Genomic DNA, 57671 nt, shown 5'->3' with positions numbered 1-57671 from the left:
AAGCTGTGGCAATAGGCCACTCGCTCCGGACGGCGCAACCGCGTCGCCAACAGATGCTGCTATAGCTCAGGGGTAGAGCACTCCCTTGGTAAGGGAGAGGCCGAGAGTTCAAATCTCTCTAGCAGCACCATTTTTCCGAAATTTCGAATTTCTGCCCGAGACAGATCAGCATCCGGGCGCTCATCCTCCTGCATTCAAGCGGGAGCCGTGCTGCATTTTGGCGCGGCCCAGCGATACGCAAGCGGTCGGGCGCGCTGGCCTGTTGGAGGCCGGCGCGTGTTTGTCGGGGTAGTCTGCTGGTGCTACCGCGCGGCCTGCAGGATGCCGAGCAGCGACTTGCGGTCTAGCGGGATCGGGTTGCCGCCGGCGCAGGGGTCGACCTCGGCCATGGCGACGACCTTTTCCTCGTCGATGTCGGTCAGGCCCATCGCGGCAAGTGTGGGCGGAATGTTCAGCTCCCCCCTGAGGTCGAGCATCCAGTCCAGAACGCCGGCCGCGCAATAGTGCGGAAGGTCGAGCGTGCGGGACAGAAGCTCCAGCTTCTCGTCGATCGCGGGGGCGTTGAACTCGAGGACATAGGGCATCAGCACCGCATTGAGCAGTCCATGGTGGGCATCATAAAGGGCGCCGAGCGGGTGAGCCAGCGCATGGATGGCACCGAGGCCCTTCTGCAGCGCGACGCAGCCCATGCCCGAGGCGATCAGCATCTGTCCCCGCGCCTCCAGATTGTTGCCATCGGCAACGGCGAGCGGCAGCCAGGTCTTGATGAGCCGCAGGGCGTTCAGCGCAATACCCTCTGCCATCGGGTGGAAGCTCGGCGCGGAGAGCGCCTCGAGCGCATGGGAAAGCGCGTCCATGCCGGTTGCCGCGGTGATATGCGGCGGCAGACCGGTCGTCAGCTCGGGGTCCATGATCACGAGGTTTGGCATCATGCGCGGATGGAAGACGATGACCTTGCGATGTTCCTCGTCATGGGTGATCACGGAGGAGCGGCCGAGCTCCGAGCCGGTGCCGGCCGTTGTCGGGATGGCGATGACCGGCGTCAGCCGCGAGGTGTCGGCCCGGGTCCAGTTGTCGCCGATGTCCTCCAGATCCCACATGGGGATCGTCTGCGACGCCATCAGCGCGATTGCCTTGGCGGCGTCGAGCGCGCTGCCGCCACCGATCGCGACGACCAGATCGTGTCCGCCGGCGCGGAGGGCCTCGACGCCCCCGGCCACGTTGCGGCCGGTCGGATTGGGTTTCACGTCATGGAAGAGGCCAGGCCGCAGTCCTCCCTCGCGCAGGACCTCCAGCGTGCGCTGCACCGGAAAGAGATCCTTGAGACCGGCATCGGTGACGACCAGCGGAGCGGCGGCACCCAGCGAGCGGACGGCATCGGCCAGTTCGCCGATGCGGCCATTGCCGAAACGGACGGCGGTCGGAAAGCTCCAGTTGCTGCTGACGGAGAGGGGTGCGGTGATCATGGTCTAAGCCTCCGTGGATTGCATGGCCTGTCGCCTCAAAGCCCGGCGGCGAAACACCTCGGCGAAAGCGACCAGGAACAGGGCGGGAATGAAGTTGAGTGTCGCCAGCGCCGGGTAGATCGGCGAGGAGCCGACGGCGATGCCGCTGTAGACGAACACCGGCAGCGTTCGGGCCGTGCCTGCCAGCGAGTAGGACACATAGAAATTTCCCCAGGACAGCAGGAAGGCAAAAATGGCGGCGGAGAAGATGCCCGGCCAGAGGAGCGGGAAGGTCACCTCGCGGAACACCTCCCAGCCATTGGCCCCTGCATCGCGGGCGGCGTCTTCCAGGGTATCGTCAAAGCCATAAACCTGGACGGCGACGATCACGAGGGCGAAGGGCGTGATGTAGACGACATGGCCGATGATGACAGTCATGAGACCCGTCGAGAAACCAAGCCAGTTTCCGAGCAGGGAGAACCAGAGCAGCATCACGACACCGAGCAGCAATTGCGGAAAGAGCAGCGGCGCGAAGGTAACGATCTGGAACAGGCGTTGCAGGCGGAACCGGTAGCGGATCCAGGCGACGGCGCCGGCAGTGCCGAGGATCGTTGCGAAGACGGTCGAGACGGCGGCCACGATCGCCGAATTGGCGACAGCCGGAAGGAAATCCGGCTTGCGCAGCAGTTCGCCATACCATTCGAAGGAGAAACCCTCGATCGGCAGGGTCAGCACCCGGCTCGAGGTGAAGGAGAAAGCGACGAGCGTGGCGATCGGCACGTAGAAGAACACCAGCAGAAGCGCCAGCGTCCCCACCAGGGCGATGTCGATGAGCCGGTCCTTGAGACGATGCGATATCATGCGGCCTGCTCCCCTCTGACAGACGTTCTCTTGCTGGCAAGAAGGCCGACAAGGGCCAGCGTCAGCGCCCCGACGGTGATCAGAACGATGGTGAGCGCCGCACCGAGCGGCCAGTTGACCCGGGTCTCGAAGCTCTGGCGAATGAGTTCCGATGCCAGCGGTGACGTGCCCCCACCGAGAACCCTTGGTTCGAGGAAGGCGCCGAGGCTGAGGACGAAGACGAGCACCGCTCCGGAATAAAGGCCCGGGCGCGAGAGCGGCAGGGTTATCTCGAAGAAGGTGCGCAGACGCGAGGCGCCGGCGTCATAGGCGGCGAGCAGCAGGTCGCGATCGATGCGGACGAGCGACAGGTAGATGGTGAACATCGGATAGACGACTAGGTTGTAAACCATGCCGATCATGGTGCCCGCCGGCGTAAACAGCAGATTGAGCGCGTCAGGCGGAAATCCGACATGCGCAAGCATCCAGTTCGCCACGCCGTTGCGGTCGAGCACCAGGATCCAGCCGAAGGTCTTCAGCACGGCATCGGTCAGGAAGGCGAAGACGATCAGGATCTGGATCTGGGTGTTGTAGGTCTTGAGCCGCGTGGCGAGCGCGTAGGCGGCGGGAAAGGCGATCAGCAGGCACAGCGCGACGCAGATGACAGCCATCACGACGGTGCGGCCAATGATCGTCCAGTAGTGCGGCTTGGAGAAGATTTCCGTCCAGATCTTCAGATCCCAGGTCCAGACCAGCCTGTAATACTGGGTGGTCTGGAAGGTCAGCACCACCGTCATGAGAAGCGGAATGAGGAAGAAGACCAGCATCACGATCGCGAGCGGCGCGACGGCCGCCACGAGCACCGGGTCCTTCCAGCTCTTTTGCTCGATCTTCATGCTCACTCCGACAACAGAAAGGCGGAGGCGGGGTCGAAGCCGATGCGAACCTTCTCGCCGACATCGGCCGGCTGGATGATCGAGCCGGGCAGTTCCATCACCACTGGACTGTCGAGACCCGGAATACGGACCCGATATTGTGTCGAGGAGCCCTTGATGAAGTATTCGTCGACCGTGCCACTCATTGTCCAAACGCCGGCCGGTGTGTCACCCGAGACGAAGCTGATGGTCTCGGGCCTGACGAGAAGGGCGGTACCATCTCCCCTCAGGCCGGCGGACACGTGTTCGGCAGGGAGCACAGAGGGCTGCCCGTCAACCAATTGCGAACTGACCGTCGCGCCACCGGCGGCCCGACTGTCGACCGCCACCGGGATGAAATTGGTCTCGCCGATGAAGCCGGCGACGAACCTGTTGACCGGCCGGTAGTAGATGTCGGAGGGCGTACCGACCTGAACGACGTGTCCGGCCTGCATGACGCAGATCCGGTCCGCAAGCATCATCGCCTCTTCCAGATCGTGGGTCACGAGCACGAAGCTGGTGCCGATTTCGCGGTGCAGTTTCTTGAGTTCCGCCTGGAGAGATTTCTTGAGCTTGGCATCAAGGGCGCTCATGGGCTCGTCAAGCAGAAGCACGCCGGGCTGGGAGATAAGCGCACGAGCAAGTGCTACGCGCTGCTGCTCGCCGCCCGAAAGCTGCGCCGGATAGCGGTCGAGATACTCCCGCTTGAGATGCATCAGATCGATCATGACGCCGACGCGCTCGCGGATTTCGCTCGGCGCGACCTTTTTCAGTTTCAGCGGGAAGCCGATGTTGTCCGCCACGGTCTTGTGCGGAAAGAGCGCCAGCTTCTGGAACACCATGCGGGTCGGGCGGCTTGCGGCAGGCACGCCGCTCATGTCCTGGCAGGCGATCTGCAGCCTTCCCTCGGTGAGGTCCTCGAAACCGGCGAGGATCTTCAAAAGTGTGGTCTTGCCGCAGCCGGACGGACCGACGAGCGCGACGAACTCCCCCTCCCCGACGTCCAGCGAAACGCCATGCAGGGCGCGCGCGGAACCGTAGTCCTTTATGATGTTCGAGGCGGAGATGATCGGCGATAACAAGACAGGCGTCCCCCATGCTTGCGGAAAGAAAAGGGGCCGCCGTGGCGTGCGGCGGCCCGCTCAATCGGTTTACCGTGCGGCGAGCTCTTCCTGCCAGATCGCCAGCATATCGTCGATGTTCGGCGCAACGGTGTGGAACTGGCTGTTGTCCCAGGCCGTCCACATGTAATCCATCTGCAGCGCCTTCTTCTCCTCTTCGGAGAAAAGGGCTTCCGCCTTCTGGTTGGGAACCAGGTTGCAGGTCGCCTCGGTGATCGCCAGTTGCTTGGCCACCTCGGGCGAGACGATGTATTTCAGGAAGTCGGCGGCAATCTGCGAGTTCTTGCCGTTGTCGATCAGGCCCGTGGCCTCCATCCAGATGATGCCCTGCTTCAGGCCGTCCTTCGGCTCGGGAACGATCGACTGGATGTAGTCGTGACCCTGCAGCCTGAGCGCCGAGGTGCAGTAGGTGCCGCCGCCGATGAGGGCGCGGAACGAACCGTCGATCAGACCCTTCTGGGCCACGGCGAGGTCGGCGACGATGGCGCGGGTATTCTTGAAGGCGGCGCGCAGGACCTTGCGGACTTCGCCAAGGGCTGCCTCGTCGAGTTCCTCGTACGGGTTCACGCCGGCATAGAGGGCCAGCGGCATGATCGGCCAGTCACCCCAGTCGAGCAGGCAAATCTTGTCCTTGTAGGCGCTGTCGAAGACCGGCGCGTAGCTCGACCAGGTCTCGAGCTTGTCGAACTTGGTGTTGACGGTCGGTCCGACCCAACCCCAGCGCGTCGGCAGGCCGGTCGCCTTGCCCTCGTGCTGCAGCGGCGCGAAGGGGGCACGAAACTGCGGGTAGAAATCGGCGTACTGGTCGGCGAAGTCGGCATCCTCCAGGAAGCGGCAGAAGCCGGCGGGGCCCATGCGCTGGATCCAGGGGCTGTCGGAGGACACGAGGTCGAACTCGCGGAAGGCGCCAGCGGCGAGCTTGGCGAAACCACCGGCGGAGTCCGTGATCAGGTCGATGGCGATCGTCGCATCATTGCTCTTCTGGAAGGGCTCGAGAATGCTGGGCGCGTTATAGCCCTCCCAGCACATGTAATTGAGGCTTTCGGCCGCGTTCGCCATGCGCGGGAGACCCAGGAAGCTCCCGCCGGCGGCGGCGAGACCCAGGCCACCCATGCCCTGAAGCACCGAGCGGCGGCTGATATTGGCTGTTCCCTTTGTCATTCTTGTTTTCCTTTCTCTCATCCAACTTACGAGGGGCGATCAGACGACGCCGAGATAGCGCCTGATCTCCCACTCACTGACCTGCTTCTGATAGTGCGAGAATTCGACCTCCCGGCTTTCGACGAAGCTGTCGACGAAATCATCGCCGAAGATTTCGCGCGCCTTTTCGCTCCGCTTGAGACGCTGCGCGGCGTCCCAGAGATCGCGAGGAAAGACGGCGTCCGGCGCGGGCGCGGAGGCATAGAAGTTCTCGGCGCTGTGCGGCGGCGGCTCGATGGCGTTGTCGATGCCGTAGAGCCCGGCACCGATGAACATCGCAAGCGCCAGATAGGGGTTCGTATCGGCCGACGGCACGCGGAATTCGAGGCGGGTCGCGTCCCGGCTGTCGTTGATCACGCGCACGGCGGCGGTGCGGTTCTGCACGCCCCAGTTGGCGGAAGTCGGCGCCCAGGCGCCCGGCACCAGCCGCTTGTAGGCGTTGACCGTGGACGAGCACATCGCCAGAAGCTCCGGCATCAGCGTCAGGAGACCGCCAATGAAATGACGCGCCGTGGCCGACAGCCCGCCGGGGGCGTCCGCATCGGCAAAGACGGGATTGCCCGCCTTGTCGCGCAACGACAGATGCAGGTGACCCGACTGGCCGGAAAGCGCCGGCGACAGTTTGGACATGAAGCTGACCGTCAGCTCGTTGCGGGCGAAATAGGATCTTGCGAAGTTCTTGAACAGGAAGGCGTCGTCGGCTGCCTTGATGCCCTTTGCATAGGTCAGTGGCGCTTCGAAGCAGCCCGGCCCAAGCTCGGTATGGATTGCGTCGAGCTTCACGCCCATGACCGACATGGTCTCCTCAAGACCTTCGAGCAAATCGCCGTAGAGCGCGGACGTCTGGAGGGAATAGGTGCGGTTGCCCTGGGCGAAGTGGGTGAGGTCCCGGTAGTTCTTGGCCTTCAGCGTTTCCGGCGTCTCGTCGAAGACGAAGAATTCGAATTCGAAGGCCGAGAGAACGTCGAAGCCACGGTCGGATGCCCTTGCGAGCTGCTCGAGGCAGACGTTGCGCGGGGAACGGCGGCCGAACTCACCGGAGAAGTCCGCAAGGCAGAGCGCGGTGTCCTCGGCAAAGGGATAGGCGCGGACCGTGTCGGCGAAGAGTGTTGCGGGACGGTCGACGAATGCGCCGTCACGATAGGTGCTCTCGGCGATATCCCAGAAGTAGAGCACTTCGCAGAATGGATAGCCGTCGCGTGCCAACTTGATCGCCTTGTCGGCCGAGACCAGCTTGTCGCGGAACTCTCCTTCTGGATCGACCATGCCAATGTGCACGGACTTCGCACCCAGATCACGGATTGCGGTTTCAAACTCGGTCGCGGAACGGCTATTGATCGTCATGGGGGCCTTCTCAGAATTGACTTGAGGTTAGGCAGCCCGACTGGGTAAGGAAATATCCCCAAAGGGATAGTCGGCGACCGATTGTTGCGACATTTCCCGGGCATGAGGAGGCACGGGTTGGAAAAAGGGTTTGCCGCCTGGAACAGGACAGTGGCGGAGCTCCTTGCTTCCGAGGGGCAGCCGCAGTTCGAGGCTCGCGTGGAATCGGCGCTGAAGACGGTGCTCGAATTCGACGTGTTCATGGTGTTCGGCTACCAGGGCTCATCCCGACCGAACGCGCATTACTACAATATCGATCCCGATCGCGCGGCGACCGTGATCGACGCCTACGCGGCCGGACCGTATCTGCTCGATCCTTTCTATGCGGCGGCGACCAATGCAGCGATGAGAGGGGTCAGGCGGCTGAGGGACATGGCGCCAGACCAGTTCTACAGCTCCGAATATTTCCGTCGTCATTATGCCCTGACGGGGATAAGGGACGAAGTCGGCATCGTCTGTCGTCCTGCACCCGGTTATGGCGTCGTCGTCAGCTTTACACGGCCGGTGGGTTCACCGGCTTTCGGTCGGCGCGACCTCGACGCGGTTCATGCGGTGGAGCCCGTGATCAGACTGCTGGTCGAACGGCACTATGCGGAAAGCGGGGCGACCGATCAGCACCATGAGCAGAGCCGGACACCGCCCGATACGATCAACGCCTGCCTTGACCGGATGACCGACGGCCTCCTTACACCACGGGAGATCGAGATCACCTCGCTCATCCTGCGCGGCCACTCGAACATGTCGATAGCTGAAAGCCTTCATATCGCCGAGGGAACGGTGAAGATCCACCGCAAGAACATCTATCACAAGCTTGAAATCTCCTCCCAGGCCGAGCTCTTCGCCCGCTTCATTTCGGAACTCGCGGTCTGACGCCGTTTCCTCTCGTGACGGCTTGCCCTCTGTTCGCGGTTGACCTCGACACGTGTTGCGGCCAAGGAGGCTTTCGACGAAACGGGGGGAGCGACTGCGATCATGAAAAAAGATGGCCGCACGCGCCTTGAGAAACTACAGCGCTCCTGGACCAAGGCATCCGGCGAGGAGCGACGGCAGTTCCTCGAGTGGATCGGGCATCGTTCGTCAGGCGAAGCGCCGGCGACGGCAGCCGATCCGATTGCCTCTGGCCGCTATCTCACGCCCCGCACCATCAGCCGCGTCCGCATTGCGCTTGCCCAGCGGTCGATGACGCTTGCGGACCTGTCGACCGAACTCGGCCTGCGACCCGGCGACCTGTCGCTGGCACGCGCTTTCGCGCGAAATGCCAGTCTGCGGCTACGTCTCATCGAGGCGTTGCAGCAATGGCTTGAGGATCACGCGACGGACGGCATCTGACCAAAGAACCGGCGACCATGTGTCTATCCGGAACCTTCACGTGCCGTCATCGTTGCATCCCAACCTGTCACACAAGAGGAGGGCAGCATGTCGAGCGGCCGGAATGCGAAGGGCAACAAGAACGCAATACCGGGATCAAAGAATGAGACCGAAGCGGCGGAAAAGGCAAAATTGCCGCTTGGGGAAACGCCGATGTCCCAGGTGGCGGTGCCAGCCACAATCAACGGCACCGCTACCCTCGACACGAACAAAGGCCCGTTGCCGCCAAAAAGCCGCCTGAAGGATTAGCCTTTGAACTCTGGGAAAACCAGCGGCTCAGCCGCAGCCGTTGCGGGAATACACCTTGCCGGCGTCCTGCTTCAACGTCCAGCCGTGGAACGTTGGCAAGTCGACCTCACACCATACAACGTTGCCGCCCTTTTCGACACAGCCTAGGACAGTCACGCACTGGTCCTTTTCCAGCCTACCGATCACGGCACCGTCCATCCCCGGCAATCCTCGAATGTTCAGCCGCGTCAACGCCTGAATCGAGTTAATGCCGCGAGCGACATCGGGCGAGCCGACATCGTTCGGCTGTGCACAACCGCCGTCGGGATAACGAAGACAAGCCGATGATCCGGACGGCTTCTTCGGCTTCTGTGGTTTCTGCGGCTTTGTCGGCAGGTCCGGCGTCTCGCCGAAGGAGATCGTAAGCTCCGTCCCGTCGCCGATCATGCCAACATAAAGACCATCCTTTTCCTTGTCCGCCCTCCCGACCATTTCGAGGCCGGTAAACGTGGTGTAGAGGATGATCGTGCCGTCACCATTGTTCATCGAGTAGCCGGAGACGTTGCGCAGCATCTCCGGGCAGGCGTAATCGTGCTGCAGGATCGACTGGATTCCGTCAGCGACCGGATCGTCCTGGAACGAGATGCGGCATGTACCCTCCGGTGTCGTCATGGACCAGATGTCCTCGGCAGCGCCTGCCTCCACGCTCAACAACAGCGCGACCCCCGCGACGACGTATGACAGCGATTTCAAGCCCGCTCCAATCATCCAATCACCCTCTTCTGCATCATCTCTTCATGGTCTTGTCCTAGGGAGTTCGGGAAAAGCGGGTCAACAGCGGATCGGCAGTCGGCCCAAAAGTGGCCGAGCCGCCCCCCGGTATTTCACGAGGCGCACCGGAATTCGGAATGAGTTAGGTTGCGTTCATTGGTTGCTGCCATAAGTCTGACGAAAGCATTGTTCAAAAGGGGGCCAATGCCCAGCGACAGTCCACAGCCCGGCCAGAAATGGCAGGACCAGCCGCCGCGTCCGCCCCGGTTCGGTGGCGGCGGCGTTTTCGTGGTCGTCTTCCTGTCGATCGCAGCCTGTATCGGCCTGGTGGTGTTGCTGGCCAACGAACGGCAGAACCTGAAGGCGATGACCCGCTGGCTCGGCGTCGACCATTACCTCGCTGCTCTGCACGAGGCGCCCCGTCCACCGCAGCCATTGAAGAGCCAAAGAAACCTCTCCCCAACGGTGATCCTTCCCGATCACTTCATCCGGGAGCCCGATATCGGCGTGGTCGGCGTGTTCGTTCGTGAAATGCGCGACCTCGGTCCAGCCTTCTGCGCTGCCTTCGATTCCTCCGGTATCAGCAATGAAGGCTGGAAGGCCAGCCAGGTTGACCGGTCTACCTTCGAATGCCTGTCCGAAGATCTCGTGAGACCAATCGGAGGGGATGAGCCGACCGCTTCGTTCTTCTTCATCGCCAAAGGACAGCCCGACGGCGAAATCAACTCCATCCGCATGAAGCTCATCGCACCCGACACCGACGCCGGGCGGGCCTCCCATGACAAGCTGGTGAACGCCGTCTCGACTCTTATCCACGAGACCGGGTGGAGCGATCTCGCCCAGCTTCTCGACAGCACGCGAAAACTCTCCGACTACACCACCATCCGCTTTGGAATGTCCTACAAGTTCACCAAGGAATTCACGGGCGAAGACCGCTACAATCTCATCATCCTGCCAATCAACAAGGACCCATTGGTGAAGAGAGCGCGGGAGTATTTCGACCGGAGCAACTGGCTGCCCGTACCCTCGCTGTCGGGGCAGATGATGCGTCTGCCCAGAGCCACCGCCAGCTGACCTCCTTGCACAAACATATATAATTTAATATATGTATTGGCAGCCGTGCGGACTCGCTCGCATGGCCTTACGCGCAGTTTCAGGGAGCCTTATCGTTGCATATCAGGGAAATCACACCGACCTATCACGTGACCGGACAGATCAAGCCGGCCGACCTGCCGGCGATTGCCGCGGCCGGGTACACCACAATCATTTGCATGCGGCCGGATGGCGAGGGATGGGGCCAGCCCAAATTCGCGCTGGTCTCCGAGGCGGCTGCCGCAAGCGGCTTAAGTGCGCACTACCTTCCCGTCGGAGGAAGCTCCGTTCCAATGGAACAGGCGGCCAAGCTGAAGGCGCTTCTGACACAGACCCAGGGGCCGATCCTCGCATTCTGCGCGTCGGGCGCGCGCAGCGCCGGGCTTTACCAGATGGCACAGCAAATCGGCTGATACCGGTCAGGAGGCGAGTGCTGCCAGCTTGCGCTTGAGTGCCTCGATATCCTGGAATTCCTCGCGCCGCATGCGCCGTTCCCAATCCAGCGATGTCCGGATGATCCCGTCGAGGTCGTCGTGGCGTGGGCGCCATCCGAGGCGCTGGCGTGCCAGCGTCGGATCCGCGACGACGGAGGCCGCATCCCCTGGCCGGCGCTGTTCGTGCACCACCTTCAGGCTCGCGCCGGATACCCTTTCGACCGCGCGCAGCACGTCGAGGACCGAATAGCCGCGGCCATAGCCGCAATTGGCGATCAGGGATTCGCCACCCCTGTCCAGATGGCTCAGCGCATCGATATGCGCCGACACCAGATCCGCCACATGGATATAGTCGCGGACACCGGTGCCGTCCGGCGTTGGGTAATCGCCGCCAAAGACATGGACGGCCCGACGCTCGCCGAGCGCGGTTTCGCAGGCGACCTTGATCAGGTGAGTGGCATTGCGCGTGGCCTGGCCCACCCTGCCCTTCAGGTCAGCGCCCGCGACGTTGAAATAGCGGAGCGCGACGAAACGGAAATCATGAGCGCGCGCGGTATCCTGCAGCATCAGTTCGCTCATGAGCTTGGAGGCCCCATACGGATTTTCCGGGCGTGGCAGGTCAGTCTCCCGGACGGGCGCATTGCTGACCGGCGTTCCGTAGACTGCCGCGGTGGAGGAGAAGATGAACTTTCCGACGCCCGCCTCGACTGCCGCCGACAGGAGGACGCGCGTGTTGCCGGTATTGTTTTCATAATAGCTCAACGGGTCGCGAACGGAGTCCGGCACAACGATGGATCCCGCGAAGTGAATGATCGAATCGATCCGGTTTTCTGTGAAAACCTGCTTCAGGACTTCGGCATTGCCGACGTCACCAAGGTAAAATCGCGCCTCGGGAGCGACGGCCCAGCGAAATCCCGTGGACAAACGGTCAAGCACAACGACCTCGTGACCTTGGTCGAGGAGCGCCCACACCATGTGACTGCCAATGTAACCGGCGCCGCCTGTTACCAAAATCGCCATGCCGCTTCTCCCAAACGCTGAACCATTGGGAGCACTCAACCACAACGACGCTGACTATTACTTACGCGACAGCAAAATCAGGCGTAATTATGCCGTAAATCATGATTTATACTTTCCCGTCTGTTCCGGAAAAGCGTAGAATTTTATCGATGGGCTAAAGCGACAAAACATATTTTCTCAGACGCTCCGCCGCATCCAGCATCTGCCTGGGGTCCCTGAGAAAACAGGCGCGCAGGAACGTTCCGCCACCGGGCCCGAAGGCGCTACCCGGCGCCATTCCCACACCCGTTCGATCGACGATATCGAGTGCGGCCTGACGGCTGTCGGTGATGCCGTCGATCTTCAGGAAGGCGTAGAGAGCACCGTCCGGTTTCAGTGTCTCGACCCGGTTGGTGGCGATCAGGGCCTCGCAGAGGATGTTGCGACCCTGCCGTGCCCTCTCGATGTTTTCCGAGACAAAGCGATCCCCCTCGTCGAGCGCGACCACGGCGCCGCGCTGCATGAACTGGGCGACGCCGGAGGTCGAATACTGGATCAGGTTTTCCAGCACCTGGCCGATTTCCGGCGGCGCGACGATCCAGCCGACACGCCAGCCGGTCATCGACCAGTTCTTGGAAAAGGAGTTGGAGAAGATGACCTTGTCGCCCTCCTCCATGATATCGAGGAAGGATGGCGCACGCTGCGCGTCACCGAAATAGTAGAGTGCGTAGATTTCGTCGGCGAGAATCCAGAGGTCATGCCGGCGGGCGATGGCGAGGATTGCCTTCAGATCGTCGCGGCTTGCCGTCCATCCCGTCGGGTTCGACGGCGAGTTGATGAAGAGAGCACGTGTCTTCGGTGTGATCATGGACTCAAGCCGGTCGAGATCGAGGCGCCAGCCGCCGTCCCTGAAATCGAGCGGCAAAGCGCTCGCCTTGGCGCCCGCAAGCTCGATCGCCGAGACGATATTCGGCCAGGTGGGCGACAGATAGATCATCTCGTCGCCAGGCGACGTCAGCGCCTGGACGGCAAGCGCGATCGCCTGCATGCCGGACCCCGTGACATAAAAGTGCTCCGCCGGCAGGGTGACCGAGAAATGACGTTCGTAATAACGCGACAGTGCCGCGCGCAATTCCGGAATGCCACGCTGCCAGGTGTAGAAAGTCTCGCCGGCGAGCAGCGCATCGGAGGCTGCGCGGTTGATGAAATCCGGCGTCGGAAGATCGCCTTCTCCGGCCCATAGAGGCAGCAGGCCATCGCGACCGCGTGCGTAATTGATGATTTCGACGATACCGCTCTCCGGAGCGGCAAGGGCGCGGGGGCTCAGGCTTTCGAGAAGGGACACGGCGAGACATCTCCTGTTTCCGCCGTCATAGCCGACGAAGACTGAAAAATCTCATGAGAAAGCGTGGAGATAAAATCGATTCCGGTGATGGGACGGCACTCGAGGGCCGCCCCGACCGGTTCGCGTCAGCGCGCCTTCAACAGGTCGCGGATTTCACCCAGCAACTGGATGTCGGCCGGCGGAGGTGCTGCGGGTGATGGCGTCTTTTCCTCTTCCAGCGAGGCCCGGAGCGCATTGACGCCCTTGACCATCAGGAAAATGATCCAGGCAAGGATTAGGAAGTTAATCGCAACCGTGATGAAGCTGCCATATGCGAAGACCGCGCCCTGCTCACGGGCCGCATCCAAAGACTGCGCGGTGACATTGCTGCTGAGCGGCAGGAAATAGTTGGAGAAATCGAAGCCGCCGAAGATGACGCCAACGATCGGCATGACGATGTCGTTGACGAGAGAGTCGACGATCTTGCTGAAGGCGGCGCCGATGATGACACCGACGGCCAGATCCATGACGTTGCCGCGGGCGATGAATGTCTTGAACTCGTTGAGCATCTGGCTCTCTCCCCTTATCCTGGCCGGGACCGATTGGATACCGTCGGCACTTTCTAACATGCTTAAGCGAAGTTTAAACATGCGGGAACCGGAAAAATGCAGCCCGCCTTCGACTTAAGATGAAGACCAGTGCAATTTCAAAATGCAGGCGTTTGACCTAGTGTTCGGGAGGGAGTTTTGGAGGGCAGTGCCGAAGGAGGGAACGTGCTTCCGGGGTGGGTGATCTTCTCATCCGCGATCGCGTATCTGCTGCTGCTGTTCGCGGTGGCGAGCTACGGCGATCGCCGCAGCCGGCGGCTTGGCGTCCCGCCGAAGGGACGACCTATGGTCTATGCCCTTAGCCTCGCCGTCTATTGCACCTCCTGGACCTATTTCGGCGGCGTCGGGCTTGCCGCCAGCCGTGGTCTCGAATTCACGGCGATCTACATCGGCCCCATCCTCGTCTTCACCATCGGCATGCCGATTCTCCGACGCATCATCGAACTCGCCAAGGCTGAAAAGCTGACGTCGGGGGCCGATTTCGTCGCTGCCCGCTATGGCAAGAACCCACTGGTCGGGATGCTGGTCACGCTCATCTGCCTGGTGGGGACGATTCCCTATATCGCCCTTCAGTTGAAGGCCGTGTCCTCTTCTGTGGCCGCCATGATCGATCCGTCGGACTACGGCATCGGCATCGGCAATCTGTATTTCCTCGACCTGTCCTTGATCGTGGCACTTTCGCTTGCCTGCTTCGCGGTGATCTTTGGCACGCGCCATACCGATGCGACGGAGCATCAGGATGGCCTGATCCTCGCGATCGCGATGGAGTCGGTGGTGAAGCTCGTGGCGTTCTGGATGCTCGGCTTCGTCGTCATCTTCGTTCTCTACGACGGACCGACGGCACTTTGGGAGGCCGCGCAGTCCTCGTCGATGGTGATGGATGCGCTATCCTACGAGACGCCCGGGATTCGCTGGGTTCTGCTGATCGCGCTTTCCGCCTTCGCGATCGTGATGCTGCCAAGGCAGTTTCACGTCACCGTCGTCGAGAACCGCACCAGCCGCGAACTCAATTTCGCCCGCGTTCTCTTCCCGCTTTACCTTATCGCCATCAACATCTTCGTGCTTCCCGCCGCGATCGCCGGACTTCTGAGCTTTGGTGGCGGGGGGGACGCCGATCTCTACGTCTTATCGCTCCCGTTGTATCACGAGATGCCGTTCGTGACGCTGTTCACCTTCCTCGGTGGCTTTTCCGCAGCCACCGCGATGGTGATCGTCGCCTCCGTGGCGCTCGCCATCATGATCTCGAACGATATCGTGCTGCCGATCTTTCTTCGTCGCAAGCTCGTGGCGAGGTCGGGCGACCGTTCGGACTTCGCCGGCGCGCTGCTGCAGATCCGCCGGACGGCGATCTTCATCGTGCTGCTGCTCGGCTATGCCTATTACCGCACCGCCGACAGCACTTCGGGCCTGGCTTCCATCGGCCTCCTGTCCTTCACGGCGATCGCGCAGATCGCACCCTCGCTGTTCGGCGGGCTCTTGTGGCGCAGGGCCAATGCGCGGGGCGCCATTGCCGGGCTTTCCACGGGTTTGGTCGTATGGGCCTACCTGCTGTTTCTTCCAAGCTTCGGAGGGGACGACAATGCCGAGCTCACTTCGGTCGTGCTCTCATTCCTGCTGCCCGGCACCGGCCTGTTCGACGGCCCACATGCCGATCCGCTGGTCAATGCCACCCTCCTCAGCCTGCTCCTCAACGGCCTCGCCTTCGTGCTCGGCTCGCTTAGCCGGAACCCGCGTCCCGTCGAGCGCATCCAGGCCGGAATTTTCGTCAAGCGCCATGCCCGCTCGCAGTTCGCGACTCGCGGCTGGAAGACCAGCGTCAGCGTCGGCGACCTGAAATCCGCCATCGCCCGCTACCTCGGCGAGGAGCGGATGCGACGGTCGTTCCGGAGCTACGAGCAGGCGACGGGCCGGCGTCTTTCGGACGAGGATCCGGCCGACATGGCCTTCATCCACTTTTCCGAGCAATTGCTCGGCAGCGCCATCGGTTCGTCTTCCGCGCGGCTGGTACTGTCGCTCATCCTGCAAAAGGCCGAGGACACCTCCGCCGACACCGCCTGGCTGCTCGACCAGGCGAGCGAGGCGCTGCAATATAACCAGGACATGCTGCACACCGCGCTTTCCCAGATGGACCAGGGGATTGCCGTGTTCGACAGCAACAACTGCCTGACCATCTGGAACCGCCGGTTCCGCGAACTCCTCGATCTTCCCGAACATGTCGGGCAGGTCGGATTTCCGCTGACGGAGATCGTCGGCATCCTGTCGAGCCGCGGCGATATCGCGCCCGATGAGCAGGCGCAGGTCATCCGTGACTTCCAGCGGCTGGACAATCCTTTCCGCCTCGGCATGCGTCAGGGTAAGCGCATCATCGAAGTCCGCTGCAACGCCATGCCCGACAAGGGCGTCGTGGCGACCTTCACCGACATCACCAGCCAGATGGCCGCCGACCAGGCGCTGAAGCAGTCCAACGAAACGCTGGAGCAAAGGGTCAGCGAACGCACCGCGGAACTCACCCGCGTCAACCGCGAACTCGCGGAAGCACGCGCAGCCGCCGACGAAGCCAATATCGGCAAGACGCGGTTCTTTGCGGCGGCCGGTCATGACATCCTGCAGCCGCTCAACGCCGCCCGCCTCTATTCATCCTCACTGGTCGAGCGGATGGGCGAGTCCGAGAACAGTGCGCTGGTGCGCAACATCGATTCCGCGCTCGAGTCGGTGGAGAACATCCTCGGCGCTGTCCTCGACATCTCCCGACTCGATACCGGGGCGATGAAGGCACGCACGACGTCGGTCCCCCTGCAAAGCCTGCTTGAGAGGATCGAGACCGACTTCGCCCCGATGGCGCGGGAAAAGAACCTTAAGCTCGTGGTCATGCCGACCACGCTGACCGTGCGATCCGATCCGAACCTGCTGCGACGGCTGGTGCAGAACCTGGTCTCCAACGCCATCAAGTACACCCCGTCCGGACGGGTCATCATCGGGGCGCGACGCCAAGGCAAGGAAGCGGTCATCCAGGTATCGGATTCGGGGATCGGCATTCCGCCGTCGAAATTCCGCACAGTGTTCAAGGAATTCGCCCGCCTCGACGAAGGCATGAAAACCGCCTCGGGTCTCGGCCTCGGGCTTTCCATCGTCGACCGTATCGGACGCGTGCTGAACCACCCTGTGAAATTGTCGTCGACACCCGGACGAGGCACAACATTCAAGGTTCACATGCCACTTGACGTGGCGCTGCCCCGGGCAGCATCCGGCCCGGAAAAGGCGTCTGTCGATCGCAGTTCACCGTCGCTTTCCGGTTTCCGGATCCTTTGCATCGACAACGAACCGAAAATCCTTGAAGGCATGGCGCTGTTGATCTCCGGATGGGGCTGTACTGTGGATTGCGCCGGATCGGTTGCGGAACTCGACGACTATCTCGCACGAAACCCGTCACCGCCCGACCTGATCATCGCCGACTATCATCTGGGTGACGGAAGCGGGATCGGCGCGATCCTGACGCTGCGGTCGACATATGATTTCGCGGTTCCGGCTTTGCTGATCACCGCCGACCGCACCCAGGAAGTGAGGATGGAGGCGGAGCGCCACGGCATCGGACTGCAGCACAAACCGGTCCGCCCGGCAGCCTTGCGCGCCTACCTGACCCAGGCGTCCGGCATGAAACGCAGCGCCGCGGAATAGGCCAAAGGTTTCATTTCCCGGCCTGTTGACCTACATTGGGCTTGTGCCGCGAGCGGTGCAATGAACCATTGTCGGCGCGAACCATTTGTCGCCGGCCGTCGCACTCCAATCACAGGAACAAGACCATGACACAGGCCCAGGCGGGTGACACCGTCCGCATCCACTATATCGGTACCCTGACCGATGGCACCCAGTTCGACACGTCGGTCGGCGGCGAACCGCTCCAGTTCCAGTTGGGCTCCGGCCAGATCATCCCCGGCCTCGAGCGCGGCATCGACGGCATGGCGCTCGGCGAAAAGCAGCGCGTGGTGGTCCCGGCCGCCGAAGCGTATGGCACCCACGATCCGCAGAAGGTTCAGCAGGTGCCACGGTCGGCCATCCCCGCTGAAATCCCGCTCGAACGCGGCCTCCAGCTCCAGGCCCAGACGCCGCAGGGCGTTCCGGTGGTCGTCGTCGTAACGGACGTTTCGTCGGAAGCGGTGACGCTCGACGGTAATCATCCACTGGCCGGCCAGGATCTCGTCTTCGATGTCGAACTGGTCGATATCGTCAAGGCCGCCTGACTGCTTTGCCGTTTCCGGCGGCAAACGCCGGGAACGGTTCTCTACCAGGAGGTCAGCGCGCGCAGTTGCGGTGTCTTCTTGAGAATGTGATTCTCCATACGACCGAGCAAAGTGTCGAGAACGCTGACGGCTTCCGTCACCAGTGGCCCCTTGTTCAGCATCACGCATTCGGCCCGCGCGGCCATGGCGGCATCGGTCATCTCGGCCCGGCTCGGTATGCCTTCCTTCACCAGGTCCTCAAGTACCTGCGTCGCCCAGACGACAGGAACGGAGGCCGCCTCGCAGAGCCAGAGAATTTCCTCCTGCATCTCGGCCAGCCGCTCGAAACCGATCTCGGCAGCCAGATCGCCACGCGCGATCATCACGCCGAACGGTCCCCTCTGGCGAGCGCGGGCGATCAATGCCGGCAGGTTCTTCACTGCGTCCGGCTGCTCGATCTTGGCGATCAGGCCGAGCCTTTGATGGTCGGCGCCCAAGCGATCGAGAATGTCTTCCAGAAGATCGATATCGTCAGGTCGCGACACGAAGGAATAGCCGAGCATGTCAGCGCATTCGATGACGGTGGCGAGATCGGCTTCGTCCTTCGTGGTCAGCGGTGAGAGACCGAGCGCGGTGTCGGGGAGGTTCAGCCCTTTCTCCGGTTTCAGTTTTGCGCCGCCCGCCTTGGTCTTGACGACGCGGATCACCGCCTCGCCATCCGAGACATCCTCGACCACGCCTTCGAGCTTCCCGTCATCGTAGCGCACCCGGTCACCGACAGAGAGGCGGGTCACCAGTTCCGGCAGCGATACACCTGCCGAAAAGGTGACATCGGCGCACGGGCGCGGCAGGCCGGTCGCGACCAGCCGCAGCCGATCGCCAGCCTGCAGGCGCGCCTTCTTGTCCGGCGCCGCGACGGCCGACGTGCGGATCTTCGGTCCGGCAATGTCCATCAACACCTTGATGTCGCGGCCAACGGCCCGTCCGGCAGCGCGCACATGCAGCGCCATGGTTCGCCAGGCCTCCGGCTCGTCATGGGCGCAGTTGACGCGCGCCACGTCCATGCCACGACGGGCGAGGTCGGGCAGAAACTCGGGCCGTTCAGCCGCGTCGCCCGGCAATGTCACCATTATCCGCGTCCGGCGGTTGGTCCGTGCCTCACCCAACAGCCTGGACGCCATCTCGCTCAGCCGCATCTCGCCGCCGAAGAACTCGCTCGTCGCGGGCCAGCCGCCCGCGGCACCGCGTCCCACCATGGCGGCGAGCGTCGCGGCCACCGCGTCGAGCGTTGGCAGAACGCGGCTTTCGAGGCGGCCGAGGGAGGACAGTCCGAGCGGCATCAACCGTCGTTGCAGGTCGCGAATATCGTGGTGGCGCAGCGCCAGGTAATGACGCAGGTTCCGCACGGCTGCATCGTCCTCCCCGCCGTCGACGAGACCCGCTCCGGCCACTTCCTCCACGACCTTCGCCCGCAATGCCAGCACCTCGTCCAGCAGGACCGAGGCTTCCATGGCGGCATCGTGATTTGCTTGCTGATTCATGCCTTGCTTGCTCCACCGGCGCCCCGATCCTGCGCCGTCTCACCGACACTGGCGAGAGGGCGAATGAGCGCGGCGCGAAACATGTCGGTTTCAGCCTAGCGGGGAACAAACAAGCCTGTGTGACAGCCAGGTCAGGGCCTCAGGCCCCAGACGGCGGCATTGACGACGCTATCGGGCATGGCAGAAAGCCGGGCCGAGCGAACCGGGTTGAACCCCGCGATGCGCTTGGTACCGGCCCAGCGACCGTCGTCGGCAAAGACCTCCAGCGAGCCATAATCCAGGAAGATTCGGAACAAACGTGGCCGGGCACCGGCGGCAATGTAGCGGGGGCCAGCGGCGCCATGGTTTTCGTGGAGAATGATCAATCCGTCCGCATCGAGCTCCACCGCAAGGGCAATATCGGGATGGTCGAAATCGAGGCGGAAAGGCAGGCCGGCCTCGCGGAGCTCGAATTTGATTTCGACCGCGCCGCCGGCGAAGTTCACCGTCTCGCCGCGCATCAGCCTGGTCCGGTCTATCACGTGATGCCTCAGACTTTCGGTTGCCGGAATCGGCGGCGTGAGCAGTGCACCATCGGAGAGCACCAGGGCACGCGGCAAGGTCATGGCAGTCGGGAAATCGATGTTCGGTCCGGTATCGGCCCAGTTCGCGAGCCAGCCGATACCGATTGACTGGTCGCCATCCTTGAACGCCTGGAACGCATAGTTGTCGGTGCCGAAGTCGAGCTCCTGCTCGAATTCCTTCACGAACGTCCGGCCGTCGAACCAGCCCACCTCCGCCATGGTCAGGTTCTTTCGCCCCGTCTTCTTGTCGGTGCTGTTCATCAGCCCGTAGAGAAGCGCCCACTGGGTCGTCGGGTCCGTGGCGCTGCCGTCCAGCGGCAAGAGGCAGGGGCATTCGATCGCCGTCGTCTGGTGGCGGGTTTCGACTAGGAGCTTGCCGATATAGGTCCATCCCGTTGCTGCACTGCGATCCTCGGTCTCATAGAGCAGGATGACGCCACCGGCCTCGCTCTGGCTGCCGAGCAGCATTTTCCAGAGCCCATCGGGACCACGGAACACATACGGGTCGCGGAAATCGAGGGTCAGCCCCTCACCCTCCGGGCGACGATCGAGAAGCACCTCGGCCTGTCCGGCGCTGAAGAGATCCGGGGAGACGGCGGTCATCTGGATCTGCTCTTCGGGGTCGCGGTCCTTTTCCTGCTCGGTGAAGAAGACGCGGATACCGGGGGCATTGGGGAGCGGGATCGCCGAACCGGAAAACGCGCCTCCCCGCTTGTCCGGCCGGGCGCCGAGCGTCTCGGAGGGAAACAGGAAGATCGGCATGTGGCGCCATCTCAGATAATCCGACGACACGGCGTGCCCCCAGTGCATCGTGTTCCATTGCAGGCCATGCGAATAGTGCTGATAAAAGAGGTGTGGCCGGCCGCCGAAGCGGCCGAAGCCGTTCGGATCGTTCATCCAGCCGAACGGCGGGCGGAAATGATAGCTGTCAGGCAGAACCGGCGCCGCATTACCGGTGTTGGTGTGCAGAACGGTTATCCCCGTTTCCAGAACATCGGTCGGCGTGAACCAGTAGATGACGGAGACAGCCGTCTTCTCCATGTCGTAGTGCAGCTCGAAATGTCCGCCGCCAAAGACGTGGTAGATGCGGAACTCGTACTCCTCGGTATTGTTGGCCAGCACATCCCCGAATTTGCCGTTGACGCTGACGAGCGACACCGTTCCTGGCACGCCGGGTATCATGGCCTTCAACCAGATGTGTAAGGTGGTGTTGACCGGCAGTTCCGCCTGAAGCACCCGGGTCGTCGACCTGCCGCGGTCTTGATCGTTCGTCATTGGCATCTCCGTCTCGCCGTTGCAGTCCCCCTGACCAACCTAGGTAGCTTTTGGCGAGCGGCAAGTCTTTCCGGCATTGCACGCGATCCCGTTGGAACCCCGCGCGGTCGAGCTTGTTTACGACAGTAGGCCCACTGACGCGCAGCACGAAACGGGAGGACCCATGCGGGATCGAGCCACCTATGAGCCATACGAACAACCGACAGGCGGATGGGGCTCGGTCACATCGCTTTTGAAGAATGCGATAGGCCAGAAGGCGGTCCACAGCACGCCGGCTCTTCTGAAGGACCACAATAAGACCGGCGGCTACATGTGCACAAGCTGCGCCTGGGCGAAGCCCGGCAAACCCCATGCGGCGGAGTTCTGCGAGAACGGGGCGAAGGCGACCTTCTGGGACCTGACGACAAAACGCACGACCACGGAATTTTTCGCCCGCCATACGGTGACGGACCTTCTCGGCTGGACCGATCACGACCTCGAAAACGAAGGCCGGCTGACACAGCCCATGCGGCACGATCCCGCCACGGACAAATATGTTGCCGTGTCGTGGGATGAGGCCTTCGCGGATATCGGCGCCAAATTGAAAACCTACGATCCGAAAAGCGTGATCTTCTACGCCTCGGGCCGGGCCTCGCTCGAAACCTCCTACATGTACCAGCTTCTCGCTCGCCTCTATGGCAACAACAACCTGCCTGACAGTTCGAACATGTGCCACGAAACGACGTCCGTCGCCCTGCCGCAGAGCATCGGCACGCCTGTCGGCACCGTTCTGCTCGAGGATTTCAAAAAGACGGACTGCATTCTGTCCTTCGGCCAGAATGTCGGCACGAATGCACCTCGCCTGCTGCACAGCCTGCAGGAGGTCCGCGAGCGGGATGCGCCGATCGTGGTCTTCAATCCACTGCGGGAGCGTGGCTGGGAGGCTTTCGTCAATCCGCAGCGTCCCGGCCAGATGCTGTCAAACAAGCCGACCCAGATCGCCACGCAGTATTACCAGGTGCGATCCGGTGGCGACATCGCCGCGATGATGGGCATGGCCAAGGCGCTCTTCGCCTTCGATGACGAAGCGAAGCGTTCCGGCCGGCGTCGCATTCTCGACGCGGCCTTTATCTCCGAACACACACATGGGTTCGGGGCTTTCGAGGATCGCGTGCGGGAAACCGGCTGGGACGAGATCGTCATCGAAAGCGGGCTTCCCCGCGCGGCTTTGGAAGCGGCGGCGCGGACCTATGCGGATGCCACCTCGGTCATCGCCATCTATGGTATGGGGCTGACGCAGCACAAACTCGGCGTCGACACGGTTCAGATGCTGGTGAACCTGCTCCTGATGCGTGGTCAGATCGGCAAGCCGGGCGCCGGCATCTGTCCGGTGCGCGGCCACTCGAACGTTCAGGGTCAGCGCACCGTCGGGATCGCCGAAAAAACGAGCCTGGTGCCGCTCGACCGTCTGGCACAGCAGTTCGGCTTCGAACCGCCGCGCGAGGATGGCTTGAATACCGTCGAGGCTTGCGAAGCGATCATCGAGGGCAGCATCAACGCTTTCATCGGCCTAGGCGGCAATTTCGTTCGCGCGATCCCGGAACAGGCGCTCATGGAGCCTGCGTGGCGCGGGCTCGATCTGTCGGTCCAAATCGCCACCAAGCTCAATCGCAGCCATCTCGTCACCGGCCGCACGACCTACCTGCTGCCGACGCTGGTGCGCTCGGAGATCGACCATCAGGCGACCGGACCGCAGATCGTGACGATGGAGGATTCAACCACCTGCATCCATGCCTCCCGCGGCAAACACCGGCCGGCAAGCGACCACCTGTTGTCGGAGCCGGCGATCGTCGCCGGAATCGCCAAGGCCACGCTCGCACCCAATCCGAAGGTGCCGTGGGATTCGTGGGTCGGCGACTACGCGCTTGTCAGGGACGCGATCGAAGCTTCTTTTCCGAAGGATTTCCGCGACTTCAACCTGCGCCTCGACGAACCCGGCGGCTTTGCCCGCCCGATCGCGGCGCGCCAGCGCAAATGGGAGACCGACAGCGGCAAGGCGAACTTCAAGCTGCCGGGAGCACTTTCGGCAAGCTTCGACGACGGCACCGACCCGGATGTCCTGCGCCTCGTGACGCTGCGCTCGAACGACCAGTTCAACACCACGATCTACGGCCATGCCGACCGTCTGCGCGGCATCCACCATTCGCGAATGACCGTGATGATGAACCGTGACGACCGGATTCGCCTGGGGATTGCCGAAGGCGGGACCGCCCGCATCACGACCGCCGTCGACGACGGCATCGAGCGCAGCATGACCGGCTTCCAGGTGATCGACTACGACATCCCGCAGGGCACCGTGGCTGCGTATTATCCCGAATGCAACCCTCTGATCCCGCTCTGGCAGTTCGCCGAACAGAGCAAGACACCGGCTGCGAAGTCGGTGCCGGTCAGGATTGGGGTGGGGTGAAGAGAGAACTCGCGCAAGCTCTCTCTTCCTTTCGCCATCAAAGCAGGAAGTAGCCCTTCTGCATCGTCACAGCATCATCGAGGTGGATAGCAAAATCCGCGACGCGGTCGCCATTGACGTCGGCCTGGATGTAAGTGTCCGACGCCTGCTTGAAGTAGCGCAGTTCGCCAGCCTTGCCCGAAAAGCTTTTCGTGCCGATGAACTGAAAGGCCTGGTTGCCGCTCGACTTGGTACTGGCATCGATTGCCCTCAGATCAATGCGGTCGGAAGAGGTGAAGTCGAAAATCGTATCTCGTGCGCTGCTCGTGTTGCGGGAGTCGGAGATTGAGTTGTAGATGAAAACATCTTTTCCGCTCCCGCCGTAAAGGTCATCGGCTCCGCCGCGACCGGTGATGTGGTCGTTGCCGCCATTGCCCTTGATGATGTTGACATCCCCGCTGCCCTTCAGCACATCGCTGGCGCTGCCGGACGAGATGTTCTCGAAATTGCGGAACAGGAATCGGCCATAACCTGTGTCGACTAAGTCGTTCTGGCTGAGATCGATATCGATCTTCTTGTTGAAAGCCGTCATGACGAGCGTGTCGGAATCCTTGTTCGAGGAGTCCGAGACACCTTCCGATCCATCGACAAAAACAACCGAGCTCTTGTTGGAAAGGCGGCTGAGCGTCACCGTGTCCGCGTCGCCGCCTCCAATCACGGTATCCGCTCCACCGCTGCCGATGGTGATACTGTCGCGGCCGCGACTGCCGATAATCGTACCGACGTAACCGCTACCCGTAACAAGGGAGTCGTTGCCCCGGCCCAGATCCAGGTATTCGACCTCTCCCGCACCGGTGCGGACCACGTCATTGCCACCCTCGACACGGACGACGACCGCGCCGGCATTGCCAAGTGTCAGTTTCTCGACGTTGCCGCTGCCTTTGATCGAATCGACGAAGGTATTCCTCATGGTCACGACATTCGTGCCGGCACCATCCAGCCCGCCCAATGTCATCGTTCCTATCGATCGACCGGTTCCGGTAGCGCTGTCATTTATGGTCGCGCGAACATTTCCGGTAAAGCGTAGAAGGTCCACATCCCAGTTCGAACCTGACAGTGTGTAGCTCGCAGAAAAGGGGCCGAGATCGTCGCGTACCCATGTATCCACGTAGAGCAACCAGCCGTCCGACCAGTTGTAAGCATCGGACCCGACACTGAAGTTCGTGACGCCGTTAAGCGTCGCACTGACGTTGCCTGTGATGGTTGTCATAAAATCCCCCAACCCCAATAGTGAAAAGAAAAACTACCCTTGCCCACGAACAATGACTCAGAATGAGTCCGGAATCAACTTATTAGAACTTTAAACTCACTTTTGAACATTAGTGAAATTTTCGTCCAACACATCGCGATCGCCATCCGCGCGCCATTTTCTGGCTATTGACGGAGGCCTAACCATGTAAACGGGCAGGCATGGTTGGAAGATCACGGACGTGCGGCAAAGCGATAGCCTGTAGCGGCCAACCGGCAATAAGAGACTGGTCATGGATAGTGGGGAATGGTGCCGCTTACGTGACTCGAACACGTGACCCCATCATTACGAATGATGTGCTCTACCGACTGAGCTAAAGCGGCCCTTGCGGAGCGGGCTTGCCGCCGCGAATGGTGAGGGGCTGATACAGGGATTGCCCGGCGATTTCAAGCCGGTTTTCGGCGGGCCGGGGAAAAATTCCCGGCCCGCCGTGTCGGCCGCCGTTCTAGTTGAGCGGCCAGGCCTTGGCCCAATTGGCGGGATCGATCTCCTCGTTCTCGTCGACCTCCTCCGGGCAGTCACGGAAGGTTTCGGTCACGAGGAGCAATTGCGGCCCGACCCCGCCCTCTGAGAGCTTCCATTCACTATAGGTGCCGCAGTCGCCAATGCCGCGCCCTCTGAAAAAGGCTGAGAACAGGCCGGTCTCGTAGTCGTAGGCGAGATTGTAGGCGACAGTGGCGGCGCTTGGTGCGCCGTCGCGCATCATCGGGAAGGCGAGCGTGCTGACCGTGCCGTAGGAGTCGACGAAGACGGCATAGGGCATATTGTAGGCGCCGCCCATGCCGCAGGGCGTGACATAGAGGGTCAGTTCATCGAAGAGCTTGTGGGCGAGCGCGTTGCCGTCCAGCATGGTCTCCTCCGTCTCGCCGCACTCGCCGCCGGCCGCAAACCGGACCCGGACCCCCTCCGGAAAGTCGGAGAGGCGGCGGACATCGCTGATCGGAGGGGCGGGGTTCGGCGCCTTGTCGCCCTTGGCGCTCATCGCATCCACATGTCCAACGCGCTTCTGGTATTCGTCGATGAACAGAAGGCTCGCCGCCGCGCCGGCGAGCGGCACCTCGCCTTGAACGCTCGTCGCCCCACGGGTGATGGCGATTGTCGCGGTGGTGCCATCCTTCAGGGCGGAAATCAGTCCGTTCGCGATGAAGTCTCCCGCCAGTTCCAGCGTGCCCGCCTCGACACTGGCGGTAATGGCATCGCCCGACATTGCAACCGTCTGTCCGTCATCGATCGCGATGGTGACGCCGAGTTCGCCGTCCCCTTCCAGGATGTTGCTATCGTCGGGCGAAAGGATCAGAACCACGGGCGCTTCCGGCGCGCCTGAACGCCGGAGCTCGAAGCCGGACACGGCGCTGCCCGAGATATACTGGCGCATGCCGCAGGAGAGCGTCTGTCCACAGCTCACCTGCCAGGCCTTGAACTCCCGGTAGCCGCTGTCCGCGGCCAGCGCCGGAAGGGTGCTGGCCAGCAGGGCGGCGAGCGAGAGGGTGTATCGTGATAGCATTGCATGTCCCCGCGAAAATCCGTTTCGGCGGGGACGCTATCAGCCCCGCCGTCAGCCGCAAACGGCCTTTTTTGCGCCGATATATTCCCGCTCCAGCCGATCGACCAGCGCCGCGACCGGTTCTACAGCCTTTACGGCGCCGATCCCCTGCCCCGCGCCCCAGATATCCTTCCAGGCCTTGGCGCCGGTGGCGGCCTTGTCAAAATCCATCTTGGAGGGATCGGCGACAGGCAGATTGTCCGGGTCCATGCCTGCGGCGAGGATCGAGGACTTCAGGTAATTGCCGTGAATGCCGGTGAAATAGTTGGAGTAGACGATGTCGCCAGCCTTTGCCTCGACGATCGCCTGCTTGTAGGCATCGGAGGCACGCGCCTCCGTGGTAGCGATGAAGGGCGAGCCGATATAGGCCATGTCGGCACCCATTGCCTGGGCCGCGAGCACGCCGCCGCCGGTGGCGATGGCACCCGCAAGCAGCAGCGGGCCGTCGAACCATTCGCGGATCTCCTGCACCAGCGCGAAGGGCGAGAGCGTGCCGGCATGCCCGCCTGCGCCTGTCGCCACCGCGATAAGGCCGTCCGCACCCTTGCGGATCGCCGAGTTGGCGTGGCGGTTGTTTATGACGTCGTGCAACACCACGCCTCCATAGGAGTGGATCGCGGCGTTCACCTCCGGCACGGCGCCGAGCGAGGAAATGACGATCGGCACCTTGTACTTCACGCACATCATGAGATCGTGCTCGAGGCGCTTGTTGGAGGTGTGGACGATCTGGTTGACGGCAAAGGGTGCCGCCGGGCGCTCGGGATTCTTCGCATTATGGGTCGAGAGATCTTCCGTGATCATGGCGAGCCACTCGTCGAGCTGGCTTTCGGGGCGGGCGTTCAGCGCCGGGAACGCACCGACCACCCCGGCCTTGCACTGCGCCAGCGTCAGCTCCGGGTGGGAGATGATGAAGAGCGGCGACGCCACCACGGGCAGTCTCAGATTGTCCTTCAGCACGGACGGCAGAGCCATGAATTCCTCCCGAATTCTTACGTTTACGGCAACGTCAATTTTGATAGCAGAACGTGTAGAGTAACGAAAGACCGGAGACGGGCAAACCAGCCGCCCCGCCGCCAAAAGCTCTGGTTATCCCCTCTCCGTCGATGAGTTGGGCTTGCGAAGACACAATCCAGCCGCTACCGAATCTTAACCATGCGGGGTCCGGTACCAGTACGCGTATCGTGAAACAGGAGTAAAACGCCCTTGAGCGGATTGGAAACGGCTATCAGGAGCGCGCTCGAACGATCCGACCGCACCAGCGCGGAAATGCGGGCGCGCATCTATCAATCGGCCCGCCATGCGCTCGAAACCGGTCTGCGCAAGCAGAACATCACCGATCCCGACGTCGTCGAGGATCAGCGTCACCGGCTCGAGGCGATGATCCACGAGATCGAGCAGGAAGAGCGCGCCCGTATGTCGGTCGTCGAACCCTCGGTGGACGAAATTGCCGCCGCCGCTTTCTCCTTCGACGCGACTGATCCCGAGCCGCGTGCCGTCCCCGATGTCGATGTCTCGCCCGTAGTGGCCGCGCCGGACAGGCATAGCCAGCGGGAGGAAGTGCCGGACGACGCGTTCGGCGGATTGAGAGCGGAGCGAAACGACCGCGTCGACATTTCGGCTGCGCCTCAGCCGGTCACCGGCCCACGTGAAGAGCCGCGCATCGCTTCGCAGCCCGATGCCGCGAGCCATAGCGGAACAGCGGGGCTCGACGTTCGCCCGGACAAGGTGATCCGTCAACGCAAACGGCGTTCCGGCGTCTTTTCCCGACTGTTCATCCTTGTCGTCATTCTCGCGTCGCTCGGCATGGGCGCATGGTGGATCTATAGCTCCGGGCTTCAGCTGACGCCTCAGGAGCGGGCTCCCGCCGTTCAGGACAATCCGCCCCGGGCCGAGGAGGAGGATTTTCTCGGTCAGCCGCAACCGACGCTTGGCGCGCCGGACACCCAGCAGGGTTTCTCCGACGACTGGATCAAGGTGTTTGCACCCTCGCAAGTGGCGGGACTCCAGCCATCCTCCGGTGCCAGCGTCTCGGCGACCGGCACGGGGGAGGATCAGGCGGCGCGCCTCGTCGCCAACGAAGCGGGGGATTCCGGCAGCATCGCGATCCCCTTCCCCGTAGACGTGCTGAGGGAAATGGCTGGCAAGACCTCGACCATTGCGCTGTCGGTCAAGACAGCCGGCGACGAGTCAGTTCAGATGTCTGTGGTCTGCGACTTCGATCGGCTGGGCGACTGCGCGCGCCATCGCTTCACCGTCACGCCCGAGCGTGGCGACATCCTGTTCCGCGTTACCTTCGACCTCGGCATCGCGCCGAACACGCCCGGGCGACTGGTCGTCAATCCCGGCCTTGGCGGCGCGGGCGGCGGCATTGACCTCTATGAAGTCCGGGTCCTGCCGGGCCGCTGAGGACCCGGCGCCCGGCACTACTTCAGGAACTCCGGGCCGCTGCCGATGATGCGGTCGTCGAGATCGCCGATCATCTTTTCGTCCTTGCCCTCGTAGTCGAGCGACTTCAGGATATGGCGGATGGTGTTCAGCCGGCCGCGACGCTTGTCGTTCAGCCGGACGACCGTCCAGGGCGCATGTTTGGTGTGCGTCTCCTTGATCATGCGGTCGCGCTTTTCGGTATAATCGTCCCATTTGTTCAGCGCTGCGATGTCCATCGGCGACAGCTTCCAGCAGCGCAGAGGGTCGTGGCGGCGGTCATGGAAGCGCTTCAGCTGCATCTCCCGGCCGATGTTCAGCCAGAACTTGAAGAAATGGATACCCTCCTCGACGATGAGCTTCTCGAAATCCGGAACCTGGATCAGGAACTGTTCATACTGTTCCTTCGTGCAGAACCCCATGACCGGCTCGACACCAGCGCGATTGTACCAGGACCTGTCGAACAGCACGAGTTCGCCGCCGGCTGGAAAATGCGAGACATGGCGCTGGAAATACCATTGCGTGCGCTCCGTCTCCGTCGGCTTGCCGAGCGCAACGACACGCGCAACGCGCGGGTTCATGTAGGAGAGGATGGAATGGATCGTGCCGCCCTTGCCCGCCGCGTCGCGCCCTTCGAACAGCGCCATCACCCGCTTCCCGGTCGCCTGCAGCCAGAACTGTACCTTGACGAGCTCGATCTGAAGGCGTTCGAGCTCCTTCTCGTATTCATCCTTTTCCAGCTTCTTCTTGTAAGGGTAACCGCCGGATTCAATATCCTCCTCGTCAACCCAATCCGGCAGGACCGGGTCATCTATGTTGAAGATCCGCTTCTTGCCGCGGATCTCCAGTTCGACCGATCGGTCCTCCGTCTGCTGCGCCATGTTTGAGCCTTTCCTTCTCCTGCCTCTTACCGATCAAGTGAGGCCACATCTTCCCTGTCAATTCAAGCGAATGCTAACGTCGGCAACGACACTTGGCGCCACACGGTTCCCGTGGAAGGATGCGTAAAGGTAGGAAATTCTGTCATGATTCTCGCCTATCTCTCATCTTTTGAACCAACCGATCTGTCCGCGAGGCAAACTTGGAAGACACTCCTGCGATCTGGCGGACCTTTCTGACACAGCTCAGAGACAACCTCGCGCTGGCGGTGATCGCCGTGCTGATCCTTGCCGCGGCGCTTCTGACCGATGTCGATCCGATGATCGCCACGATCCTCTGGGCCATGGCGCTCGGCACCGCCGTGTTCCGGACGGCCCGCGCGGTGCCCGAGGTCATCCAGGCGAAGACCGATGCCGTGGCCATTCCTGCCGCAGCGCCTTTGGAGACGACGGACGACATCATCGATGCGCTCGACATGCCGATCGTCGTTCTCGCGGAGGATGCGAGTATCGTGTCGCAGAACAGGGCCGCCGAACGATCCTTCGGGCCGGTCAGCGCGGGATTACACGTCTCCGCGCGCTGGCGCTCGCCCGGCATTCTCGACATGATCCGGGAAACGATCACCACCGGTGAACCCAACCAGATCGAGCATTCCGAACGCCTGCCCTCCGAGCGGGTCTACATCGTGCGCATCGGACCAATCCGCCGCCGGAACGATGGAGGCGATGCACGGCTCTTCCTGTTGTCCTTCCGTGACATCTCGGACCTCAGGCGCCTCGATCGCATGCGTTCCGACTTCGTCGCCAATGCCAGCCACGAACTCAGAACCCCGCTTGCCTCGCTCCGGGGTTTTCTGGAGACCCTGCAGGGGCCGGCCAGAAACGACCCGAAGGCGCAGGAACGCTTCATCGGCATCATGCTGGAACAGGCGAACCGGATGAGCCGGCTTGTCGATGACCTGCTGTCGCTGTCGCGACTCGAACTCAAGGCACATATCGCACCGGACGAGCGCGTCGATCTCGTGCCCTTGCTCGGCCACGTACGGGATTCCCTTATGCCGCTGGCCGGCGACCTCGATGTCGATATTCGCCTGCATCTGCCGGAGGGAAAGGTGGAAGTCGTCGGCGACCGGGACGAACTGGTGCAGGTGTTCGAGAACCTGATCGAGAACGCCTGCAAATACGGCCAGGAAGGCAAGACGGTCGATGTCTACCTGAGGAGCGGCGCCGAGAGCCCGGTGGAGGTCAGCGTCATCGACCAGGGGCCGGGCATTCCGGCCGAACATGTGCCACGTTTGACCGAGCGGTTCTACCGCGTCAGCGCAACGGACAGCCGCTCCAAGAAGGGCACCGGTCTCGGCCTTGCGATCGTCAAACATATCCTTACCCGACATCGGGCCCGTCTCATCATCAAATCCGAAATCGACAAGGGGACGGAATTCACCGTGCGCTTCTGACATAAAAGCTCGGCCTTGAACGAGCTTATCCAAAATTTATCTTTTATTTACAGATACTTAGTTTGTCACAAATGTTTCATTGAACTGACATAAAAGGGTGGGGGAACAAGGTCTAAGAAAGACCTGCCGATGCTCGGCGACCGTGAGTGCCGTACGCTCGCAACCACACACAAGCCCATCAACGGGAGAAACCCATGACCATCCTCAAGCTCTCCGCGGCCGCTCTCGTGGCCACCGTCGCGTTTGCCGGCGCCGCCGCCGCTCGTGACCAGATTCAGATCGCCGGTTCGTCCACCGTGCTCCCCTATGCCTCGATCGTTGCCGAAGCTTTCGGCGAAAACTTCGACTTCCCGACGCCGGTCGTTGAGTCCGGTGGCTCGGGCGCCGGCCGCAAGAAGCTCTGCGAAGGCGTGGGCGAAAACACCATCGACATCGCCAACTCCTCCTCGCGCATCAAGCAGTCGGATATCGACACCTGCACCGCGAACGGCGTCACTGAAATCCAGGAAGTACGCATCGGCTACGACGGCATCGTATTCGCGTCGGACATCAACGGTCCGGAATACGCCTTCACCCCGTCTGACTGGCACAATGCACTTGCCGCCAAGGTTCTGAAGGACGGCCAGCTGGTCGACAACCCCTACAAGAACTGGAACGAGATCCGCGCCGACCTGCCGGCGCAGCCGATCCTCGCCTTCATCCCGGGCACCAAGCACGGCACCCGCGAAGTCTTCGACGAAAAGGTCATCGTCGACGGCTGCAAGGAAAACGGCGCTGCCGAAGCTCACAAGGCTGCCGGCGCTGAAGATGCGAACAAGGCCTGCATGGCGCTTCGCACGGACGGCGTCGCTGTCGATATCGACGGCGATTACACCGAGACCCTGGCTCGCGTCGACGCCAACAAGAACGGCATCGGCGTCTTCGGTCTGTCGTTCTACCAGAACAACACCGACAAGCTGCGCGTCGGCACCATGAGCGGCGTTAGCCCGTCGGTCGAGACGATCGCTTCCGGTGAATATCCGGTTTCGCGTCCGCTCTACTTCTACGTCAAGAACGCTCACCTCGACGTCATCCCGGGCCTCCAGGAATATGTCGAGTTCTTCGTCTCTGACGACATGGCCGGCCCGAACGGCCCGCTCGCTGCCTACGGCCTCGTTTCCGACCCGGAACTTGCCAAGACCCAGGCTGCCGTCAAGGCCCGCACCCCGATGGGCGCTCTGAACTAATCGCCTGACAAGACCTGGCGGCGCGATGACCGCGCCGCCAGTTTCATTTCTCTTCCAGGGGATCCCGACACGATGAGCGTGGGCATCATAATCCTCGTCATAGCGGTGCTCGCGGCACTCGGCTATGTCCTTGGCAGGCAACGAGCCCTGTCTCTTTCAGCCGCAAGCGGCAAAAAACTTCATTCTCTTCCGGGCTATTATGGGCAGACCGTCGCGCTCTTCGTCGCGGTACCGGCCTTCCTGATCCTCATTGCCTGGCTTTTCATTCAGCCCATCATCATTGAAACCCGCGTCAACGGGATGATCCCCGACAGCGTGATCCCCGATGGCGGGGCCCGCAGCCTCGTCGTTTCCGATGTTCGCCGCATTGCAGGCGGACTCGACGCCGTTCTCGCCCGCAACGCAATGTCGGAAAGTGCGCTGGAAGACGGATCGGTCGACTTTTCGACCGTGCGCGCACAGCTCGCCGAAGTCGGCGTGGCCCTTGGCAGCGACGTGGCGCCTGAAGTTTTCCAGGCGGCAAAGTCCTACCGGCAGGATCAGAACCTCGGCCAGATCATGATGACGGTCGTCGTTCTCGCCGTTGCCATCGCGCTCGGCGCCTGGTCCTACATACGCGTTCATCCAGACCTGCGTGCCCGCAACATCAGCGAGAGCTTCATCAAGTCGCTTCTCATCGGCTCCTCGATGGTCGCCATCCTGACCACCGTCGGCATCGTGTTTTCGCTGGTGTTCGAGACCATCAACTTCTTCAAGCTCTATCCCGCCAGCGAGTTCTTCTTCTCGACCACCTGGAACCCGCAATTCCGCGGCGGTTCGGAGCTCGGCATTCTGCCGCTGCTCTGGGGCACTCTCTACGTCTCGTTCATCGCGCTCCTGGTCGCGGTACCGATCGGCCTGATGATCGCGATCTATCTGGCCGAATATGCCGGCAAGTCGCTCCGCAGCTTCGCCAAGCCGGCAATCGAGGTCCTGGCCGGCATCCCGACGATCGTCTACGGTCTCTTCGCCCTGATCACGGTCGGTCCGTTCCTGCGCGATTATCTCGCCCAGCCGCTCGGTCTCGGCAACTCGTCGTCGTCGGTTCTGACCGCCGGCCTCGTGATGGGCATCATGATCATCCCCTTCGTCAGCTCGCTGTCGGACGACATCATCAACGCTGTGCCGCAGTCGCTTCGTGACGGTTCCTACGGCCTTGGCGCGACGCAGTCGGAAACGATCAAGCAGGTCATTCTTCCGGCCGCCCTTCCGGGCATCGTCGGCGCCATCCTGCTGGCGGCCAGCCGCGCCATCGGCGAGACCATGATCGTGGTTCTCGGGGCGGGTGCCGCGGCGCGGCTCGATCTCAATCCGTTCGAGGCAATGACGACCGTCACCGTGAAAATCGTCGGTCAGCTGACCGGGGATACCGAATTCGCAAGCCCAGAGACGCTCGTCGCCTTCGCGCTTGGCCTGACCCTCTTCGTCTTCACGCTCGGGCTCAACGTACTGGCCCTCTACATCGTACGCAAATACCGGGAGCAGTACGAATGACCGACATTTCCGTATTCGACAACATCGCCAAAGGTGTCCAGTCGAAGTCGCTGCTCGCCATTGATGACCGCACGAAACGTCGCAATGCTGCGGAGGCCCGCTTCCGTCTCTGGGGCAGGATCGCGGTGGCGCTCGGTGTGCTTGCGCTCGTCGGCCTGCTCCTATCCATCCTCTCGAACGGCCTGTCGTCCTTCCAGCAGACCTATATCACCGTCAACGTGTTCCTCGATCCGGCAACGCTCGACAAGGACGGCACGCGGGATCCGGCAAACATCGCCAAGGTATCAACCTTCGGCTATGCGCCGCTGATCGAGAAGGCGCTCGCCGACGCCATGGCGACCAACGACATCACCGTCGAGGGAATGAACGCCAAGGCGGCCGCCGAGCTGATCTCCAAGGAAGCCCCGGCAAGCCTGCGCAACTATGTTCTCGCCAATCCCTCGGTGATCGGCGAAACGGTCGCATTCAACCTGCTCGCGTCGGGCCGTATAGACGGCTACTACAAGGGCCGGGTAACGATGGAAAGCGCTGCGCTCGACCGCAATACCTCGCCCGAGCAGCTCCGGCTTGCCGACGCGCTGAAAGGCGCCGGCGTGCTGACCACGAAGTTCAACTGGGATTTCTTCACCGCGCCCGACGCATCCGACACGCGTCCGGAGGCCGCCGGGCTCGGTGTTGCGATCCTCGGATCGGCCTACATGATGCTGATCGTCCTCGTCCTGTCGCTGCCGCTCGGTGTCGCCGCGTCGATCTACCTCGAGGAGTTCGCGCCGCAGAACAAGATCACCGACCTGATCGAAGTGAACATCGCCAACCTGGCGGCGGTTCCGTCGATCGTCTTCGGTATCCTCGGTCTCGCCGTCTTCATCAACTTCGCCGGCCTGCCGCAATCGGCACCGGTCGTCGGCGGCCTCGTGCTGACGCTGATGACGCTGCCGACGATCATCATCGCCACGCGCGCCGCGCTGAAGGCGGTTCCGCCGTCGATCCGCGATGCCGCACTCGGCGTCGGCGCCTCGAAGATGCAGTCGATCTTCCATCACGTGCTGCCGCTCGCCATGCCCGGCATCCTGACCGGCACGATCATCGGCCTGGCCCAGGCGCTCGGCGAGACCGCGCCGCTTCTCCTGATCGGCATGGTCGCCTTCGTCCGCGAATATCCGGCCGGACCGCCGGAGGGCTTCTTCGATCCGGCATCGGCGCTGCCCGTCCAGGTCTACAACTGGACCCAGCGCGGCGACCCGGCCTTTGTCGAACGGGCATCCGGTGCGATCATCGTGCTGCTGGTCTTCCTGGTGCTGATGAACCTGATCGCAATCATTCTCCGCCGCCGTTTCGAGCGTCGCTGGTAAGAGGGGCTGACAGATGAGTAACATGCCGACCACAATCACTACGACCACGACGAAAGCTGCAATCATGAATGAAACGAAGATCTCGGCCCGCAAGGTTCAGGTGTTCTACGGCGACAAGCATGCGATCAAGGACGTGGACATCGAGATCCGCCCCCGTTCCGTGACGGCCTTCATCGGCCCGTCGGGCTGCGGCAAGTCGACCTTCCTGCGGTGCATCAACCGCATGAACGACACGATCGCGAGCTGCCGCGTCGACGGCACGATCCTGATCGACGGTGAAAACATCTACGACCCGAAGGTCGATCCGGTGCAGCTGCGCGCCAAGGTAGGCATGGTGTTCCAGAAGCCGAACCCGTTCCCGAAGTCGATCTACGAGAACGTCGCCTACGGCCCGCGCATCCACGGTCTTGCCCGCAAGAAGTCGGACCTCGACGACATCGTCGCCTCCGCGCTGCAGAAGGCCGGCCTTTGGAACGAGGTGAAGGACCGCCTCGACGCGCCCGGCACCGGTCTCTCCGGCGGCCAGCAGCAGCGTCTCTGCATCGCCCGCGCCATCTCGGTGAGCCCTGAAGTGATCCTGATGGACGAGCCCTGCTCGGCGCTCGACCCGATCGCGACCGCCAAGGTCGAGGAACTGATCCACGAACTCAGGACCAATTTCACCATCGTTATCGTCACCCACTCGATGCAGCAGGCAGCCCGCGTGTCTCAGCGCACCGCCATGTTCCACCTCGGCGAACTCGTCGAGGAGAACGACACCGACAAGATGTTCACCAATCCGGACGATCAGCGCACGCAGGATTACATCATGGGTCGCTTCGGCTGATCCTCCTCACGCGCTCGTTTCAAGAACAGGAAACTCATAAAATGTCTTCCACACACATCTTATCGGCCTTCGATGAGGAACTGAAATACCTCATCCGGCGCATCTCCGAGATGGGCGGCATGGCGGAGCAGATGGTCGCCGACAGCGTCCGCGCCCTCGTGAATTCCGATGCCGCTCTCGCCCAGAAAGTAATCTCCGACGACGTAGTCATGGACGCCATCGAGCGCGAGATCGGCGACAAGGCGATCGTCACCATCGCCCGTCGCCAGCCGGTCGCTGCCGACCTGCGCGAGATCATCGGTGCTCTCAGGATCGCCAACGATCTGGAACGCGTCGGCGACATGGGCAAGAACAACGCCAAGCGCGTTATGGCGGTGCAGGGCACCGGTGTGCCGCGCAAGCTCGGCCGCGGTCTCGAACATCTCTGCGAACTGGTCCTCGTTCAGCTCAAGGAAGTGCTCGACGTCTACACGACGCGCTCGGCCGAGAAGGCCAAGTCGATCCGCGACCGCGATGACGAAATCGACGCCGTCTACACCTCGCTGTTCCGCGAACTCCTGACCTACATGATGGAAGACCCGCGCAACATCACCACCTGCACGCACCTCCTGTTCTGCGCCAAGAACCTGGAGCGCTGCGGAGACCATGCGACCAACATCGCGGAAACCATTTACTACATGACCACCGGCTCCCAGCCGGAGGGCGAACGGCCTAAGGAAGACCTGACGTCCTCGCTCGGTGCGGTCACGGAATAAGCAGGGCGGACGAAGACATGCAGCCGAAGATTGCCGTCGTCGAGGACGAGGAGGCCCTGAGCGTCCTCCTGCGCTACAATCTCGAAGCGGAAGGCTATGAGGTGGAAACGATCCTGCGCGGAGACGAGGCGGAACTTCGCCTCCAGGAGCGCGTGCCGGATCTTCTTATCCTTGACTGGATGCTTCCTGGGGTCTCGGGCATCGAGCTTTGCCGACGCCTGCGCATGCGACCCGAAACCGAGCGCCTGCCGATCATCATGCTGACGGCCCGCGGCGAGGAAAGCGAGCGCGTCCGTGGCCTTTCGACCGGCGCCGACGACTATGTCGTCAAGCCGTTCTCGACGCCGGAACTGATGGCCCGTGTCAAGGCGATGCTGCGCCGGGCCAAGCCGGAAGTGCTCTCCAGCGTGCTTCGCTGCGGCGATATCGAGCTCGACCGCGAAACCCACCGGGTCCACCGTAAGAGCCGCGAAGTCCGCCTCGGCCCGACGGAATTCCGCCTCCTCGAATTCCTGATGGCCTCGCCCGGCCGCGTCTTCTCGCGCTCGCAATTGCTGGATGGCGTTTGGGGTCACGACATCTATGTCGACGAACGGACCGTCGACGTGCATGTCGGACGCCTGCGCAAGGCTCTGAACTTCTCGAACATGCAGGATGTGATCCGCACCGTGCGCGGCGCCGGCTACTCGATGGAAGCCTGAAGCCTGCCGATCCCCACATCCCGAAAGGCCGCTCGTCGAGAGCGGCCTTTTCCATGACCGGATGCGGACATGAAAAAGGGCCCGAAGGCCCTTTGAAAATCAGGATTCTGACGGATCAGCGCGCCTGCTTGCGACGCTCCGACACCGGCTGGTAGGCCAGCTTGCCGTGGTAGCTACAGTAGGGCGATGCGTCGAGGGCCTCGCACCCGCAGAAATGGAAATCGTCCTTGGTCGGATCGCCGATCGGCCATTTGCAGGTGCGCTCGGTCAGCTCTGTCAAAATCAGCTTCTTAGAGATCGGAACGATCACGTCGTTGGCCGGCGAGAAGCGGGTTTCCTCGACGCCCTCGAACTCGGCGCCATCCTTCGAAACGAGGGCGTTGGCGGGCCGTGCAGCCGGGCGGGCAGCGACCGGACGCGGGTTGAAGGTCTGGGACCGCTGCGGTGCGGCGGGACGCTTCGTCGCCCGTGCGACCGAACTCGTTCCACCCGCCTTGACGCGCCCGGGCAGGTTGAGACGGTGAACCTTGCCGATCACCGCGTTGCGGCTCACTCCGCCCAACTGCGCCGCGATCTGGCTCGCGCTCAGACCTTCGGCCCATAATTTCTTGAGCCTTTCGACGCGCTCATCCGTCCAGTTCATGCCTGCTCTCCGCCTGTAGCATTGATGACAGAATCCATCACCGCTGCTTCGGAGGGTTCCGAAACAAAAATAACTTCGATACTGTCGGTGACTAGTTCCGCCGCATGCAGTCTAGTAATTGACGATTAACCTAGTGTGAGCCTGACTCCGTGACAAGAGTCGGCGGAATCATCGGGAATCGATTTTAAAGTTTTCCCCAACTTGCTTCCCGACGCGTTTCAAGAGCAAATTTTACCCTTGGCGAGGGTTTTCTCACACGCTTCGCCAACAAGCCCGCGAATGCGGTGTTTTGTTGACAGCAAGGGAGGAAATGGAGATAGTGCGGGCGCCGCCGCAAGGCGGCATTTTGATTTCCGGCACTTCCAACCGGTTGTCATCCCTCCGTCTCAATCCCCGCCTGCCGAAGGAGTTCCGCGCCATGGCCGAGGCATCCCCGCTCTATCAGACCTACATGCGCGCACCGCTGCGCTTCGAGCGAGGGGAAGGCGTCTGGCTCGTGACCGAGACCGGCGAACGCTATCTGGATTTCGCCGCTGGCATCGCCGTCAACTCGCTCGGCCACGCGCACCCGCATCTCGTCGAGGCGTTGAAGAACCAGGCGGACAAGCTCTGGCACCTGTCGAACCTCTATGACGTGCCGGGCCAGGAAAAGCTTGCCGAACGGCTGACGTCGGCGACCTTCGCGGACAAGGTGTTCTTCACCAATTCCGGTGCCGAGGCGCTGGAATGCGCGATCAAGACCGCGCGACGCTACCATTTCGCGCGCGGCAATCCCGAGCGCTTTCACATCATCACCTTCGAGGGCGCCTTCCACGGCCGTACGATCGCGACAATCGCGGCCGGGGGCCAGGCCAAGTATCTCGAAGGCTTCGGCCCCAAGGCCGCCGGCTTCGACCAGGTGCCATTCGGCGACCTCGACGCGGTGAAGGCTGCGATCACCGACGAAACCGCCGCCATACTGATCGAGCCGGTGCAGGGCGAAGGCGGCATCCGCGTCGTGCCGAACGAATTCCTTCGCGCACTCCGTGATATCTGCGACGAGAACGGCCTGCTGCTCATCCTCGACGAGGTGCAAAGCGGCGTCGGCCGGACCGGAAAACTCTTCGCCCATGAATGGGCCGGCATCACGCCCGATATCATGGCGGTCGCCAAGGGCATCGGTGGCGGCTTCCCGCTCGGCGCCTGCCTTGCGACCGACGAGGCGGCCGCGGGTATGAAGGCCGGCACCCATGGCACGACCTATGGCGGCAATCCGCTTGCCATGGCTGTCGGCAACGCTGTGCTCGACGTCGTGCTCGCCGATGGCTTCCTGCGCAATGTGCAGGATGTGGCACTGGTGCTGCGCCAGGGTCTTGCCGCGCTCAAGGATCGCTATCCCGATGTGATCGAGGATATTCGCGGCGAGGGGCTCATGCTCGGTATCAAGGCCGCCTGCCCGTCCGCCGACCTGCTGCTGGCCATGCGCGGCGAGCACATGCTCAGTGTCTCGGCCGGCGACAACGTCATCCGGCTGCTGCCGCCGCTGACGCTGACGGCAGAAGAGGCACGCGAGGGCCTGCGTCGGATCGAACGGGCTGCCGAAAGCCTGACGGCGGCGAATGAAAAGAAGAGCCTTCAGGGCTGACGGGTGGACCAATGGCATCTCCAAAACATTTTCTCGATCTCTCGGCTGTTTCCTCTTCCGATCTCCGGCTGATGCTGGACGACGCGATCGGCCGCAAGCGCGACACCAAGGCCGGCACGGCCGGCAAGCCGCTCGCCGGCAAGATGCTGGCGATGATCTTCGAGAAGCCATCCACCCGCACCCGCGTCTCTTTCGATGTCGGTATGCGCCAGCTCGGCGGCGAGACGCTGTTTCTCTCCGGCACCGAAATGCAGCTCGGCCGGGCCGAGACGATCGGCGACACCGCGAAGGTCCTGTCGCGCTACGTGGACGCGATCATGATCCGGACGACCGATCACAACCGCCTGCTGGAAATGGCGGAGCACGCCACTGTGCCCGTCATCAATGCGCTGACCGATCTTACCCATCCCTGCCAGATCATGGCCGACATCATGACCATCGAGGAGCATCGCGGCCCGGTGAAAGGCAAGACGCTCGCGTGGACCGGCGATGGCAACAACGTGCTGCATTCGCTGGTCGAGGGTGCTGCGCGTTTCGGCTACCGGATGAACATGGCGGTGCCCATGGGGTCGGAGCCTGACGACAAGATCCTCAACTGGGCGCGGAACAATGGCGGCGAGATCATGCTGTGCCATGATGCCGACCGGGCCGTTGCCGGCGCCGATGCCGTCATCACCGACACCTGGGTATCGATGAACCTCGAGCACAAGGCTCGCGGACACAACGTGTTCCAGCCCTTCCAGGTCAACGTCGAACTGATGAAGAAGGCCAACGCCGACGCGCTGTTCATGCACTGCCTGCCCGCGCACCGCGGCGAGGAGGTCACCGACGACGTGATCGACGGTCCGCAGTCGGTCGTCTTCGACGAGGCGGAGAACCGTCTGCACGCGCAGAAGTCGATCCTCGCCTGGTGCCTCGGCGCGATCTGACACCGGTGCCTAGGAAACGGTCCGGCGCTTGACCTTTTGGCGCCGGTTCCCCATGTGTGCGGTAAAATCTGGGGTGCCAGCCCCTTTTCGTTTGGCGCCGTGGCGCCGGGAGTTACCAAAGCATGGCAGACAGAACAGTAGAGCTTGGCGAATTCGGTTTCGCCGGTGACGACAGGGTCGTTCCGTTCCAGGTCGAAGGCCTCGACGTGCGCGGCCGCGCGGTGCAGCTCGGACCGCTGCTCAACAGCATCCTCGACCGCCACGACTATCCGCCGGCCGTAGCACGGCTGCTGGCCGAGACGATCGTTTTGACGGTGCTGATCGGAACCTCGCTGAAGTTCGAGGGCAAGTTCACGGTGCAGACCAAGACCGACGGTCCCGTCGATCTTCTGGTCGCCGATTTCACCACGCCGGAGAACGTCCGCGCCTACGCCCGTTTCGACGAGGAAGCTGTCGCGAGCGCCGTCGCGGCCGGTGAAGCCTCTCCGGAAAAGCTGCTCGGCACCGGCGTTCTCGCCTTCACCATCGACCAGGGCAGCTTCATGCAGCCCTATCAGGGCATCGTGCCGCTCGACGGCTCGTCGCTTGAGGAGATCGCCGGCGTCTATTTCCGCCAGTCGGAGCAGATCCCGACCCGCGTGCGCCTCGGCGTCGCCGAACTCTATGATCGCGACCAGACCGGCAAGCCGCGCCATGCCTGGCGTGCCGGCGGCCTTATCGCCCAGTTCCTGCCAGAGGCGCCGGAGCGCATGCGCCATCCGGACCTGCATGGCGGCGACGGCGATGACCGCGACAACGATCACGCCGAGGACGACGGCTGGGCGGAAGCCCGCCTGCTGGTCGATACCGTCGATGCCGACGAGCTGACCGATCCGCAGGTCGGAATCGAGCGACTGCTGTTCCGGCTGTTCCACGAGCGCGGCGTTCGCGTCTATGAGCCCAACGGCGTCTACGACCGGTGCAGCTGTTCGCGGGAGAAGATCAAGGGCGTTTTGCAGGGCTTCTCGGCCGAGGAGATCGAGGCCAGCCAGGAAGACGGCGCGATCGGCGTCACCTGCGAGTTCTGCTCGACCACCTACACCTATCCGGTGTCGGAACTGGAAAACGCCTGACCGGTTCGGCCGGCCTCAGTTCAGGACGCGCGCGAGACCCGGCGTATCGAGCGAGAATGCCGGGATCGCCACCTCGAACAGACGGCCCTCGTCGGTCTGCATCTGGTAATGGCCGAACATCATGCCCGACGGCGTGTCGAGCGGGCAGCCGGAGGAGTATTCGTAGGTGTCGCCCGGACGAAGCCGCGGCTGCTCGCCCACGACCCCCGGACCGCTTACCTCGTCGACCTGGCCGTTCTGGTCGGTGATGTGCCAGTAGCGCTGCACCAGGCGAACCGGCTCGCGCGAATGGTTGACGATCACGACCTTGTAGCCCCAGACATAGCGGCCGTCGTCCGGATCGGATTGCTCCTCCAGATAAAACGGCTCCACGATGACCTCTATGTCGCGGGTCACGGCACGATACATTCGGGCTCACCTCACATCGCTGATCAATCAGCATATTCTACACGATCAGGCCAAAATCAAGGAAGCCCGGCGCAAGAAGCGGTGAGGCAGCATGCCCGGGCGAGCCTAGGCTCGCCCGTCCGATGCCGTCAGCCCGGTATCTTGTCGAGCGCGCGCGCGAAATCCTCGACCAGATCCTCGCTGTCCTCGATACCGCAGGACAAGCGCACGAGACCGCTCGAAATGCCGAGCTCGGCGCGCGCCTCCTCCGACAAGTTCTTGTGCGTCGTCGTCGCCGGATGGGTGATCAGGCTCTTGGCGTCGCCGAGATTGTTGGAGATCTTCACGACCTCCAGCGCGTTCTGCAGGCCGAATGCCGCCTGCTTGCCGCCCTTCATCTCGATCGCCACCAGCGTCGAGCCACCCGTCATCTGACGGGCGATGATATCGGCCTGCGGATGGTCGGCGCGGCCCGGATAGATGACGCGGGCGACCTTCGGATGGTTTGCAAGGAAATCGGCGATCTTCGCGGCATTCTCGGTCTGTTGCTTCACCCTGAGCGGCAGCGTCTCGATGCCCTTCAGCAGCGTCCAGGCATTGAACGGCGACATGGCCGGGCCGGTATGGCGGAAGTAATCGTGCAGGTTCTCGTCGATCCACTCCTTGTCGGAGAGCACGACGCCGCCAAGGCAGCGGCCCTGTCCGTCGATGTGCTTGGTGGCGGAATAGACGACGACGTGGGCGCCAAGCTCCAGCGGCTTCTGGAACAGCGGCGTGGCGAACACATTGTCAACCACGACCTTGGCGCCAACCTGATTGGCGAGCTTCGCGACGCCCGCGATGTCGACCACTTCCAGCGTGGGGTTCGTCGGGCTTTCGAGGAAGAACACCTTGGTGTTGGGGCGGATCGCCGCTTCCCAGGCCTTCAGGTCGCGTCCGTCGACGAGCGTGCATTCGACGCCGTATTTCGGCGCCAGCGTCTCGACCACCCAACGGCAGGACCCGAACAGGGCGCGTGCGGCGACAATGTGGTCGCCGGCCTTCACCTGGCTCAGGATCGCGGCGGAAACGGCGGCCATGCCGGACGCCGTGGCGCGCGCATCCTCGGCGCCTTCCAGCAGGCACATGCGCTTTTCGAACATGTCGTTGGTCGGGCTGCCGTAGCGTGCGTAGATGAAGCCGTCATTCTCGCCCTTGAAGCGGGCCTCGGCGGCTTCCGCCGTGTCGTAGACGAAGCCCTGCGTCAGGTAGATCGCTTCGGAGGTTTCACCGAACTGGGAACGAAGCGTTCCCCCATGGACGAGGCGGGTTGCGGGACGCCAATTCTTGCTCATGCCGTCTGGCCTTTCAGACACAAAAAAACCGGTCGCAAATGCAGACCGGTTCTATCGACCCGGTCTTTTTAGCCATTTGTTTAACGTGGCTGCAAGCCGACCGGCCAAATCACCACGGGATAAGGCTGCAATACGCCTGATGCAGGCTTGCGTCAATTCCTCGACTTTGGTTTTGTCGCGCCAAATAGGAACGAAGACATGACGAGAAACGCGGGCATTCTGGCCGACCGGGCGATCGGCGAACTGTTCGGGCGCGGCCAGCTTCTGAGCGAAGCCATGCTCGATCACGACCAGATCCAACCGGCAAGCCTCGATCTCCGTCTCGGCTCCAAGGCGCTGCGCGTGCGCGCCAGCTTCATGCCCGGCCGTTCCAGCACGGTCGCCGACAAGCTGGAACGCCTGACGCTGCACGAGATCGACCTCGAAAACGGCGCGGTGCTCGAAACCGGCTGCGTCTACATCGTGCCGCTGATGGAAAGCCTCGACCTGCCCGGCGACATCTCCGCCTCTGCCAACCCGAAGAGCTCCACGGGGCGCCTCGACATCTTCACCCGCGTGATGGTCGACTATGCCCAGGAATTCGACAAGGTGCCGGCCGGCTACAAGGGTCCGCTCTACCTGGAGATCTCGCCGCGCACATTCCCGATCATCGTGCGCCGCGGCTCGCGCCTGTCGCAGATCCGCTTCCGCAAGGGTCATGCCCTGCTCGGCGAGCAGGAACTCGTCGACCTGCACGCCGCGGAGACGCTGGTGGCGGCGGATGCGCCGAACGTGTCGGGCGGCGGCATCGCGCTTTCCATCGATCTCAAGGGCTCGGGTCCCGAAGGCCTGATCGGCTATCGCGGCAAGCACCATACCTCTGTCATCGACGTCGACAGGAAGGCCGCCCACGACGTGCTCGACTTCTGGGAGCCGCTCTATTCGCGCGGCCGCGACGAGCTGATCCTCGATCCGGACGAATTCTATATCCTCGTGTCCAACGAGGCGGTGCACGTGCCGCCGCTCTATGCCGCCGAGATGACGCCCTTCGATCCGCTGGTCGGCGAATTCCGCGTGCATTATGCCGGCTTCTTCGACCCCGGTTTCGGCCACGCGGGCGCCGGCGGCGCCGGCAGCCGGGCGGTGCTCGAAGTGCGCAGCCACGAGGTGCCCTTCATCCTCGAACACGGCCAGATCATCGGACGCCTCGTCTACGAACACATGCTCGAACCACCGGAAGGCCTCTACGGCAGCGGTCTCGGCTCGAACTACCAGGCGCAGGGCCTGAAGCTCTCCAAGCATTTCCGCGCGCCCTGATTTGATCTTGAAGCGGGACCGTTGTTCCTGCTAGAGACAGAGCCGCAAGCGGGTGTAGCTCAATGGTAGAGCAGCAGCTTCCCAAGCTGAATACGAGGGTTCGATTCCCTTCACCCGCTCCAGCTGTCATTTAAGCATCTGCCTTTTGCCGCCGCCACAGCCTCGGCCACTTCAATTTTTGTGGGGGTTCGGTTGATGACGCCCCTTGCCCCACCACCACCGGCTTGTGCGGCGTCTTCGCCCAATGGAACGGTCGCCGGCGGAGGTCGTAGACGGCGCGCCAGGCGGCGGCGGCCATCATCATCCAGTAGAGCGGCACGGCGAGCCATCGCCAGCCGATCAGCCGCTTCTCGTAGCCGATCATGGCAACAGCGCCGAGGCCAAGAAAGCAGGCATAGGCGCCGAGCACGTTGACGATGTCGACGGCGATCAGCCCGACTTGCAGCAGGCTCAGCGGCGGCCGTGGCGCGCCCAGCATGGCGAAAACGGAGCTTAGAACCGTGATCAGCATCACCGGATGCAGGAGCGCCGAGAGCAGCATGCCGCCGACCAGCAGGTGGAAGACGACATAAGCGAGGAGACCCATCTCGCGCCTTGCCCTGCCACCATCGCGCATCACCACCAGCCAGGTCTGCAGCCACCCCTTGAACCAGCGGGTCCGCTGGCGCATCCAGACACCCATCTCCGTCGGCGCGTCCTCCAGCGTCTGGCGCCGCAACACGCCGCAGCGATAGCCGAGACGATAGAGCCTGAGGCCGAGATCGGCATCCTCGGTGACGTTGTACGGGTCCCAGCCGCCGACCTCGCGCAGGATGCGGGTGCGAAAATGATTGGAGGTCCCGCCGAGCGGCAGCGGCATGCGCAGGCGCGCCAGCACCGGCAGCAGCCCCCGGAACAGGCCCGCATACTCGACCGCGAACAGCGCACTCACCCAGGAGGCTTGCGCGTTGCTGATGATCAGCGGCGCCTGCAGGCAGGCCACCTTGTCCGGCATATGGCGGAAGCGGTGGCAGGCCTCGCGCAATTGCAGCGGATGCGGCCGGTCTTCGGCATCGTAGACGGCGACATACTCGCCTCGCGCGGCGCCGAGGACATAGCTCAGCGCCTTCGGCTTGGTCCTCGGCCCGATCGGCGGCACCTCGACGATTTCGCAATGCGGGCCGGGCCGCAGCGCCCTCAGGGCATCGATCGTCTCCCGGTCGTCAGCCTCGCAGACGAGCTTGACGTCGAGACGGGATTTCGGCCAGTCGAGCCGGTCGAGCGCCTTCAGCAGTTGGGCGGCCACAGGGGCTTCGCGGTAGAGCGCGACGATCACCGTATAGACCGGAAGATCCTCGTCCGGCGTATGCCTATCGATCGGCAAAAGCTCGCGAACGGCATAGAGCAGCGCACCGCCGCGCAGGGCAAGAGCCGCCAGATAGAAGCTGGAGACGCTGGCATGCAGCGCCAGCAGCACCGGGCCGCCAAACAAAGCAAGTCCGAGCCCGGCGCCGGCGCTTGCCGCTCCCAGCACGAAGCCCTGCAGGCCGGTCATGACGATGCGGGCCGAGAAGCGCGGCTGCCGCTCGAACAGACTGGCGCTGACGTTGAGCGCCCGGCGTGTCTCGCCAGCCTTCCAGACGGCGGCACGCATCGCCGAGGGCGTCGTCACCACAAGGCTTTTCGACAATGTCGGCATCGCGGCGATGCTGTCGAGCAGGTTTTCCATCCGTCCCGCCTGGGGGATGATGGCAACCGAAGGCGCGCGGCGTCGATCGTAGACCCTCAGCATTGTCGGCCGCTGCAACAGGACGTCCATGCCTTCGACATCCATGACGGCTTCCGGGTCGAGCGCGTCGACGAAGGGAAGCCCAGCAAGCCGGGCGAGCGCCGCATAGTAGGCCTCCTCTCGGATCCAGCCGGTCGCGAGAAGTTCCTGCTCGATTGTCGTTCCGCGCCGCGCCGCATTGTCGGCGGCGGCCGCTATGGCCGGCTTGGAGAACCCGAGGCGTTTCAGGATGCGGCACTCGGCGCTGTCTTCCGGAAACTCCCCGACCTCCGGACCTGGAGCCAAAACCGCTCCAACCGTTCGCGTGGCGCCGACATAGGTACCCTGCTCGCGGAAACCGCGATATTCCCCAAATCGCACTTGTCTGCTAAAGCGTCGCCAGAACGGAAACGCCCCCCGGCCTCGATCAGGCGTAGGATAATGGTACAATCTGAAGTTACACCCCTCAAACACTGGGGGAGGTCTGTGCGGCGGCTGATGCTTGTGCTTTCATTTGCCCTGCCGATCACGCCGCAGGCCACACAAGCGACGGATTCGCCGATGCCGCTGCTCTTCGACAAACGCGAGCGCCTGCCGCGCCCCGACCTTTCAGCGGTGCTCCGGCTGCGCTTCCTGACCTCGACCGATTTCCCGCCATTCAACTTCGCCGACCAGACCGGGCGTCTGGCCGGGTTCCATGTCGACCTCGCCCGCGAGCTCTGCGCCGAGCTCGGGCTGGAGGCGAAGTGCCAGATCCAGGCCCTGCCCTATGGCGATCTCGCCAATGCGCTGGCCGAGGGCCAGGGAGAGGCCGTGATCGCCGGCGTTGCTCCGACGGAGGCGCTTCGTGCGCGCTTTTCGTTTTCGCGACCGTTCATGATGCTGCCGGCGCGGTTCGTCGTCAGCCGGCGGGCCACGCTGTCCGGCGAGGATGCCCGCGCGCTCTTCGGAAAGACAGTCGGCGTGGTCGGCGGCACCGCGCACGAGGCGATGTTGAAGGCCTATTTCCCGACACTCAAGCCGAAGGCGTTCGAGGACCGGGCCGCGCTCTATTCCGCCCTGATCGGGGGCGATGTCGAGGTCGGCTTCGCCGATGCGCTGCAACTGAGCTTCTGGGCGAACGGCACCGCTTCGCAGAGTTGCTGCCGGCTGTTCGACGGTCCCTATTTTTCGCAGGACTTCCTGGGTGAAGGCTTGACGGTGATGGTCACGCGCTCGGATCCCCGAGTCGTCGAGGCGATCGACAGCGGTCTTGCGGCGCTCTCACGCGACGGGCGCCTGCAGGAGATCTACCTTCGGTATTTTCCCTATGATCTCTATGCCCAGCCGGCGGGCGCGATCGCGCCCGGCAGTCAGGCCTTGCGGTAACGGGCGATCGCGCTGCGCTCCAGCGCGGCGCAGGTCAGCTTATCAAGCCCGAGCCGGTCGCGCAGAAGCTGCAACAGCCGGATTTCCGCCTGGTTGACCGAGAGATCGACGGCGGCGACTTCCACCGCCACCGCATAGGCCGTGTCGTAGAGGCGGGGCGGCAAAGCGTCGCGGATAATCTCGAGCGCGATGTCGAGGCCTTCCGGGCCGCCGAGGATTTCGGCGCAGCGCTGCGACACGAGGATCAGGTTTTCCTTGTCATAGCCTTCGAAGACCGGGAGCACGTCGATCAGCTGGCCGATGCGCTGCAGTTCGCGATCGGGCATGGCGCTGTCGACCGCCGAAATCATCACCATGGCGAAGATCAGCGCGTCGTGGTGGGTGAACTGTTCCTTCATCTCGTTCTCGTCCTTGCCTGTCCTGCAAGCGTTCCCTGCCGCCTGCGGCAGGGGCGCGTTTTCGGGCGGCACACTATCGGAAGTCCGCCGCGATGCAAGCCGTAGCGGCCGGTCCGGCCGATCACGGCGGTGAGCCGGCCACGCGCGGATCGCCACCCCACAGCCCCTTCGTCGATGCCTTCGCCGCCTCGCCCGCCGCTTCGAGGCCGGAGCCGGATATCGGCTTCGCCCAGCCGTTTTCCGCCAGCCACAGGCCGATATCCGCATTGCCGACACGACAGGTGGTGAGCATCGCGGCGCCATCCCCTTCGGTGCCGTTGTCACAGGCGATCGTGCGGTTTCGCACCAGCATGCGCTGGCGCGTCAGCGCCACCATGCCGCAGGGCCAGCTTCCACCGCGAGGCGCATCGCAGACCGTCGACGGGGCGAGCGGTTCGAGGCCGCGCAAACGCACGATCCGGTCGCCGCTGCGAAACAGCCCGACCTCCAGGCTGACGGGACGGGGCAGGAGCACCACGGCGACGCGGGCGGTCGGCTTCGGCTCCGGTTGGCGGGAGGCAATGCGTTCGAGCGCGGTCGCGCCTTCGGCAAAGGGTGCGGCGAACCGCGCCGGGTCGATCGGTCGGGCGTTGCGCGTCTCGATGACGGCAGCGGCTGCGGCCGGGGCCGGCGTTTCATCCGCCGGAGCCGGCGCGGATGGCCGGTCCCGCAAACGCTCGCCCGCCCCCACCATCAACGCTGCCATCACCAGAACGCCCGCAAGTCCGACGCCGACCGTGCCGAGCAAACGCATAGGGGGAAATTCCTATTGGCTCGCCCAGACGATCCGGGCCATCCATTCGACGTCCTTGAGGTCGAACTGGCGGTTCGGGTGCTCGGGGTTCAGCGACAGAAGTTCGATCGAGCGGGGCGTCTGGCGAGCCAGCACCTTTGCCATCACCTCTCCGTCACGGGTCTTGACGACGACGCGATCGCCGCGCCGAACCTGGGCGCCCGGCTGGACGATCAGCACGTCGCCGTCGCGGTAAAGCGGCAGCATGCTGTCGCCCTGGATCTCGAGCGCATAGGCGCCTGCGGCCTCGCCCGGCGAAGCCGGAAACTCGACAACATCCCAGCCCTGACCGACGGGAAAGCCGCCATCGTCGAAAAAGCCGCCGGCGCCGGCCTGGGCAAAGCCGAGCAGCGGTATCGCGTCCGACCGCCGGCCGCCATCGGCACCCGGTGACAGCGAGATGCCGCCGCGCACGAAGGACATGAACTGGTCGAGGCTCGCCCCGGTCGCCTCCAGCACCTTGGCGATCGATTCCGTCGAGGGCCAGCGCATCCGTCCGTCGGGACCGACGCGCTTCGACTTGTTGAATGACGTCGGATCGAGGCCGGCACGGCGCGCCAGCCCCGATGGCGAGAGATCATGACTCTCCGCCAGCCGGTCTATGGCTTTCCAGATATTGTCGTGCGACAGCATGGCAGAACCCGAACGAGGCGGCCGGAAGGCCCGGCCCGTCAGGCAAATCTAGCCGAGACGATGAACGGAGTAAAGGAATAAAATCCTCTTTCCCCGACCCGTCAGGCCACCATCGCCATGTTGATCTTGCCGAGCTGGATAACGGCCTGGGTGCGGCTGTCGACCTTGAGCTTCAGCAGGATCGCCGAGACGTGGGCCTTGATCGTCGCTTCCGAGACGCCCAGTTCGTAGGCGATCTGCTTGTTCAGCAGCCCCTCGCCCAGCATCCCCAGAACGCGGCTCTGCTGCGGCGTCAGGGTGCGCAAGCGGTTGATCAGGTCGGTGACGTCGGAATCGGGTTCGGGCCCGTCCTGATAGCTTTCCGGCGTCCAGATGTCGCCTTCGAGGACGGACTGGATCGCGGCGCGGATTTCATCGATGCCGGAGGACTTCGAGATGAAGCCCGAAGCACCGAGTTCCAGCGCGCGGCGGATGGTGGCAGGGTCGTCGGTCGCCGAGACGATGACGATCGGCAGGCTGGAGAATTCGGCCCGGAGCGACATCAGGCCGGAGAAGCCGCTGACGCCAGGCATCGCCAGATCGAGCAGCATCAGGTCGGCGTCGCCATGATCGGCGGCGGCGCGGCGAGCGGCATCGAAGTCTCCCGCCTCGATGATTTCCTGCGTGCCATCCATGCCCGTCACGGCCTGCCGAAGCGCGCCGCGAAACAACGGATGATCGTCTGCGATGATGATTTTGATCGCTGTCATGCCAGAGCCCCCTCCCAAGAGCGAAGTCTTCCGAGCCGCGCAAGCGGACACGCCGACATTTATCCATATCGAACCTTATATACAATAGTCTAGGGTCGCGCGAAACGGGCATTTGAAGGGTCGTCAACCGACGGAAGATGAGACTGCTTCGCAAAGGGCGGCTCCGTATCGTCACCGATCCTTCATCGGTTCTTCACGTCCCTGTCACGCGAAGCGGCTATCCGGCGGTCGACCGAGACCTCCCGGAGTGCCGACCATGCGCCTCACCCCGCCGATCCTCGCCCTTGTCCTGACACTCGTTCCCTCGCTTGCCGAAACGACCGCTCCGGTCCTTTCCGAAGACGGCGGCACCGCCCGGGTGATCGCGGAACGACTTGGCGACGCCAACGGCTTTCGCGACCACGTGATGGTGGTGGCGCACCGGGCCGGCTGGAAGATCGGCGATCGTCCGGTCCGGGCGGAGAATTCCCGCGCGGCGATCCTGCATGCAGCAGAGATCGGCGTCGACATGGTGGAGCTCGACGTGCGGCGGTCATCGGACGGCGTGCTGGTCGTCATGCACGACGCGACGCTGGACCGGACCACCACCTGTCAAGGCGAGGTCGCGCGGTACAGCCTCGCGGCGCTGCGCGGCTGCCATCTCGTCGTCGAGGGATCGCAAGAGGTGACGGCGGAGACCGTGCCGACGCTTGCCGAGATGCTGGCTGTGGCGCGGGGACGCATTCTCGTCAACATCGACAACAAGCTCGAACCGGAGGACTTGCCTGAAATCGCCCAGGTTGCACGCGGTCTTTCCATGACCGACGGCGTGCTTTTGAAAATGGCGGTCTGGGACGAGGAGCGGCTGCGGCGGGCGATCGCGGTACGGGCCAGGATCGGCAACGGCATCGCCTTCATGCCGATCTTCGCCGACGACGCGGTCAATGACCCCGCCTTCATCGAGCGCGTCAACCGCCATCTTCTGGCGCCGGCGGCGGAAATGGTCGTGTGGCACAAGGATCCGGCGCAGGCGATCACGCCAGACGGCGGGGCACTGTTTTCACGGCAGGCCCAGGCCGCGGCGATCCGCACGAATGCGCATCTCTGGATCAATACCTATCCGATCACCGACCGGCCCGAGGGCATGGTCGCGGGCGGGCGCGGCGATGGTCTCGCCTGGCGCGAGAACCGGCAGGACGAGGTCTACCGCTTCTGGGTGGAGCGCGGCGCGACGATCATCCAGACCGACGAGCCGGAGGCGCTGATCGGCTGGCTTGAGGCCAATGCGCTGCGCCGCCCCTACACCTTGACGAACTGATCCAAGCGCAAGCCTGCGGCGGACGTCCACGAGTGTCGCTTACGCGCCGCCAGCCTCACCGAAGTAAAAATCCGGAATACACGTCGAAGTTGTTTCCAACTTTACTCAACTTTACTTTGGCTTTCGCGAAAATCCAAACAAAAAGTTAATGAGCGATTTCTAACGTTAAAGCTCTCTTAAGGAGTGATGCCTATATTTGGTACGCATAAAGGAGATGAATCATGCGTACCACCCTTATGCCCCTATACGGAGCGGCCATGATGCTGCTCTCCGCGACAGTCGCCAGCGCCGAACCGCCGATGCCCGATGTGAAGGGTCTCGTGACGCCGGAACTGGTGAAGACCATGCGCGAGTTCATCGAGACCGATATCGTGCGGATGTCGGTCCAGGCCCAGAACGACCGGCTGACGAAGCTCGACCAGGCTGCGATCGACAAGCTCGACGAGCAGTGGAAGAAGGAACGCGAAGACGCCGACAAGCCGCTGATCGCAGCGACGCTGTCCAATCCGCTGTCCGTCTATCTCGCCCGCATGCAGGGCCGCTCGCTCGGTCTCTATGCCGAAATCTTCGTGATGGACCAGAACGGCCTGAACGTCGGACAGAGCTCGATCACCAGCGACTTCTGGCAGGGTGACGAAGGCAAGTTCCAGAACACCTTCGACGTCGGCAAGGATGCCCTTTTCGTCGACGAGCCGGAATGGGACGAGGACAACAAGATCTGGCGTAACCAGGTGAGCTTTACGCTCAACGATGCGTCCGGAGCCAAGCAGATCGGCGCGGTGACGGTGGAACTCAACCTCACCGAACTCGAGCGCCGCGCCCAGGCGGGCTCCTGATACCAACCGGCGGCGCTGCCCCGGCGGGGGATGACGGCGCCGCTTAAAAGCGCAACCGGCGGGGACAGAGGCGGACGGCCGCGCTCGCAGACTACATAACCGAGGTTCATCATGCTGAAGAACATATCCGTCAGCGCAAAGGGTTTCGCCGCATTCGGCATATTGGCTGTCATCGCCATCGTCGCCTGCGCATTCATCTATACCCGTGCAACGACTGCAACGCATCTCGTGCAGAACGACATGAAGATCAACGAAGTCGTGGAAGGCACGGCGGCGTTCAACGAGACCGTGACGGCGACCAACCTGGCCATCAAGTCCTTCCTGCTGACCGGCAACCGGGACTACATGGCGCAGTACGACAGCCTTCAGGCCGAACTCGACCAGCAGATGACGAAGCTGGAAGCTCTTTATGGCGAAACGGCGCCGCAGAACGTTGCGACCTTCAAGGAAGCTGAAACTACTCTCAATCAGTGGCGCAACGACGTCATTGCCAAGCAGGTCCTGCTGATGCGCGACCCGATGACGGTGGAAACCGCCCGCGCCATCGAGGCGACCGGCGCCGGCGCGAAGCTGATGGACTCCTTCAAGGAGAAACTGACTGTCATCGATGCCGACATGAGCAAGATCGCCGCAGAGGCGCTTGTCCACGAAATGGCCGCGCTCGAATCGGTCGAGACGATCAGCCTTGCCGCATCGATTGTCGTCGCCATTGTCGCTGCCGTGATGGGCTTCCTCAACTTCCGCCTCGTCTCGCAACCGCTTGGACACCTGTCCGGCATCATGTCGCGGCTCGCCAATGGCGATCTCGACGTGCATGTCGAAAAGGGCGGCAAGGACGAAATCGGCCAGATGGCCGAAACGCTCAGCGTCTTCCGCGAGGCAGCGATCGCCAACAAGCGCCTCGAAACCGAGGCGGAAGAGAATCGCAAGCAGGCCGAGGCCGACCGCATCGCCGCGCAGGAGCGGGCAGAGGCGGAAGCCGCCGAACGTCTTCGCGTGGCGACCTCCGGTCTGGCTGGCGGCCTGAAGCGGCTTGCCGCCGGCGACCTGTCGTTCCAGCTGACCGAACCGTTTGCGCCCGACTTCGAGGCCCTGCGTCACGACTTCAACCAGTCGATCATGCAGCTCGGCACGGCCATGTCGGCGATCGCCAACTCGATCTCCACCATGGAAAGCGGTACCCGCGAAATCGCCTCCGGCTCCGACGACCTGTCGCGCCGCACCGAACAGCAGGCCGCCTCGCTTGAGGAAACCGCGGCCGCCGTGGAGGAAATCACCTCGAACGTCGCCAACTCCACCAAGCGCACGGAAGAGGCCCGCAGCGTCGCTTCGCAGGCCAACTCGTCCGCGACCCAGTCGTCGGAAGTCGTTGCCCGCGCCGAAGAGGCGATGCGCAAGATCGAGGGCAGCTCGCAGCAGATCTCCAACATCATCGGCGTCATCGACGAGATCGCCTTCCAGACCAACCTCCTGGCGCTCAACGCCGGCGTGGAAGCGGCACGCGCCGGGGAAGCCGGCAAGGGCTTCGCCGTCGTCGCCCAGGAAGTCCGCGAACTGGCACAGCGCTCGGCAAACGCCGCGAAGGAGATCAAACAGCTCATCCAGAATTCCAGCGCCGAGGTTTCCTCGGGCGTGGATCTGGTGCGCAAGGCAAGCGAAGCGCTCCGGACCATTGGCGGCTTCATCGGCGAGATGAACACGCACATGGACGCGATCGCCATCTCGGCCCGCGAACAGTCGACCGGTCTCACCGAAGTCAACCATGCGGTCAACGCCATGGACCAGACGACCCAGCAGAACGCGGCGATGGTGGAACAGTCGAACGCCGCCTCGGCCGCACTTGCCGCCGAAGCCGCCAAGCTTCGCCAGCTCGTCGTGCAGTTCAAGCTGGACGCCTCGATGGCCTCCAACCCCGCCGCCGCGCTTCGCGCCACAGCCCAGGCGATGGCCGAGCCGAGCCGCAGCACCCGTCCGGCAGCGGCACGGCCGATGCCGATGTCGCACGGCAATGCCGCTGTTTCCCAAAAGGATTGGGAAGAGTTCTGATCCCTCCCCGGAACCTTTCCCGCAGCAGAAAGCCCGCCCCCTCCGGCGGGCTTTCGCGTTGTTGATACGGCCATTTCCAGGGGGCTCGTCCGACAACATGGGCATCACATACGATGCCCCGCTCCAAAACCAGATGAATTTTATGGTATTATCAACAGCACAGGTCCAATCTATACGGTTCCGTAAGCATGCGCACCGATACTCTCGCTTCATCAGCCGGCATTGGCACGAACCCTTGCCGTTCCAATTGAAGGATTCGGAGGGCATATGAAAGTGTTTGGCGCGGACGTGAAAGCCGTTTTGGCGGCCATGAGCAAGTCTCAGGCGATCATCGAGTTCAAGCTCGACGGTACAATCATCACGGCGAACGAGAATTTCTGTCGGGCGCTCGGATACCAGCTCTCCGAAATCGTCGGTAAGCACCACAGGATGTTCGTCGAGCCGGCCGAGGCGGCGACGGCGGAGTATACCGACTTCTGGGCAAAGCTGGCGCGCGGCGAGTTCGACCGCAGGCAGTACAAGCGGATCACCAAGACCGGGGGCGAGATCTGGATCGAGGCCTCCTACAATCCCGTGTTCAGCGGCGGCAAGCCCTACAAGGTGGTGAAGTTCGCGACCGACATCACGGCGCAGAAGCTCAAAGCCGCTGAGGACGCCGGCAAGCTCGCGGCGATCTCCCGGGCACAAGCGGTCATCGAGTTCACGCCGAAGGGCGAGATCCTGACCGCCAACGAGAATTTCCTGAAGACGCTCGGCTACCAGCTTGGCGAAGTCCAAGGCAAGCACCACTCGATGTTCTGCGAGCAGAGCTACGTCAACAGCGACGAGTATCGCGGCTTCTGGGCGCGGCTCGCCGGCGGTGAATTCTTCTCCGACGAGTTCATGCGCATCGGCAAGGGCGGCAGGAAGGTCTTCATCCAGGCTTCCTACAACCCGATCTTCGACATGAACGGCAAGGTGTTCAAAGTCGTGAAGTTCGCGACCAACGTGACGCAGCGGGTGGAGAACGTCAACCAGCTCGGGCGGTCGCTCAACGCGCTGTCCGAGGGCGATCTGACGCAGGACGTGTCCAGCCCGTTCCTGCCCGCGCTCGACAAGCTGCGCGTCGATTTCAACAGTGCGGCGGCAAAGCTGCGCCAGACGCTACACACGATTTCGCAGAATGCCGGCGTTATCGCGGCGGCTTCGCAACAGGTGCAGACTGCCTCCAACGAACTGGCCAAACGAACGGAAACCCAGGCCGCGTCGGTCGAGGAAACGGCGGCGGCACTCGAAGAGATCACCACCACGGTTTCGGACTCCAGCAACCGGGCCCAGGAAGCGGGCAAGCTGGTGCGCGAGACCAAGGACAATGCGGAGCGCTCCGGCGACGTTGTCGGCCAGGCGGTGGACGCCATGGGCAAGATCGAGACCTCCGCTGGCGAGATCGGCAATATCATCGGCGTGATCGACGAGATCGCCTTCCAGACCAACCTCCTGGCGCTGAACGCAGGCGTGGAAGCGGCTCGCGCGGGCGAGGCCGGCAAGGGTTTCGCCGTCGTCGCCCAGGAAGTCCGTGAACTGGCGCAGCGATCGGCCAAGGCTGCCAAGGAGATCAAAGAGCTGATCAACGCCTCCAACGGTCACGTGAAGAGCGGCGTGGCGCTGGTCGGCGAAACCGGCAAGGCGCTCCGGGAGATCGTCACCCAGGTGGTGCAGGTCAACGGCAATGTCGCCGCCATCGTCGAGGCGTCGCGCGAACAGGCGACGGGACTGAAGGAGATCAACACAGCCGTCAACAGGATGGACCAGGGCACGCAGCAGAACGCCGCCATGGTGGAGGAAACCTCCGCAGCCGCCCACAGCCTGGCCCGCGAGGCCGAGCAGTTGTTCCAGCTGCTGTCGCAGTTCAACATCGGCACCGGCCCGGCGGCCTCCCGCGGCACGCCAAAGGCCGCGACCCCCGCCTCGAAGCCTGTCACCTCACCGGCGCGACAGATGACGGCGCGCGTCGCAACCGCATTCCACGGCAATGCGGCGTTGAAGGGTGATACCTGGGAAGAGTTCTGAGCGAGGCGCTGGAACGGCAATCGTCCAGGCCTGCCGCAAACAGGCGTGGTAACTCTGCAAGCCACGCCTGAAGCCGGGTGCAGTTCAGTTTTGGAGCGCCGTCTATCGTCCTCATCTTGCCGTTCAAACCGACAGATGAGGACCATCAGGAGACAGAGTCTTCGCAGTCCGCTGCTGTGCAAACAAGCTATCAACAACGTCTGAAACACGCCCAGGCCGTCGAAAGCGCGCTCAGTGCCATCAGGGACTCTCTTCGGCAGGACGACTCGCAAGCCGGCACGTTGGGCAAGGTGGAATAATATTCCGCACGCGATCGGTCCCGCCGAACGATGCCTTTGCCATCGCCGGGGCAACACGGTCGGCGATCGATGCAGGGCACGCCGCCTGCCCATCTCCCCTTGGCGGGGGAGAAAGCGATTTCGATGAATTAGCCGTGGCGCAGCCACGGCTAAACATCTGAAATCGCACGGGAGGGGTTCCTTACCCACTCCCACCAATCTGAGGTCTGGCCTGATCGAGCGTCCCAAGGGCTTGGCTTTGGATCCTCGGGTCATCCTCGGGTTTAACCCGAGGACGAGGATGACGACCGGATGAGGAGGCGACCGGTGCCACAAGAGGCCTCTAATCTGCGGGAACCTC

The 57671-nt window shown here is 62.9% G+C and carries 50 protein-coding genes, 3 tRNA genes and 1 riboswitch (1 of these 54 running past the window's edge); of the genes, 27 read left to right on the top strand and 26 right to left on the bottom strand.

Annotated features, from left to right (window positions below; all coding sequences use genetic code 11):
- Positions 1–50, bottom strand: the 5' portion of a protein-coding gene (locus tag J5J10_RS22525) for a hypothetical protein (RefSeq protein ID WP_249116759.1). 301 nt of this gene lie to the left of the window's left edge; the window shows 50 of its 351 coding nt (coding positions 1–50); its start codon is at positions 48–50; its stop codon lies beyond the left edge, outside the window.
- A gap of 5 nt (positions 51–55) precedes the next feature.
- Between J5J10_RS22525 and J5J10_RS16330 the strand changes: the two genes are divergently transcribed.
- Positions 56–130: transfer RNA gene (locus J5J10_RS16330), tRNA-Thr, on the top strand.
- Between the two features lie 172 nt (positions 131–302).
- Here the strand turns inward: J5J10_RS16330 and J5J10_RS16325 are convergent.
- From J5J10_RS16325 to J5J10_RS16300, 6 genes are all read right to left on the bottom strand, one after another.
- Positions 303–1466, bottom strand: coding sequence for an iron-containing alcohol dehydrogenase (locus J5J10_RS16325; RefSeq protein WP_211930667.1), 1164 nt, complete (start codon positions 1464–1466; stop codon positions 303–305).
- 3 nt (positions 1467–1469) lie between these two features.
- Positions 1470–2306, bottom strand: a complete 837-nt coding sequence (locus J5J10_RS16320) for an ABC transporter permease (RefSeq protein WP_211930666.1) — start codon at positions 2304–2306, stop codon at positions 1470–1472.
- Positions 2303–3181, bottom strand: a complete 879-nt coding sequence (locus J5J10_RS16315) for an ABC transporter permease (protein ID WP_211930665.1) — start codon at positions 3179–3181, stop codon at positions 2303–2305. Before J5J10_RS16315 ends, J5J10_RS16320 begins: the two co-directional genes overlap by 4 nt.
- 2 nt (positions 3182–3183) lie before the next feature.
- Positions 3184–4281, bottom strand: coding sequence for an ABC transporter ATP-binding protein (locus J5J10_RS16310; RefSeq protein ID WP_211930664.1), 1098 nt, complete (start codon positions 4279–4281; stop codon positions 3184–3186).
- Positions 4282–4350: 69 nt separating this feature from the next.
- Positions 4351–5481: a PotD/PotF family extracellular solute-binding protein gene (locus tag J5J10_RS16305; RefSeq protein ID WP_211930663.1), complete on the bottom strand. Its 1131-nt coding sequence runs from the start codon at positions 5479–5481 to the stop codon at positions 4351–4353.
- Positions 5482–5520: 39 nt separating this feature from the next.
- Positions 5521–6864 carry a glutamine synthetase family protein gene (locus J5J10_RS16300; RefSeq protein WP_211930662.1) on the bottom strand — a complete coding sequence of 448 codons (1344 nt, stop codon included), beginning with the start codon at positions 6862–6864 and terminating at the stop codon, positions 5521–5523.
- 117 nt (positions 6865–6981) lie between these two features.
- On the opposite strand from J5J10_RS16300, the gene J5J10_RS16295 reads away from it, so the two are divergent.
- From J5J10_RS16295 to J5J10_RS16285, 3 genes are all read left to right on the top strand, one after another.
- On the top strand, positions 6982–7773 hold the full coding sequence (locus J5J10_RS16295) for a helix-turn-helix transcriptional regulator (RefSeq protein ID WP_211930661.1): 792 nt from the start codon (positions 6982–6984) through the stop codon (positions 7771–7773).
- 102 nt (positions 7774–7875) lie between these two features.
- On the top strand, positions 7876–8232 hold the full coding sequence (locus J5J10_RS16290) for a hypothetical protein (RefSeq protein ID WP_211930660.1): 357 nt from the start codon (positions 7876–7878) through the stop codon (positions 8230–8232).
- A gap of 87 nt (positions 8233–8319) precedes the next feature.
- Positions 8320–8520 carry a hypothetical protein gene (locus J5J10_RS16285; RefSeq protein WP_211930659.1) on the top strand — a complete coding sequence of 67 codons (201 nt, stop codon included), beginning with the start codon at positions 8320–8322 and terminating at the stop codon, positions 8518–8520.
- 27 nt (positions 8521–8547) lie between these two features.
- On the opposite strand, the gene J5J10_RS16280 is transcribed toward J5J10_RS16285, so the two are convergent.
- Positions 8548–9252: a hypothetical protein gene (locus J5J10_RS16280; protein WP_211930658.1), complete on the bottom strand. Its 705-nt coding sequence runs from the start codon at positions 9250–9252 to the stop codon at positions 8548–8550.
- Between the two features lie 222 nt (positions 9253–9474).
- Between J5J10_RS16280 and J5J10_RS16275 the strand changes: the two genes are divergently transcribed.
- Positions 9475–10344 carry a DUF6030 family protein gene (locus J5J10_RS16275; protein WP_211930657.1) on the top strand — a complete coding sequence of 290 codons (870 nt, stop codon included), beginning with the start codon at positions 9475–9477 and terminating at the stop codon, positions 10342–10344.
- A gap of 95 nt (positions 10345–10439) precedes the next feature.
- Positions 10440–10775 (top strand): TIGR01244 family sulfur transferase, encoded by a 336-nt coding sequence (locus J5J10_RS16270; RefSeq protein WP_211930656.1) that lies wholly within the window; start codon positions 10440–10442, stop codon positions 10773–10775.
- Between the two features lie 6 nt (positions 10776–10781).
- Here J5J10_RS16270 and galE read toward each other — a convergent pair whose 3' ends face one another.
- The 3 genes from galE to mscL form a co-directional block, all read right to left on the bottom strand.
- On the bottom strand, positions 10782–11816 hold the full coding sequence (gene galE / locus J5J10_RS16265) for a UDP-glucose 4-epimerase GalE (RefSeq protein ID WP_208547972.1): 1035 nt from the start codon (positions 11814–11816) through the stop codon (positions 10782–10784).
- A gap of 154 nt (positions 11817–11970) precedes the next feature.
- Complete coding sequence (locus tag J5J10_RS16260) at positions 11971–13140, bottom strand: pyridoxal phosphate-dependent aminotransferase (protein ID WP_211930655.1); 1170 nt, start codon at positions 13138–13140, stop codon at positions 11971–11973.
- Between the two features lie 125 nt (positions 13141–13265).
- Positions 13266–13688: a large conductance mechanosensitive channel protein MscL gene (gene mscL / locus J5J10_RS16255; RefSeq protein ID WP_208547974.1), complete on the bottom strand. Its 423-nt coding sequence runs from the start codon at positions 13686–13688 to the stop codon at positions 13266–13268.
- Between the two features lie 204 nt (positions 13689–13892).
- On the opposite strand from mscL, the gene J5J10_RS16250 reads away from it, so the two are divergent.
- Both J5J10_RS16250 and J5J10_RS16245 read left to right on the top strand, forming a co-directional pair.
- Positions 13893–17402, top strand: coding sequence for a PAS-domain containing protein (locus tag J5J10_RS16250; RefSeq protein ID WP_211930654.1), 3510 nt, complete (start codon positions 13893–13895; stop codon positions 17400–17402).
- 125 nt (positions 17403–17527) lie between these two features.
- Entirely contained in the window at positions 17528–17965 is a 438-nt protein-coding gene (locus J5J10_RS16245) for a peptidylprolyl isomerase (protein ID WP_211930653.1), read from the top strand.
- Positions 17966–18006: 41 nt separating this feature from the next.
- On the opposite strand, the gene J5J10_RS16240 is transcribed toward J5J10_RS16245, so the two are convergent.
- Together J5J10_RS16240 and J5J10_RS16235 are read right to left on the bottom strand one after the other, a co-directional pair.
- Positions 18007–19485 (bottom strand): pyruvate kinase, encoded by a 1479-nt coding sequence (locus J5J10_RS16240; RefSeq protein ID WP_211930652.1) that lies wholly within the window; start codon positions 19483–19485, stop codon positions 18007–18009.
- Between the two features lie 131 nt (positions 19486–19616).
- Positions 19617–21323 carry a glycoside hydrolase family 32 protein gene (locus J5J10_RS16235; protein ID WP_211930651.1) on the bottom strand — a complete coding sequence of 569 codons (1707 nt, stop codon included), beginning with the start codon at positions 21321–21323 and terminating at the stop codon, positions 19617–19619.
- 163 nt (positions 21324–21486) lie between these two features.
- On the opposite strand from J5J10_RS16235, the gene J5J10_RS16230 reads away from it, so the two are divergent.
- Positions 21487–23769 (top strand): FdhF/YdeP family oxidoreductase, encoded by a 2283-nt coding sequence (locus tag J5J10_RS16230; protein WP_211930650.1) that lies wholly within the window; start codon positions 21487–21489, stop codon positions 23767–23769.
- Between the two features lie 37 nt (positions 23770–23806).
- Here the strand turns inward: J5J10_RS16230 and J5J10_RS16225 are convergent, their stop codons facing one another.
- The 4 genes from J5J10_RS16225 to J5J10_RS16210 form a co-directional block, all read right to left on the bottom strand.
- The gene (locus J5J10_RS16225; protein WP_211930649.1) at positions 23807–25018 is read right to left on the bottom strand and encodes a calcium-binding protein; all 1212 of its coding nucleotides are present in this window, start codon (positions 25016–25018) and stop codon (positions 23807–23809) included.
- Positions 25019–25304: 286 nt separating this feature from the next.
- Positions 25305–25380 (bottom strand) — tRNA-Thr (locus tag J5J10_RS16220).
- A gap of 122 nt (positions 25381–25502) precedes the next feature.
- On the bottom strand, positions 25503–26561 hold the full coding sequence (locus J5J10_RS16215) for a DUF1176 domain-containing protein (RefSeq protein ID WP_211930648.1): 1059 nt from the start codon (positions 26559–26561) through the stop codon (positions 25503–25505).
- 51 nt (positions 26562–26612) lie between these two features.
- Positions 26613–27572 (bottom strand): nitronate monooxygenase family protein, encoded by a 960-nt coding sequence (locus J5J10_RS16210; protein WP_211930647.1) that lies wholly within the window; start codon positions 27570–27572, stop codon positions 26613–26615.
- Positions 27573–27803: 231 nt separating this feature from the next.
- Between J5J10_RS16210 and J5J10_RS16205 the strand changes: the two genes are divergently transcribed.
- Complete coding sequence (locus J5J10_RS16205) at positions 27804–29006, top strand: hypothetical protein (RefSeq protein WP_211930646.1); 1203 nt, start codon at positions 27804–27806, stop codon at positions 29004–29006.
- A gap of 17 nt (positions 29007–29023) precedes the next feature.
- On the opposite strand, the gene ppk2 is transcribed toward J5J10_RS16205, so the two are convergent.
- A complete protein-coding gene (gene ppk2, locus J5J10_RS16200; protein WP_211930645.1) occupies positions 29024–29905 on the bottom strand; it encodes a polyphosphate kinase 2 in 882 nt (293 codons plus the stop codon).
- Positions 29906–30105: 200 nt separating this feature from the next.
- Between ppk2 and phoR the strand changes: the two genes are divergently transcribed.
- The 7 genes from phoR to phoB all read left to right on the top strand — a co-directional run bounded on the left by phoR (position 30106) and on the right by phoB (position 37752).
- Positions 30106–31359: a phosphate regulon sensor histidine kinase PhoR gene (gene phoR / locus J5J10_RS16195; RefSeq protein WP_249116758.1), complete on the top strand. Its 1254-nt coding sequence runs from the start codon at positions 30106–30108 to the stop codon at positions 31357–31359.
- Positions 31360–31553: 194 nt separating this feature from the next.
- Entirely contained in the window at positions 31554–32585 is a 1032-nt protein-coding gene (locus tag J5J10_RS16190) for a substrate-binding domain-containing protein (protein ID WP_208547985.1), read from the top strand.
- 72 nt (positions 32586–32657) lie between these two features.
- Positions 32658–34118 (top strand): phosphate ABC transporter permease subunit PstC, encoded by a 1461-nt coding sequence (gene pstC, locus J5J10_RS16185; protein WP_211930644.1) that lies wholly within the window; start codon positions 32658–32660, stop codon positions 34116–34118.
- Positions 34115–35470: a phosphate ABC transporter permease PstA gene (gene pstA, locus J5J10_RS16180; RefSeq protein ID WP_211930643.1), complete on the top strand. Its 1356-nt coding sequence runs from the start codon at positions 34115–34117 to the stop codon at positions 35468–35470. The genes pstC and pstA overlap by 4 nt, the downstream gene beginning before the upstream one ends.
- A 64-nt stretch (positions 35471–35534) precedes the next feature.
- Complete coding sequence (pstB, locus tag J5J10_RS16175) at positions 35535–36296, top strand: phosphate ABC transporter ATP-binding protein PstB (RefSeq protein WP_246745768.1); 762 nt, start codon at positions 35535–35537, stop codon at positions 36294–36296.
- Positions 36297–36337: 41 nt separating this feature from the next.
- Complete coding sequence (gene phoU / locus J5J10_RS16170; RefSeq protein WP_208547988.1) at positions 36338–37051, top strand: phosphate signaling complex protein PhoU; 714 nt, start codon at positions 36338–36340, stop codon at positions 37049–37051.
- Positions 37052–37068: 17 nt separating this feature from the next.
- Complete coding sequence (gene phoB / locus J5J10_RS16165) at positions 37069–37752, top strand: phosphate regulon transcriptional regulator PhoB (RefSeq protein ID WP_208547989.1); 684 nt, start codon at positions 37069–37071, stop codon at positions 37750–37752.
- A 115-nt stretch (positions 37753–37867) separates the two neighbouring features.
- Here phoB and J5J10_RS16160 read toward each other — a convergent pair whose 3' ends face one another.
- Positions 37868–38395: a GcrA family cell cycle regulator gene (locus tag J5J10_RS16160; protein ID WP_211930642.1), complete on the bottom strand. Its 528-nt coding sequence runs from the start codon at positions 38393–38395 to the stop codon at positions 37868–37870.
- 418 nt (positions 38396–38813) lie between these two features.
- On the opposite strand from J5J10_RS16160, the gene J5J10_RS16155 reads away from it, so the two are divergent.
- From J5J10_RS16155 to J5J10_RS16145, 3 genes are all read left to right on the top strand, one after another.
- Positions 38814–40019, top strand: coding sequence for an aspartate aminotransferase family protein (locus J5J10_RS16155; protein ID WP_211930641.1), 1206 nt, complete (start codon positions 38814–38816; stop codon positions 40017–40019).
- An 11-nt stretch (positions 40020–40030) separates the two neighbouring features.
- Positions 40031–40948 carry an ornithine carbamoyltransferase gene (gene argF, locus J5J10_RS16150; RefSeq protein WP_211930640.1) on the top strand — a complete coding sequence of 306 codons (918 nt, stop codon included), beginning with the start codon at positions 40031–40033 and terminating at the stop codon, positions 40946–40948.
- A gap of 122 nt (positions 40949–41070) precedes the next feature.
- Positions 41071–42060: an Hsp33 family molecular chaperone gene (locus tag J5J10_RS16145; protein ID WP_211930639.1), complete on the top strand. Its 990-nt coding sequence runs from the start codon at positions 41071–41073 to the stop codon at positions 42058–42060.
- A gap of 15 nt (positions 42061–42075) precedes the next feature.
- On the opposite strand, the gene apaG is transcribed toward J5J10_RS16145, so the two are convergent.
- Both apaG and J5J10_RS16135 read right to left on the bottom strand, forming a co-directional pair.
- Positions 42076–42468: a Co2+/Mg2+ efflux protein ApaG gene (apaG, locus tag J5J10_RS16140; protein ID WP_208547993.1), complete on the bottom strand. Its 393-nt coding sequence runs from the start codon at positions 42466–42468 to the stop codon at positions 42076–42078.
- Between the two features lie 128 nt (positions 42469–42596).
- A complete protein-coding gene (locus tag J5J10_RS16135) occupies positions 42597–43781 on the bottom strand; it encodes an O-succinylhomoserine sulfhydrylase (protein WP_211930638.1) in 1185 nt (394 codons plus the stop codon).
- A 47-nt stretch (positions 43782–43828) separates the two neighbouring features.
- Positions 43829–43907: riboswitch (SAM riboswitch) on the bottom strand.
- A gap of 72 nt (positions 43908–43979) precedes the next feature.
- Here J5J10_RS16135 and J5J10_RS16130 point away from each other — a divergent pair.
- Entirely contained in the window at positions 43980–45077 is a 1098-nt protein-coding gene (locus tag J5J10_RS16130) for a 2'-deoxycytidine 5'-triphosphate deaminase (protein ID WP_211930637.1), read from the top strand.
- 48 nt (positions 45078–45125) lie between these two features.
- A tRNA-Gly gene (locus tag J5J10_RS16125) sits at positions 45126–45199 on the top strand.
- 8 nt (positions 45200–45207) lie between these two features.
- On the opposite strand, the gene J5J10_RS16120 is transcribed toward J5J10_RS16125, so the two are convergent.
- Positions 45208–47130 (bottom strand): glycosyltransferase family 2 protein, encoded by a 1923-nt coding sequence (locus tag J5J10_RS16120; protein ID WP_211930636.1) that lies wholly within the window; start codon positions 47128–47130, stop codon positions 45208–45210.
- A 192-nt stretch (positions 47131–47322) separates the two neighbouring features.
- Between J5J10_RS16120 and J5J10_RS16115 the strand changes: the two genes are divergently transcribed.
- Positions 47323–48192 carry a transporter substrate-binding domain-containing protein gene (locus J5J10_RS16115; RefSeq protein ID WP_211930635.1) on the top strand — a complete coding sequence of 290 codons (870 nt, stop codon included), beginning with the start codon at positions 47323–47325 and terminating at the stop codon, positions 48190–48192.
- Here the strand turns inward: J5J10_RS16115 and J5J10_RS16110 are convergent.
- From J5J10_RS16110 to J5J10_RS16095, 4 genes are all read right to left on the bottom strand, one after another.
- Complete coding sequence (locus J5J10_RS16110) at positions 48177–48590, bottom strand: tellurite resistance TerB family protein (RefSeq protein WP_211930634.1); 414 nt, start codon at positions 48588–48590, stop codon at positions 48177–48179. The genes J5J10_RS16115 and J5J10_RS16110 overlap by 16 nt on opposite strands.
- A gap of 121 nt (positions 48591–48711) precedes the next feature.
- A complete protein-coding gene (locus J5J10_RS16105; protein WP_211930633.1) occupies positions 48712–49383 on the bottom strand; it encodes a thermonuclease family protein in 672 nt (223 codons plus the stop codon).
- Positions 49384–49395: 12 nt separating this feature from the next.
- Positions 49396–50055, bottom strand: coding sequence for a helix-turn-helix transcriptional regulator (locus tag J5J10_RS16100; protein WP_208547999.1), 660 nt, complete (start codon positions 50053–50055; stop codon positions 49396–49398).
- 101 nt (positions 50056–50156) lie between these two features.
- Positions 50157–50804, bottom strand: coding sequence for a response regulator transcription factor (locus J5J10_RS16095; RefSeq protein WP_211930632.1), 648 nt, complete (start codon positions 50802–50804; stop codon positions 50157–50159).
- Between the two features lie 256 nt (positions 50805–51060).
- Between J5J10_RS16095 and J5J10_RS16090 the strand changes: the two genes are divergently transcribed.
- The 4 genes from J5J10_RS16090 to J5J10_RS16075 all read left to right on the top strand — a co-directional run bounded on the left by J5J10_RS16090 (position 51061) and on the right by J5J10_RS16075 (position 57032).
- Complete coding sequence (locus tag J5J10_RS16090; protein WP_211930631.1) at positions 51061–52101, top strand: glycerophosphodiester phosphodiesterase family protein; 1041 nt, start codon at positions 51061–51063, stop codon at positions 52099–52101.
- 221 nt (positions 52102–52322) lie between these two features.
- Positions 52323–52937: a hypothetical protein gene (locus J5J10_RS16085; protein WP_246745769.1), complete on the top strand. Its 615-nt coding sequence runs from the start codon at positions 52323–52325 to the stop codon at positions 52935–52937.
- Between the two features lie 111 nt (positions 52938–53048).
- A complete protein-coding gene (locus tag J5J10_RS16080) occupies positions 53049–54983 on the top strand; it encodes a methyl-accepting chemotaxis protein (RefSeq protein ID WP_211930630.1) in 1935 nt (644 codons plus the stop codon).
- 267 nt (positions 54984–55250) lie between these two features.
- Positions 55251–57032, top strand: a complete 1782-nt coding sequence (locus J5J10_RS16075) for a PAS domain-containing methyl-accepting chemotaxis protein (protein WP_211930629.1) — start codon at positions 55251–55253, stop codon at positions 57030–57032.
- The last annotated feature ends 639 nt before the right edge of the window (positions 57033–57671 follow it).

Source organism: Ciceribacter sp. L1K23, assembly GCF_018122705.1.
Taxonomy (GTDB): Bacteria; Pseudomonadota; Alphaproteobacteria; order Rhizobiales; family Rhizobiaceae; genus Allorhizobium.
Note: the sequence above shows the minus strand (reverse complement) of the source record. Positions and strands in the feature narration are given on the sequence as shown.

Coding starts and splice junctions, on each gene's coding strand:
- J5J10_RS16325 (WP_211930667.1), bottom strand. CDS start 1,466: ATGATCACCGCACCCCTCTCCGTCAGCAGCAACTGGAGCTTTCCGACC.
- J5J10_RS16320 (WP_211930666.1), bottom strand. CDS start 2,306: ATGATATCGCATCGTCTCAAGGACCGGCTCATCGACATCGCCCTGGTG.
- J5J10_RS16315 (WP_211930665.1), bottom strand. CDS start 3,181: ATGAAGATCGAGCAAAAGAGCTGGAAGGACCCGGTGCTCGTGGCGGCC.
- J5J10_RS16305 (WP_211930663.1), bottom strand. CDS start 5,481: ATGACAAAGGGAACAGCCAATATCAGCCGCCGCTCGGTGCTTCAGGGC.
- J5J10_RS16300 (WP_211930662.1), bottom strand. CDS start 6,864: ATGACGATCAATAGCCGTTCCGCGACCGAGTTTGAAACCGCAATCCGT.
- J5J10_RS16290 (WP_211930660.1), top strand. CDS start 7,876: ATGAAAAAAGATGGCCGCACGCGCCTTGAGAAACTACAGCGCTCCTGG.
- J5J10_RS16285 (WP_211930659.1), top strand. CDS start 8,320: ATGTCGAGCGGCCGGAATGCGAAGGGCAACAAGAACGCAATACCGGGA.
- J5J10_RS16275 (WP_211930657.1), top strand. CDS start 9,475: ATGCCCAGCGACAGTCCACAGCCCGGCCAGAAATGGCAGGACCAGCCG.
- galE (WP_208547972.1), bottom strand. CDS start 11,816: ATGGCGATTTTGGTAACAGGCGGCGCCGGTTACATTGGCAGTCACATG.
- mscL (WP_208547974.1), bottom strand. CDS start 13,688: ATGCTCAACGAGTTCAAGACATTCATCGCCCGCGGCAACGTCATGGAT.
- J5J10_RS16245 (WP_211930653.1), top strand. CDS start 17,528: ATGACACAGGCCCAGGCGGGTGACACCGTCCGCATCCACTATATCGGT.
- J5J10_RS16240 (WP_211930652.1), bottom strand. CDS start 19,485: ATGAATCAGCAAGCAAATCACGATGCCGCCATGGAAGCCTCGGTCCTG.
- J5J10_RS16235 (WP_211930651.1), bottom strand. CDS start 21,323: ATGACGAACGATCAAGACCGCGGCAGGTCGACGACCCGGGTGCTTCAG.
- J5J10_RS16230 (WP_211930650.1), top strand. CDS start 21,487: ATGCGGGATCGAGCCACCTATGAGCCATACGAACAACCGACAGGCGGA.
- J5J10_RS16225 (WP_211930649.1), bottom strand. CDS start 25,018: ATGACAACCATCACAGGCAACGTCAGTGCGACGCTTAACGGCGTCACG.
- J5J10_RS16215 (WP_211930648.1), bottom strand. CDS start 26,561: ATGCTATCACGATACACCCTCTCGCTCGCCGCCCTGCTGGCCAGCACC.
- J5J10_RS16210 (WP_211930647.1), bottom strand. CDS start 27,572: ATGGCTCTGCCGTCCGTGCTGAAGGACAATCTGAGACTGCCCGTGGTG.
- ppk2 (WP_211930645.1), bottom strand. CDS start 29,905: ATGGCGCAGCAGACGGAGGACCGATCGGTCGAACTGGAGATCCGCGGC.
- J5J10_RS16190 (WP_208547985.1), top strand. CDS start 31,554: ATGACCATCCTCAAGCTCTCCGCGGCCGCTCTCGTGGCCACCGTCGCG.
- pstC (WP_211930644.1), top strand. CDS start 32,658: ATGAGCGTGGGCATCATAATCCTCGTCATAGCGGTGCTCGCGGCACTC.
- pstA (WP_211930643.1), top strand. CDS start 34,115: ATGACCGACATTTCCGTATTCGACAACATCGCCAAAGGTGTCCAGTCG.
- pstB (WP_246745768.1), top strand. CDS start 35,535: ATGAATGAAACGAAGATCTCGGCCCGCAAGGTTCAGGTGTTCTACGGC.
- phoU (WP_208547988.1), top strand. CDS start 36,338: ATGTCTTCCACACACATCTTATCGGCCTTCGATGAGGAACTGAAATAC.
- phoB (WP_208547989.1), top strand. CDS start 37,069: ATGCAGCCGAAGATTGCCGTCGTCGAGGACGAGGAGGCCCTGAGCGTC.
- J5J10_RS16160 (WP_211930642.1), bottom strand. CDS start 38,395: ATGAACTGGACGGATGAGCGCGTCGAAAGGCTCAAGAAATTATGGGCC.
- J5J10_RS16155 (WP_211930641.1), top strand. CDS start 38,814: ATGGCCGAGGCATCCCCGCTCTATCAGACCTACATGCGCGCACCGCTG.
- argF (WP_211930640.1), top strand. CDS start 40,031: ATGGCATCTCCAAAACATTTTCTCGATCTCTCGGCTGTTTCCTCTTCC.
- J5J10_RS16145 (WP_211930639.1), top strand. CDS start 41,071: ATGGCAGACAGAACAGTAGAGCTTGGCGAATTCGGTTTCGCCGGTGAC.
- apaG (WP_208547993.1), bottom strand. CDS start 42,468: ATGTATCGTGCCGTGACCCGCGACATAGAGGTCATCGTGGAGCCGTTT.
- J5J10_RS16135 (WP_211930638.1), bottom strand. CDS start 43,781: ATGAGCAAGAATTGGCGTCCCGCAACCCGCCTCGTCCATGGGGGAACG.
- J5J10_RS16130 (WP_211930637.1), top strand. CDS start 43,980: ATGACGAGAAACGCGGGCATTCTGGCCGACCGGGCGATCGGCGAACTG.
- J5J10_RS16115 (WP_211930635.1), top strand. CDS start 47,323: ATGCTTGTGCTTTCATTTGCCCTGCCGATCACGCCGCAGGCCACACAA.
- J5J10_RS16110 (WP_211930634.1), bottom strand. CDS start 48,590: ATGAAGGAACAGTTCACCCACCACGACGCGCTGATCTTCGCCATGGTG.
- J5J10_RS16105 (WP_211930633.1), bottom strand. CDS start 49,383: ATGCGTTTGCTCGGCACGGTCGGCGTCGGACTTGCGGGCGTTCTGGTG.
- J5J10_RS16100 (WP_208547999.1), bottom strand. CDS start 50,055: ATGCTGTCGCACGACAATATCTGGAAAGCCATAGACCGGCTGGCGGAG.
- J5J10_RS16095 (WP_211930632.1), bottom strand. CDS start 50,804: ATGACAGCGATCAAAATCATCATCGCAGACGATCATCCGTTGTTTCGC.
- J5J10_RS16090 (WP_211930631.1), top strand. CDS start 51,061: ATGCGCCTCACCCCGCCGATCCTCGCCCTTGTCCTGACACTCGTTCCC.
- J5J10_RS16085 (WP_246745769.1), top strand. CDS start 52,323: ATGCGTACCACCCTTATGCCCCTATACGGAGCGGCCATGATGCTGCTC.
- J5J10_RS16080 (WP_211930630.1), top strand. CDS start 53,049: ATGCTGAAGAACATATCCGTCAGCGCAAAGGGTTTCGCCGCATTCGGC.
- J5J10_RS16075 (WP_211930629.1), top strand. CDS start 55,251: ATGAAAGTGTTTGGCGCGGACGTGAAAGCCGTTTTGGCGGCCATGAGC.